The sequence below is a fragment of the Pseudomonas sp. ZY71 genome (assembly GCF_036542145.1).
GTDB classification, from domain to species: domain Bacteria; phylum Pseudomonadota; class Gammaproteobacteria; order Pseudomonadales; family Pseudomonadaceae; genus Aquipseudomonas; species Aquipseudomonas koreensis_A.
This window is the reverse complement of sequence record NZ_CP144274.1, coordinates 1,207,732-1,264,699: the sequence shown is the minus strand read 5'-3', so window position 1 is coordinate 1,264,699 and position 56,968 is coordinate 1,207,732. Positions and strand designations below refer to the sequence as shown.

At 59.2% G+C, this 56,968-nt stretch carries 51 protein-coding genes and 1 pseudogene (2 of these 52 running past the window's edge); 16 read left to right on the top strand and 36 right to left on the bottom strand.

Annotation, left to right across the window (positions count from 1 at the left end; all coding sequences use genetic code 11):
- Positions 1-854: the 5' end (the start) of a phosphoenolpyruvate carboxylase gene (ppc, locus tag VY732_RS05445; RefSeq protein ID WP_331694863.1), read on the bottom strand. Its footprint begins 1,777 nt before the window's first position; 854 of the gene's 2,631 nt are visible here — the first part of the coding sequence; its start codon is at positions 852-854; its stop codon lies beyond the left edge, outside the window.
- A gap of 213 nt (positions 855-1,067) precedes the next feature.
- On the opposite strand from ppc, the gene VY732_RS05440 reads away from it, so the two are divergent.
- The 3 genes from VY732_RS05440 (at position 1,068) to VY732_RS05430 (ending at position 3,037) form a co-directional block, all read left to right on the top strand.
- Complete coding sequence (locus VY732_RS05440) at positions 1,068-1,412, top strand: pilin assembly protein (RefSeq protein ID WP_077571292.1); 345 nt, start codon at positions 1,068-1,070, stop codon at positions 1,410-1,412.
- Positions 1,413-1,789: 377 nt separating this feature from the next.
- The gene (locus tag VY732_RS05435) at positions 1,790-2,194 is read left to right on the top strand and encodes a DUF4398 domain-containing protein (RefSeq protein ID WP_331694862.1); all 405 of its coding nucleotides are present in this window, start codon (positions 1,790-1,792) and stop codon (positions 2,192-2,194) included.
- 54 nt (positions 2,195-2,248) lie between these two features.
- Positions 2,249-3,037, top strand: a complete 789-nt coding sequence (locus tag VY732_RS05430) for an OmpA family protein (protein WP_077571291.1) — start codon at positions 2,249-2,251, stop codon at positions 3,035-3,037.
- A 572-nt stretch (positions 3,038-3,609) separates the two neighbouring features.
- Here the strand turns inward: VY732_RS05430 and VY732_RS05425 are convergent.
- The 16 genes from VY732_RS05425 to VY732_RS05350 all read right to left on the bottom strand — a co-directional run bounded on the left by VY732_RS05425 (position 3,610) and on the right by VY732_RS05350 (position 22,101).
- On the bottom strand, positions 3,610-3,939 hold the full coding sequence (locus VY732_RS05425; protein WP_034154859.1) for a hypothetical protein: 330 nt from the start codon (positions 3,937-3,939) through the stop codon (positions 3,610-3,612).
- Positions 3,936-4,841: an alpha/beta hydrolase gene (locus tag VY732_RS05420; protein ID WP_331694861.1), complete on the bottom strand. Its 906-nt coding sequence runs from the start codon at positions 4,839-4,841 to the stop codon at positions 3,936-3,938. The genes VY732_RS05425 and VY732_RS05420 overlap by 4 nt, the downstream gene beginning before the upstream one ends.
- A 152-nt stretch (positions 4,842-4,993) precedes the next feature.
- Complete coding sequence (locus VY732_RS05415; protein WP_176091693.1) at positions 4,994-6,244, bottom strand: flavohemoglobin expression-modulating QEGLA motif protein; 1,251 nt, start codon at positions 6,242-6,244, stop codon at positions 4,994-4,996.
- Between the two features lie 51 nt (positions 6,245-6,295).
- Positions 6,296-6,850: a hypothetical protein gene (locus VY732_RS05410; RefSeq protein WP_331694860.1), complete on the bottom strand. Its 555-nt coding sequence runs from the start codon at positions 6,848-6,850 to the stop codon at positions 6,296-6,298.
- A gap of 157 nt (positions 6,851-7,007) precedes the next feature.
- Positions 7,008-7,721 carry a TetR/AcrR family transcriptional regulator gene (locus VY732_RS05405; protein ID WP_077571286.1) on the bottom strand — a complete coding sequence of 238 codons (714 nt, stop codon included), beginning with the start codon at positions 7,719-7,721 and terminating at the stop codon, positions 7,008-7,010.
- A 105-nt stretch (positions 7,722-7,826) separates the two neighbouring features.
- Positions 7,827-9,329 carry a lysine--tRNA ligase gene (gene lysS, locus VY732_RS05400; protein WP_007908910.1) on the bottom strand — a complete coding sequence of 501 codons (1,503 nt, stop codon included), beginning with the start codon at positions 9,327-9,329 and terminating at the stop codon, positions 7,827-7,829.
- A gap of 113 nt (positions 9,330-9,442) precedes the next feature.
- Positions 9,443-10,538, bottom strand: a protein-coding gene (gene prfB / locus VY732_RS05395) for a peptide chain release factor 2 (RefSeq protein WP_102900567.1) whose coding sequence is annotated in 2 segments (ribosomal slippage) — positions 9,443-10,465 and positions 10,467-10,538 — 1,095 coding nt in all. Because the reading frame shifts where the segments join, the coding sequence is not laid out codon by codon here.
- A 456-nt stretch (positions 10,539-10,994) separates the two neighbouring features.
- Positions 10,995-12,136, bottom strand: a protein-coding gene (locus tag VY732_RS05390) for an IS3 family transposase (protein ID WP_320413090.1) whose coding sequence is annotated in 2 segments (ribosomal slippage) — positions 10,995-11,875 and positions 11,875-12,136 — 1,143 coding nt in all. Because the reading frame shifts where the segments join, the coding sequence is not laid out codon by codon here.
- A 500-nt stretch (positions 12,137-12,636) separates the two neighbouring features.
- Positions 12,637-13,638, bottom strand: coding sequence for a response regulator (locus VY732_RS05385; protein ID WP_077571285.1), 1,002 nt, complete (start codon positions 13,636-13,638; stop codon positions 12,637-12,639).
- Positions 13,639-13,686: 48 nt separating this feature from the next.
- Positions 13,687-14,697, bottom strand: coding sequence for a chemotaxis response regulator protein-glutamate methylesterase (locus tag VY732_RS05380; RefSeq protein WP_077571284.1), 1,011 nt, complete (start codon positions 14,695-14,697; stop codon positions 13,687-13,689).
- Complete coding sequence (locus VY732_RS05375; RefSeq protein WP_331694859.1) at positions 14,694-16,982, bottom strand: hybrid sensor histidine kinase/response regulator; 2,289 nt, start codon at positions 16,980-16,982, stop codon at positions 14,694-14,696. The genes VY732_RS05380 and VY732_RS05375 overlap by 4 nt, the downstream gene beginning before the upstream one ends.
- On the bottom strand, positions 16,979-17,662 hold the full coding sequence (locus VY732_RS05370; RefSeq protein ID WP_331694858.1) for a chemotaxis protein CheW: 684 nt from the start codon (positions 17,660-17,662) through the stop codon (positions 16,979-16,981). The genes VY732_RS05375 and VY732_RS05370 overlap by 4 nt, the downstream gene beginning before the upstream one ends.
- Positions 17,659-18,930 (bottom strand): CheR family methyltransferase, encoded by a 1,272-nt coding sequence (locus tag VY732_RS05365; protein WP_331694857.1) that lies wholly within the window; start codon positions 18,928-18,930, stop codon positions 17,659-17,661. The genes VY732_RS05370 and VY732_RS05365 overlap by 4 nt, the downstream gene beginning before the upstream one ends.
- Positions 18,927-19,463: a chemotaxis protein CheW gene (locus VY732_RS05360; RefSeq protein ID WP_123594912.1), complete on the bottom strand. Its 537-nt coding sequence runs from the start codon at positions 19,461-19,463 to the stop codon at positions 18,927-18,929. The genes VY732_RS05365 and VY732_RS05360 overlap by 4 nt, the downstream gene beginning before the upstream one ends.
- Positions 19,463-21,085: a methyl-accepting chemotaxis protein gene (locus VY732_RS05355; protein ID WP_331694856.1), complete on the bottom strand. Its 1,623-nt coding sequence runs from the start codon at positions 21,083-21,085 to the stop codon at positions 19,463-19,465. Before VY732_RS05355 ends, VY732_RS05360 begins: the two co-directional genes overlap by 1 nt.
- A 293-nt stretch (positions 21,086-21,378) precedes the next feature.
- Positions 21,379-22,101: a tellurite resistance TerB family protein gene (locus VY732_RS05350; RefSeq protein ID WP_331694855.1), complete on the bottom strand. Its 723-nt coding sequence runs from the start codon at positions 22,099-22,101 to the stop codon at positions 21,379-21,381.
- A gap of 177 nt (positions 22,102-22,278) precedes the next feature.
- Between VY732_RS05350 and VY732_RS05345 the strand changes: the two genes are divergently transcribed.
- From VY732_RS05345 to VY732_RS05310, 8 genes are all read left to right on the top strand, one after another.
- A complete protein-coding gene (locus tag VY732_RS05345) occupies positions 22,279-23,193 on the top strand; it encodes a LysR family transcriptional regulator (protein ID WP_007967749.1) in 915 nt (304 codons plus the stop codon).
- A gap of 131 nt (positions 23,194-23,324) precedes the next feature.
- Positions 23,325-24,782: a gamma-aminobutyraldehyde dehydrogenase gene (locus tag VY732_RS05340; protein WP_331694854.1), complete on the top strand. Its 1,458-nt coding sequence runs from the start codon at positions 23,325-23,327 to the stop codon at positions 24,780-24,782.
- A gap of 83 nt (positions 24,783-24,865) precedes the next feature.
- Positions 24,866-26,017, top strand: coding sequence for a putative ABC transporter substrate-binding protein YdcS (gene ydcS, locus VY732_RS05335; protein WP_108227057.1), 1,152 nt, complete (start codon positions 24,866-24,868; stop codon positions 26,015-26,017).
- 278 nt (positions 26,018-26,295) lie between these two features.
- On the top strand, positions 26,296-27,333 hold the full coding sequence (locus VY732_RS05330) for an ABC transporter ATP-binding protein (RefSeq protein ID WP_331694853.1): 1,038 nt from the start codon (positions 26,296-26,298) through the stop codon (positions 27,331-27,333).
- A gap of 16 nt (positions 27,334-27,349) precedes the next feature.
- On the top strand, positions 27,350-28,270 hold the full coding sequence (locus VY732_RS05325) for an ABC transporter permease (RefSeq protein ID WP_007908947.1): 921 nt from the start codon (positions 27,350-27,352) through the stop codon (positions 28,268-28,270).
- Complete coding sequence (locus VY732_RS05320; RefSeq protein WP_116028707.1) at positions 28,260-29,087, top strand: ABC transporter permease; 828 nt, start codon at positions 28,260-28,262, stop codon at positions 29,085-29,087. Before VY732_RS05325 ends, VY732_RS05320 begins: the two co-directional genes overlap by 11 nt.
- A 167-nt stretch (positions 29,088-29,254) precedes the next feature.
- Positions 29,255-30,679, top strand: coding sequence for a gamma-aminobutyraldehyde dehydrogenase (locus VY732_RS05315; protein ID WP_331694852.1), 1,425 nt, complete (start codon positions 29,255-29,257; stop codon positions 30,677-30,679).
- Between the two features lie 219 nt (positions 30,680-30,898).
- Positions 30,899-32,383 (top strand): APC family permease, encoded by a 1,485-nt coding sequence (locus VY732_RS05310; protein ID WP_077571272.1) that lies wholly within the window; start codon positions 30,899-30,901, stop codon positions 32,381-32,383.
- 43 nt (positions 32,384-32,426) lie between these two features.
- On the opposite strand, the gene VY732_RS05305 is transcribed toward VY732_RS05310, so the two are convergent.
- The gene (locus VY732_RS05305; protein WP_331694851.1) at positions 32,427-33,053 is read right to left on the bottom strand and encodes an RloB family protein; all 627 of its coding nucleotides are present in this window, start codon (positions 33,051-33,053) and stop codon (positions 32,427-32,429) included.
- A gap of 2 nt (positions 33,054-33,055) precedes the next feature.
- Positions 33,056-34,309, bottom strand: a complete 1,254-nt coding sequence (locus tag VY732_RS05300; RefSeq protein ID WP_331694850.1) for an AAA family ATPase — start codon at positions 34,307-34,309, stop codon at positions 33,056-33,058.
- 300 nt (positions 34,310-34,609) lie between these two features.
- Here VY732_RS05300 and VY732_RS05295 point away from each other — a divergent pair.
- Positions 34,610-35,122 (top strand): annotated as a pseudogene (locus tag VY732_RS05295) (BRO-N domain-containing protein).
- A 50-nt stretch (positions 35,123-35,172) separates the two neighbouring features.
- Here VY732_RS05295 and VY732_RS05290 read toward each other — a convergent pair.
- Complete coding sequence (locus VY732_RS05290) at positions 35,173-35,358, bottom strand: hypothetical protein (RefSeq protein WP_007908956.1); 186 nt, start codon at positions 35,356-35,358, stop codon at positions 35,173-35,175.
- A gap of 392 nt (positions 35,359-35,750) precedes the next feature.
- On the opposite strand from VY732_RS05290, the gene VY732_RS05285 reads away from it, so the two are divergent.
- Positions 35,751-37,379 (top strand): glucan biosynthesis protein D, encoded by a 1,629-nt coding sequence (locus VY732_RS05285; protein WP_116028700.1) that lies wholly within the window; start codon positions 35,751-35,753, stop codon positions 37,377-37,379.
- A gap of 208 nt (positions 37,380-37,587) precedes the next feature.
- Here the strand turns inward: VY732_RS05285 and VY732_RS05280 are convergent, their stop codons facing one another.
- The 3 genes from VY732_RS05280 to VY732_RS05270 all read right to left on the bottom strand — a co-directional run bounded on the left by VY732_RS05280 (position 37,588) and on the right by VY732_RS05270 (position 41,270).
- A complete protein-coding gene (locus tag VY732_RS05280; RefSeq protein ID WP_331694849.1) occupies positions 37,588-38,694 on the bottom strand; it encodes an NADH:flavin oxidoreductase/NADH oxidase in 1,107 nt (368 codons plus the stop codon).
- 268 nt (positions 38,695-38,962) lie between these two features.
- Positions 38,963-40,672 (bottom strand): single-stranded-DNA-specific exonuclease RecJ, encoded by a 1,710-nt coding sequence (gene recJ, locus VY732_RS05275; RefSeq protein ID WP_331694848.1) that lies wholly within the window; start codon positions 40,670-40,672, stop codon positions 38,963-38,965.
- Between the two features lie 55 nt (positions 40,673-40,727).
- Positions 40,728-41,270 (bottom strand): YaeQ family protein, encoded by a 543-nt coding sequence (locus VY732_RS05270; protein WP_007908961.1) that lies wholly within the window; start codon positions 41,268-41,270, stop codon positions 40,728-40,730.
- Between the two features lie 146 nt (positions 41,271-41,416).
- Here VY732_RS05270 and VY732_RS05265 point away from each other — a divergent pair, with 146 nt between their 5' ends.
- Positions 41,417-42,616 carry a CaiB/BaiF CoA transferase family protein gene (locus tag VY732_RS05265; RefSeq protein WP_212622901.1) on the top strand — a complete coding sequence of 400 codons (1,200 nt, stop codon included), beginning with the start codon at positions 41,417-41,419 and terminating at the stop codon, positions 42,614-42,616.
- Complete coding sequence (locus VY732_RS05260) at positions 42,543-43,523, top strand: TIGR02285 family protein (RefSeq protein ID WP_176091684.1); 981 nt, start codon at positions 42,543-42,545, stop codon at positions 43,521-43,523. The genes VY732_RS05265 and VY732_RS05260 overlap by 74 nt, the downstream gene beginning before the upstream one ends.
- A gap of 176 nt (positions 43,524-43,699) precedes the next feature.
- On the opposite strand, the gene VY732_RS05255 is transcribed toward VY732_RS05260, so the two are convergent.
- From VY732_RS05255 to xerD, 7 genes are all read right to left on the bottom strand, one after another.
- On the bottom strand, positions 43,700-43,981 hold the full coding sequence (locus tag VY732_RS05255) for a DUF3509 domain-containing protein (RefSeq protein ID WP_331694847.1): 282 nt from the start codon (positions 43,979-43,981) through the stop codon (positions 43,700-43,702).
- Between the two features lie 166 nt (positions 43,982-44,147).
- Entirely contained in the window at positions 44,148-44,555 is a 408-nt protein-coding gene (locus VY732_RS05250) for a response regulator (RefSeq protein ID WP_077571265.1), read from the bottom strand.
- Positions 44,556-44,671: 116 nt separating this feature from the next.
- Positions 44,672-46,045: a transporter substrate-binding domain-containing protein gene (locus VY732_RS05245; RefSeq protein WP_077571264.1), complete on the bottom strand. Its 1,374-nt coding sequence runs from the start codon at positions 46,043-46,045 to the stop codon at positions 44,672-44,674.
- Between the two features lie 120 nt (positions 46,046-46,165).
- Entirely contained in the window at positions 46,166-47,575 is a 1,410-nt protein-coding gene (gene thrC / locus VY732_RS05240; protein WP_331694846.1) for a threonine synthase, read from the bottom strand.
- 109 nt (positions 47,576-47,684) lie between these two features.
- Positions 47,685-48,989 carry a homoserine dehydrogenase gene (locus VY732_RS05235; protein WP_331694845.1) on the bottom strand — a complete coding sequence of 435 codons (1,305 nt, stop codon included), beginning with the start codon at positions 48,987-48,989 and terminating at the stop codon, positions 47,685-47,687.
- Positions 48,990-49,121: 132 nt separating this feature from the next.
- Positions 49,122-49,853, bottom strand: coding sequence for a bifunctional protein-disulfide isomerase/oxidoreductase DsbC (gene dsbC, locus VY732_RS05230; protein WP_007908974.1), 732 nt, complete (start codon positions 49,851-49,853; stop codon positions 49,122-49,124).
- Between the two features lie 255 nt (positions 49,854-50,108).
- The gene (xerD, locus tag VY732_RS05225) at positions 50,109-51,005 is read right to left on the bottom strand and encodes a site-specific tyrosine recombinase XerD (protein WP_123594924.1); all 897 of its coding nucleotides are present in this window, start codon (positions 51,003-51,005) and stop codon (positions 50,109-50,111) included.
- A gap of 108 nt (positions 51,006-51,113) precedes the next feature.
- Between xerD and VY732_RS05220 the strand changes: the two genes are divergently transcribed.
- On the top strand, positions 51,114-52,922 hold the full coding sequence (locus tag VY732_RS05220; protein WP_331694844.1) for a cation:proton antiporter: 1,809 nt from the start codon (positions 51,114-51,116) through the stop codon (positions 52,920-52,922).
- 118 nt (positions 52,923-53,040) lie between these two features.
- On the opposite strand, the gene VY732_RS05215 is transcribed toward VY732_RS05220, so the two are convergent.
- The 6 genes from VY732_RS05215 to ffh form a co-directional block, all read right to left on the bottom strand.
- Positions 53,041-53,454, bottom strand: a complete 414-nt coding sequence (locus tag VY732_RS05215) for an acyl-CoA thioesterase (RefSeq protein WP_331694843.1) — start codon at positions 53,452-53,454, stop codon at positions 53,041-53,043.
- A gap of 146 nt (positions 53,455-53,600) precedes the next feature.
- Positions 53,601-53,951: a 50S ribosomal protein L19 gene (rplS, locus tag VY732_RS05210; RefSeq protein ID WP_003175895.1), complete on the bottom strand. Its 351-nt coding sequence runs from the start codon at positions 53,949-53,951 to the stop codon at positions 53,601-53,603.
- 45 nt (positions 53,952-53,996) lie between these two features.
- Positions 53,997-54,707, bottom strand: a complete 711-nt coding sequence (gene trmD, locus VY732_RS05205; protein ID WP_240049829.1) for a tRNA (guanosine(37)-N1)-methyltransferase TrmD — start codon at positions 54,705-54,707, stop codon at positions 53,997-53,999.
- Positions 54,708-54,751: 44 nt separating this feature from the next.
- Positions 54,752-55,288 carry a ribosome maturation factor RimM gene (gene rimM, locus VY732_RS05200; protein WP_331694842.1) on the bottom strand — a complete coding sequence of 179 codons (537 nt, stop codon included), beginning with the start codon at positions 55,286-55,288 and terminating at the stop codon, positions 54,752-54,754.
- A gap of 5 nt (positions 55,289-55,293) precedes the next feature.
- Positions 55,294-55,545: a 30S ribosomal protein S16 gene (rpsP, locus tag VY732_RS05195; protein WP_003185073.1), complete on the bottom strand. Its 252-nt coding sequence runs from the start codon at positions 55,543-55,545 to the stop codon at positions 55,294-55,296.
- A gap of 311 nt (positions 55,546-55,856) precedes the next feature.
- Positions 55,857-56,968, bottom strand: the 3' portion of a protein-coding gene (gene ffh / locus VY732_RS05190; protein ID WP_008081630.1) for a signal recognition particle protein. It continues 265 nt past the right edge of the window; 1,112 of the gene's 1,377 nt are visible here — the last part of the coding sequence; its start codon lies beyond the right edge, outside the window — the gene reads right to left on this strand; it ends in the stop codon at positions 55,857-55,859.

Sequence of the window (56,968 nt, the reverse complement as noted above, 5' to 3'; positions counted from 1 at the left end):
TGATCGACATCGCGCAGGTACAAATCGGCGGCCATCCAGCGCGCCAGCAGCAACACTTCGCGGGTCACGGCAGCGGTGACGTTGGGGTTGCCGTCACGGTCGCCGCCCATCCACGATGCGAAGCGAATCGGTGCCGCTTCCAATGGCAGACGCAGGCCGGTCGCTTCATGCAGAGCCTTGTCGGCCTTGCGCATATGGTTGGGGATCGCTTGCCACAGCGAATGCTCAATCACCGCGAAACCCCACTTGGCTTCGTCGACCGGTGTCGGGCGCGTGCGGCGGATTTCTTCGGTGTGCCAGGCTTCGGCAATCAGCCGTTGCAGGGTGTTTTGAATCTGCTCGCGTTCGGCGCTGGTCAGGTCGCGATGATCCTGCGCGGCGAGTTGCCCGGCGATCGCGTCGTACTTCTGGATCAGCGTGCGCCGCGCCACTTCGGTCGGGTGCGCGGTCAGCACCAGTTCGATTTCCAGCCGCGCCAATTGCCGGGCCAGCGACTCGGCGCTGTGACCTTCGTTGCGCAAACGGGCGAGCAATTCCGGCAGCACACGGGATTCGAACGGCGCTGGCTGCGATTCTTCCCGCCGATGGATCAATTGATACTGCTCGGCGATGTTCGCCAGATTGAGAAACTGGTTGAACGCCCGCGCCACCGGGAGCAATTCGTCCTCGCTCAATTGATTGAGGCTGGCGCTCAGTTCGGCGTCCATCGAGCCACGGCGATCGGCCTTGGCGCCCTTGCGGATCTGCTCGATCTTGTCGAGGAAGGCCTCGCCGTATTGATCTCGAATGGTGTTGCCCAGCAGCTCTCCGAGCAGGTGAACGTCTTCGCGCAAGCGTGCATCAATATCGGTCATCAGCAATTCCCCAGCAGTAATCCGGACGGCTTAGAAACAAGTGCATGACCTAGAGAGTGCCGCTCTACGACGCTTCTTACAAGCAGCCGACCAAGGGACTTTAAACCTTACTGACAAAAGCTAGTCTCAACAGTAAGCCGTACAACGGCTTGCCGCCGGCGCTGCCGGACACTCACCCAGGCCTGCCATGAGCAGGCGCGAAATGAGGTCATCATGAAAATTCGTGAACTCGCCCAGCATTGGGAAGAAAACGCCAAGGGTCGCCTGACGGACACCGGCTACACGATTCATCTGGACGTCGAATCCGCTGCGCGGTTGGCGGCGATTGCCGAGATGTACCCCAAGCGGCATGCCGAAGAACTGCTCGGCGAATTGATTGGCGCGGCGCTTGAAGAGTTTGAAGCGAGCCTGCCGTATGTGAAAGGTTCGACGGTGGTGGCGACGGATGAGGAAGGTGATCCGTTATATGAGGATGTCGGGCCTACGCCGCGATTTCTGGCGTTGTCGCGCCGGCATCTGCATGACCTCTCGGCCGTTGAAGGCAAGCAAAAACACTGACACAACCTAGATCAAACTGTAGGAGTGAGCCTGCTCGCGATAGCGGTTTTTCATTCAACATTTTTGTTGTCTGATACGACGCCATCGCGAGCAGGCTCACTCCTACAGGGATGGTATTTCAAGCTGAAAATCGATGTGTTTTTGGCGTCTTGAAACCCCGCGCGTACCGCTCCATCCCGCCAAAGTTCCCGCTCTAGAGCCTTGTCCATTCGGTCAAAATATTTTTTGGCGATAGGCCATCTTTTCTGAACTTTTGAAAAATCACGCCGGTCGGAACCTGTAACCACGCCTGGAACGAGCGTTTCAAAAACGCGCTTTCACACGTCGCTTGCGGCTCCTCGACCAGGATGGATTCAGATGTTTTCAGGAGATGCCTAATGGAGTTGAAGACCATGAAAAACCAAACCTCGTTTACCCACCTGCGCGGTCTGAAACTGGCGGCTCTGGCCATCGGCACCAGCTTCGTGCTGGCCGGTTGCGCCGGTAACTCGCCGACCGAGCAATACGCCGTGACCCAATCGGCCGTAAACAGCGCAGTCAGCGCTGGCGGCACCGAGTTCGCTGCGGTTGAGATGAAGCAAGCGCAGGACAAACTGAAGCAAGCCGAAATCGCCATGCACGACAAGAAGTATGACGAAGCTCGCACCCTGTCCGAGCAAGCCGAGTGGGACGCTCGCGTCGCCGAACGCAAGGCTCAGGCCGCAAAAGCCGAACAGGCTGTGAAGGATTCCCAGAAAGGTGTTCAGGAACTGCGTCAGGAAAGTCAGCGCACCGTGCAGTAAGCGCGCATCCCGACCGCAAAGCTGAATCTCTTATCGATAGAAAGGACGAAAATTATGCGTAAGCAACTGATGATCCCCGCTCTCCTCGCCGCAAGCGTTGCTCTGGCTGCCTGCTCCACTCCGCCTAACCCGAATCTGGAAAACGCGCGCACCAACTACGCCGGCCTGCAAGCCAACCCGCAGGCGAGCAAAGTCGCAGCACTGGAAACCAAAGACGCCAGCGACTACCTGGACAAGGCCGACAAGGCTTATCTGGACAAGCAAGACGCCGCCAAGGTTGACCAACTGGCCTACCTGACCAACCAGCGTGTCGAAGTGGCGAAACAGACCATCGCCCTGCGCACCGCTGAAAACAATCTGAAGAACGCTGCAGCCCAACGTGCCCAGGCGCGTCTGGATGCCCGTGATCAGCAGATCAAACAGCTGCAGGACAGCCTGAACGCCAAGCAGACCGATCGCGGTACGCTGGTGACCTTCGGCGACGTGCTGTTCGCCACCGACCGTGCCGACCTGAAATCCAGCGGCCTGGTGAACATCAACAAACTGGCGCAGTTCCTCCAGGAAAACCCGGATCGCAAAGTGATCGTCGAGGGTTACACCGACAGCACCGGTACTGCGAGCCACAACCAGACTCTGTCTGAACGTCGCGCCAATTCCGTGCGTACCGCTCTGGTGAAAATGGGCGTTGATCCAGCGCGCATCGTTGCTCAGGGCTACGGCAAGGAATATCCGGTTGCCGAGAACGGCAGCGTGTCTGGCCGTGCGATGAATCGTCGTGTGGAAGTGACCATTTCCAACGACAACCAGCCGGTTGTACCTCGTTCGGCGGTAAGCTCGAACTAAGCGCCCTGCTGTAACGCAAAAGCCCCGTCTGAGTGATCAGGCGGGGCTTTTTTTGTGAGGCTGAAATGGTGGCCCCTCACCCCAGCCCTCTCCCGAGGGAGAGGGAGCCGATTTGTGGTGCTTTCAGAATTTGTGTTCGACACGATGGATCAGGCGGGGCTTTTTTGTGCGGGCTGAAATCGCGGCCCCTCACCCCAGCCCTCTCCCGAGGGAGAGGGAGCCGATTTGTGGTGTTTTCAGAATTTGTGTTCGACACGATGGATCAGGCTGGGCTTTTTTGTGCGGGCTGATATCGCGGCCCCTCACCCCAGCCCTCTCCCGAGGGAGAGGGAGCCGATTTGTGGTGCTTTCAGAATTTGTGCTCGCCACGATGGATCAGGCTGGGCTTTTTTGTGCGGGCTGAAATCGCGGCCCCTCACCCCAGCCCTCTCACGAGGGAGAGGGAGCCGATTTGTGGTGTTTTCAGAATTTGTGTTCGACACGATGGATCAGGTCGGCGTAACTCGAAAGACAACTCGGTCAGTCCCCTCTCCCTCTGGGAGAGGGTTAGGGTGAGGGCTGGTCCTGCAGAATCACTGCTCGAGCTTCTGCGGGGTCTCTTCGCCCATGCAGCGCACCGCTTTTTTCTGCGCGTTGATCAACACACCGGTCAGACCTTTCTGCTCGGTATCAAACAACACCAGCACCCCATCGATGCACTGCGCCACTTGCGGCGCCGGGTCCAGGGAGACTTTGTAATCCTCACCCGGCACCGTCTTGAGCATGGTGAATTCGTTGAGCAGCAACGCATCCTCAGGTTTGGCGAAGTGCAGGTAGCCGTAGTACCACAGCGCCCCGACGGTGCCGAGGATGCTGCAGATACCGGTGATGATCAGCGGGATGGCGTTGCGTTCTTCAGTCATTGCGGACTCTCGTCTTCAGAATTCGGGGGTGTCGGGTAATTGGGGATTTCGCCGAGGCGGCGCAGGCCGTTGAAATGCTCGGGGTCGTCAAGGTAGCGCAGCATCACCTGACGCCAGACCGGGTCGCCGAAGGTCTGCACATGACCGCCTCGGGTCAGTTGCAGCACGCGCGGTGGCGGCGCAGCTTGATACAGACGAATGCCGTTGGAAAGCGGGACCAGCGGATCATCGATGCTGTGAAAGATCAGTTTCGGCACACCGTTCAGCTGCGGCATCGAGTTGATCGCGCTGTCGCTGTCCGGCACCAGCCACGACAACGGCACCTGGAACGGCCAGGTCAGCCACGAGGTGCTCAGCGCATACTGGCCGACGCTGCGGTAACTGGCAGGCACGCCGTCGAGCACCAGCGCTTTCAGTTGCTTCTGCCGCTCGGGATGCTGCACCAGCCAATGCACCGCCATCGAACCGCCAAGGCTCTGGCCGAGCAGCACCAGCGGTTTGCCTTTGACTTCCGGAGCCTTGTCGAGCCAGGCGAATGCGGCGTCGATGTCCTGATAGATCGCCGGCAAACTCGGCTCGCCCTCGGACAAGCCATAACCGCGATAGTCAACCAGCAACACTTGATAGCCGTTTTTCGGTAGCCACCAACTGCCGCCGAGATGCATCGGCAGATTGCCGCCGTTGCCGTGCAGGTGCAGGACGGTGCCCTTGACCTCGACACCGGGCTTGGCCGGCAGCCACCAGGCGTTGAGCTTCAAGCCATCGGCCGTGACCAGCGTGACGGTGCGGTATTCGAGCTTGGCTTTTTCCGGGGTGAAGATTTGGCCGGGTTCGGGGTAGAACAACAAAGAGCTACAACCGCCGAGGGTCAGTAGCAGGCAGATGATGCCGAGGATTCTCATCCGGTGAAACCTCGCAAAAAATTCGGGTTGGAATACAGAACAAACCTGTAGGAGTGAGCCTGCTCGCGATAGCGGTGCATCAGTCGATATTAATGTTGATTGACACACCGCTATCGCGAGCAGGCTCACTCCTACAGGGGATTTTTTGTGGGTTAAAGGATATTGGAGTAATCCGCTTCGATCCGGTCCAGGCTCAAATGATTGAGGAAGTTGGAGAAGCACATCCACGCCGACAACGCATTCAAATCACGGAACTGGTCCGGCAAATACTTCGGCGGCACCACCAACCCTTCATCCACCAGCTGACGCAAGGTACGCATGTCTTCCAGCGTGGTCTTGCCGCAGAACAACAACGGAATCTGTTCAAGCTTGCCTTTACGCACGGCCAACTGAATGTAGTTGTAAACCATGATAAAGCCCTTGAGGTAGGACAAGTCTTTGGTGAATGGCAGACCGGTGGGCGTAGATCCACGGAAAACCCGACTGGCGTTGCCGTAACTTTCCGCCATCTCGAAGCCCTGCTCGCGGAAGAACTCGAAGATCTGCAAGAAGTCCGCGCCCTCCTCGACCATATGAATGGCGCGCGTGCGGTTGGTCAGTTTGCGCAGGCGGCTCGGGTAGGAGGCGAAGGTGATGATTTCCATCAGAATCGCCAGGCCTTCCTGGGTCACCGTCGACGACGGTGGGCCTTTGGACAGGAAGGTGCAGATCGGCTGATTGAGACCGTTGAGTGTGGTGCCGACATGCACCAGACCTTCGTGAACCTCCAGCGCGCGCACATCGCGATCGTTGAACATCGCGTCGGTGCGGATCTTGATGTAGTCGGCGCCCGCTGCGGCGTCAGCAACAATGCCGTCGGACTCGAACACGCGAATGGTTTCCTCGGCCTCACCGAAGACTTTGTTCAAACGGGTCTGCAGCAAGTGCACCGCGTCTTTGGCGGTAAGGATTTTCGGCTCATCCTTCAAGTCGCCACGGCCATCGATGTTGTTCAGGTAGTCGGACATCATCAGGCCGAGGTCGGCCAGGGTCGGGTCGCCGGCGTGGAAAGCATCGGAGGCGGCGCCGTACAGCTCTTGCGAGATAAGGCCGAAATCTTCGGTGCCGCGTGCTTCGAGCATGCGCACCACCATGCGGTATTCCTTGCACATGCGGCGCATGATCTGCCCGACCGGGTTGAACTGGCCGAGCTGGCGGGTGATGTCGCGCTCGATGTTCTGGAATTCCAGCTTGACCTTGCTCGAATCGAAACTCAGCGGCCGATTGAGATAATAGTCGCGATCCACCGCCGGCATTTCCTTGCCTTTGGCCTTGAGGAAGCCCTTACGGATGTTCTCGTCCCACTTGACCGCGTCGAGCACGCGGATCGGCGTCTGCGCCAGCACAATGCGGTCGGACAACATACGTATCGTCTGCTGGTAATCGTCCACCCGAAACTCCTGTAGAAAACTGAATTATTTGGCGCGTGCCTGGCGCTGGTAGCGCACGGCTTCAACGAAGACATCGGAATTGGCCGGATCGTCGAGGTAAGCAAAGACCTTGTCGAGGTTGCTGTCGACATGCACGCCGTCGCCATCGTCGGTCTGGAAGGCCTGACCGTCGAGGGCTTTTTGCTTGATCGCTTGATTGATCTGCTCGAGATCGAGGTTGTAGATCACCAGTTCGTGTTTATCGGTGAGTTCGAAACCGGCGATGGTGAAGTGGCCGCCGTACTGTGCCGGGACTTTCGCCGACAGGTACCAGCGGTTGCCGTGGCGCGACACGGTGAACGGATAGGCTTCGCGTTCGTGGGGTTTGGCCTTGAAGTAGGTGACGGCCTGGTAACGATCGTTGCCCAACCGCGTCAGCTCAAGGTTCATCGGTTCGCCCCAGGCATTGGTGCTCGACCATTTGCCGAGCAGGCCCTTGGGCGCCGGGTCACTGGCGGTCAGCGGCTCCTTGAAGGTCACCAGACAGCCACTGAGCAGCAGGAACGACAAGGCGATCAGCACGCCACGCCAGGCTTTCATTCAATACTCCCTATGAACATGCGCCGCCCTGAACATCACCACATTACCCTGTGGGAGCGAGCCTGCTCGCGAAAGCGGTGTGTCAGGCAACAAATATGTTGAATGTCAGACCGCATTCGCGAGCAGGCTCGCTCCCACAGGGTGAAGCAGCAGCGGATTACACCGACGCGAGCACCAGGTGCATGTAGCGCGTCAGAATACCGAGCATGTCCTCTTCGGCCAATGGCTCGGCGTCGTTGAGCAGGCCCTGATATTCCATCCGTCCGATAATCGCCGTCAACACCTTGGCATCCTGTTGCGGTTCACGCGAGCCCAGCACCTGAAACAATTGGCAGGTGCCCTGCAGCAGAATCTGCTGATGCGAGCGCACCAGAATCGCCAGACGCGGGTTGAGCAACGCTTCCTGGCGGAATGCCTGTTCGGCCATCAAATGCTCGCGACGGTTAAGCAATTGCCGGTGAACATAGTCGGCCATCAACCGCGCGATATCGTCGGCCAGTTGCGAGCGCGACTCGGGGCTGCCGTCGCCACTGACGACCATTTCGCGCAGCAAACCTTCGTTGTTGATCCACAACTTGGCCATGTACGCCGCACTGCGCTCCACATACTGGGCGAAGGTATCGGTGAGCAAGTCGTCGATGTCTTTGAAGTAATAGGTAGTCGCCGACAACGGCACACCAGCCTCGGCAGCCACGGCGCGGTGGCGCACGGCACGCACGCCGTCGCGCACGACAATGCGCATCGCCGCGTCGAGAATGTCCTGTCGACGCTGCTCGCTGCCCTGTCGGCTGGCCTTGCGGCCCTGGTACTGAACACTTTCAGCGACCGCAGTGGCGATACCCGCTGCACCCTCTTGAGCTATTGCACCCATCACGACAGAACTTCCTCTGCTATTGCGAAATTAACCAATTGATACATTTGTACCAGACAGGCAATAAAAAGCCGCCTGTTTTAGGCGGCTTTTCAACTGAAACGTTTACGCTTGCGGTCGCATGTGCGGGAACAGGATCACATCGCGGATCGACGGCGAGTTGGTCAGCAACATCACGAGACGGTCGATACCGATACCTTCACCGGCCGTTGGCGGCATGCCGTACTCCAGCGCACGCACGAAGTCGGCGTCGTAGTGCATGGCTTCGTCGTCGCCGGCGTCCTTGTCGGCCACCTGCGCCATGAAGCGCTCGGCCTGGTCTTCCGCGTCGTTCAACTCGGAGTAGGCGTTGGCGATTTCACGGCCACCGATGAACAGCTCGAAGCGGTCGGTGACGTTCGGGTTGTCATCGTTGCGACGGGCCAGCGGCGACACTTCGAACGGGTACTGAGTGATGAAGTGCGGCTGTTCCAGCTTGTGCTCGACCAGTTCTTCGAAAATCATCACCTGCAGCTTGCCCAGACCTTCGAAGCCCAGCACCTTGGCGCCGGCCTTCTTGGCGATGGCGCGGGCCTTGTCGATGTCATTCAGATCATCGGCAGTCAGCTCAGGGTTGTACTTGAGGATCGAGTCGAACACCGACAGGCGCACGAACGGCTCGCCGAAGTGGAACACCTTGTCGCCGTACGGCACGTCGGTGCTGCCCAGCACCAGCTGCGCCAGCTCACGGAACAGTTCTTCGGTCAGGTCCATGTTGTCTTCGTAATCGGCGTACGCCTGGTAGAACTCCAACATGGTGAATTCAGGGTTGTGACGAGTCGAAACGCCTTCGTTACGGAAGTTGCGGTTGATCTCGAAAACCTTTTCAAAGCCACCGACCACCAGACGCTTCAGATACAGCTCAGGCGCGATACGCAGGAACATTTCCATGTCCAGCGCGTTGTGGTGGGTTTCGAACGGCTTGGCTGCGGCGCCGCCCGGAATGGTTTGCAGCATCGGCGTTTCGACTTCGAGGAAGTCACGCTTCATCAAGAAGCTGCGGATGTGCGCGATCACTTGCGAACGCACGCGGAAGGTCTGACGCACGTCTTCGTTGACGATCAGGTCAACGTAGCGCTGACGGTAGCGCTGTTCGGTGTCAGTCAGGCCGTGGTGCTTGTCTGGCAGCGGACGCAGCGATTTGGTCAGCAGACGCACGCTGGTCATTTCAACGTACAGGTCGCCCTTGCCGGAACGCGCCAGGGTGCCTTCGGCAGCGATGATGTCGCCCATGTCCCAGGTTTTCACCGCGGCCAGGGTGTCTTCCGACAGGGTTTTACGGTTGACGTAGACCTGGATGCGACCGGTCATGTCCTGAATCACCATGAACGAGCCACGGTTGAGCATGATGCGACCGGCAACCTTGACCGGGATTGCAGCCTCTGCCAGCTCTTCCTTGGTCTTGTCCGCGTACTTCTTCTGCAGATCTTCGCAGTAGTTTTCGCGGCGGAAGTCGTTCGGGAAGGCGTTGCCCTTGGCGCGCTCGGCAGCCAGCTTTTCCTTGCGCAGGGCGATCAGGGAGTTTTCTTCCTGTTGCAGGGCTTGCGGGTCGAGTTGTTGGTCGCTCATGTCTTTAGATATTCCATCAGGTTCGTTGCCCCCGGGCCTTGCAGCCCGGGGATCGCCAGCAGGCTGGCTCCTACAGGGATCGGGTTGAATCAGCCGTTCCTGTATTGCGTCTTTTACAGCCCGGATTTCAGGCTGGCATACAGGTATTCGTCGATATCACCGTCGAGTACCTTGTCGCAGTCGCTGCGTTCGATGTTGGTGCGCAGATCCTTGATCCGCGACGCATCAAGCACATACGAGCGAATCTGGTGACCCCAGCCGATGTCGGACTTGGTGTCTTCCAGCGCTTGCGACGCGGCGTTGCGTTTCTGCATTTCCTGCTCGTACAACTTGGCCCGCAGCATTTTCATGGCGGTGTCTTTGTTGGCGTGCTGGGAACGTTCGTTCTGGCAGCTGACCACGGTGTTGGTCGGTACGTGAGTGATACGTACGGCCGAGTCGGTGGTGTTTACGTGCTGACCACCGGCACCGGAGGAACGATAGGTGTCGATCCGCAGGTCTGCCGGGTTGATTTCGATTTCCACCTTGTCGTCGATCTCTGGCGAGACGAAAACCGCGGAGAACGAGGTGTGGCGACGGTTGCCGGAGTCGAACGGGCTCTTGCGCACCAGACGGTGCACGCCGATCTCTGTACGCAGCCAGCCAAAGGCGTATTCGCCCTTGATGTGCACGGTCGCACCTTTGATACCAGCGACTTCACCGGCCGACAGTTCCATGATGGTCGCATCGAAACCGCGCTTGTCCGCCCAGCGCAGGTACATGCGCAGCAGGATGTTGGCCCAGTCCTGGGCTTCAGTGCCGCCGGAACCGGCCTGGATGTCCAGGTACGCGTTGTTCGGGTCCATTTCATGGCTGAACATGCGGCGGAATTCCAGCTTGGCCAGATTTTCCTCGAGACGGGCCAGCTCGGCGACGACATCGCCCACTGCGCCTTCGTCGTTTTCTTCGACGGCCATGTCCAGCAGATCGCGGCAATCGGCCAGGCCGCCGTTCAGTTCGTCGAGGGTATCGACGATCTGCGCCAGCGCAGCGCGCTCGCGGCCCAGTTCCTGGGCGTATTCAGGTTTGTTCCAGACGCTCGGATCTTCAAGCTCGCGATTGACTTCAGTCAGACGCTCATGCTTTTGATCGTAGTCAAAGATACCCCCGAATAGTTTCGGAGCGCTCGGACAGGTCCTTGATGGTGTTCAGGATCGGGTTGATTTCCATGACGGGCAGCACTCGTTGGCGAACTTTTGAAAGCCGGCGAGTATAACGTAATCAGGCTGTCACGGCAGCCCGTCTGGCGGGTGTGGGGATCATTAAAGCCTTTGCCCTCACCCTAACCCTCTCCCAGAGGTAGAGGGGACCGATTGGGGGATATTTGAGAGGTACGCCGACGTGAAAGGGCTTTGCCGAATCCATGATCGCCAAGGCTTTCAGGCAGAAATTGGCGTATGGGCCTGCCCTCACCCTAGCCCTCTCCCGGAGGGAGAGGGGACTGATCGGGGGATATTCGGGAGGTACGCCGACGTGAAAGGGCTTTGCCGAATCCATGATCGCCAAGGCTTTCAGGCGGAAATTGGCGTATGGGCCTGCCCTCACCCTAGCCCTCTCCCAGAGGTAGAGGGGACTGATTGATCTGGTCAAACGATACTGGACACGGTTATAGGGTTTTACCCTTTTTCATGCCGCCAGGGCCTCCATGTCCACCGGAGTTCGGTAGCCATTGTGACTGTGCAGCCTGATCCGATTGTAATAATGGGTCAGGTAGCGCAATACATCGGTACTGGCCTCATCTTCGTTTCGGTAGCCAGCCTTGGGTATCCATTCAGATTTCAAACTGCCAAAGAAACGCTCCATCGGGGCGTTGTCCCAGCAGTTTCCTCGTCGACTCATGCTTTGTTTTATGCGCATGTCCGCCAGCGTTTCACGAAACACTTTACTGCTGTAATGACAGCCCTGATCCGAATGGAACATTAGGTTTTCAGGGCGTCCTCGCGACTCGAAAGCCATCTTTAACGCTCGACAGGTCAGAGCTGAATCCGGACTTCTGGACATCGCCCAGCCGACGATGCGGCGGGCATGCAGATCAAGTACAGCAGCCAGATAAACCCAGTAAGTACCGGCCCAAATGTAAGTCACGTCGCCACACCACACTCGATTGGGGGCCTCGACTTTGAATTTACGCTCCAAATGATTGGGGGCGTATTGCGCCTCCGCACCGCTGGGTTTGTACCGATGCCTGCGCCGTTGCTGGCTCTTCAAACCGAGCTCGCGCATCAGGCTACGAGCCATGTAACGACCTACCGACTCTTTTTCGTTACAAAGCGCTTTTGACAGGCTGCGCGCGCCCATTGAGCCGCGACTTTGCTCATGTAATTCGGCAGCCTTGATCTTTAGGCGATCGCGCCCGACATGCACTTTCGCCCGCTGTTTCAGACGCTCGTAATAACTGCTGCGGTTGATGCCAAACACGCCACACAACTCGGATCTTGGATATTGCTCGCTTAACTCCTCGACCAGCCTTACCGATCGAGGGAATCCGACATCAAGAGAGCTGTAGCCTTTTTTAAAATTTCCTTCTCGCGCTCAATCCGTCGAATTGTTGCTTCCAGTTCCTGGATGCGTTGTTGGTCAACGGTCATGGCCTTGGACTTCTCAGGCGTCTTGCCACTGCGCTCCGCACGCAGTTGCTCAACCCAGCGACGCAGAGCTGTAGGGCCCACGCCCATTGCTTCGCAGGCTTCACTCACCGAATAGTCTTTATCCAAAACCAGGCAAGCCGCATCCCGTTTGAAATCTGTCGAAAAATATCGTCTGGTCAAATCACACCTCGTCGTTGGGCGTAGATTAACGCCCTTTAGGGGTGTCCAGAATCATTAAGCCAGATCAGATTGGGGGATGCTCGGGAGGTACGCCGACGTGAAAGGACTTTACCGAATCCATGATCGCCAAGGCTTTCAGGCGGAAATTGGCGTATGGGCCTGCCCTCACCCTAGCCCTCTCCCAGAGGTAGAGGGGACTGATTGGGGGATGCTCGGGAGGTACGCCGACGTGAAAGGACTTTACCGAATCCATGATCGCCAAGGCTTTCAGGCAGAAATTGGCGTATGGGCCTGCCCTCACCCTAACCCTCTCCCAGAGGTAGAGGGGACCGATTGGGGGATGCTCGGGAGGTACGCCGACTTGAAATGGTTATGCCGAATCCGGAATCGCCAAGCTTGAAGATCCATAATCGACTCGGTCGATCAGGTCGATGTACAGCGCCAGACACCTCGGTCGGCCCCCTCTCCCTCCGGGAGAGGGCTGGGGTGAGGGAAAGCCGTTACTCGATCCCGACCTGGTTACGCCCGTTGTTTTTAGCCAGGTAAAGGCCACGGTCCGCCGCAGAGATCAGCAACCGGCAATCACTGCCCGCCTGCGGCACCATGGTCGCCAGACCAATACTGATCGTCAGACTCGCCCCTTCCGCCGGGGTATTGTGCGGAATCTTCAGCGACGCCACGGTCTGCCGTAGTTTCTCCGCCACCAGCCGCGCGCCGCCCGGCGAGGTGTTCGGCAGCACCAGCACAAACTCCTCACCGCCATAACGCGCCGGCAGATCCGACGGTCGTGCGCTGGCCTCGCGGATCGCCGTGGCGACCTTGCGCAGCGCTTCATCGCCTTCAACGTGACCAAAGCTGTCGTTGTAGGACTTGAAGTAATCGACGTCGATCATCAACAGCGACAACTGACTCTGATCCCGCAACGAGCGGCGCCACTCCAGCTCCAGGTACTCGTCGAAGTGGCGGCGGTTGGACAGCCCGGTCAGGCCATCGGAGTTCATCAAGCGTTGCAGCACCAGATTGGTGTCGAGCAATTGCTGCTGGCTGACCCGCAACGCACGGTATGCAGCATCGCGTTGCAGCAAGGTCATGTAAGAGCGCGAGTGATAGCGGATGCGCGCCACCAGTTCGATGGTGTCCGGCAGTTTCACCAGATAATCGTTGGCCCCGGCGGAGAACGCCGCGCTCTTGATCAGCGGGTCCTCCTTGGTCGACAGGACGATGATCGGGATGTCCTTGGTCGCTGGATGATTGCGGTATTCGCGCACCAGGCTCAGGCCATCGAGGCCGGGCATCACCAGGTCCTGCAGGATCACTGTCGGTTTGATCCGCACCGCCTGGGCAATGGCCTGCTGCGGGTCGGAGCAGAAGTGGAAGTCGATGTTTTCCTGATTCGACAGCCCACGGCGCACCGCTTCGCCGATCATCGCCTGATCGTCCACCAACAACACCATGGCGGCGTTTTCGTCGGTTTTAATGTCGTCGATCTGTAAGTCATTCATGGGCGGTCACCTGAGTACTGCGGGGGCCAGGATTGCGGATTGACCTGATCATTTGGGGAAAATCTCCTGCAATCTTGGCGCTATTCTTTCCAGTGGACGTATTTCTACGGCGGCATCAATGGCCGCAGCGGCCTTGGGCATGCCGTACACCGCACTGCTTTGCTGATCCTGCGCGATGGTCAGGTAACCCTGCTGACGCATGAGCTTAAGCCCTTGCGCGCCGTCGCGTCCCATCCCGGTCAATAAAACCCCGACAGCGTCGCCAGTCCAATAACTGGCGACACTTTCGAAAAACACGTCGATCGAGGGCCGATAGATTTCGTTGACCGGCTCGGCCGTGTAGGCCAGCGTGCCGTTTTTCAACAAGCGAATATGGTGGTTGGTCCCGGCCAGCAGCACCGCGCCGGCCTGCGGCGGTTCGCCTTCGCGGGCCAGACGCACATCGAGGCCGCTGGCGCTGGCCAGCCATTCCGCCATGCCGGCAGCAAACACCTGATCGACGTGCTGCACCAGCACAATGGCTGCCGAGAAATCCTTGGGCAAGCCTTTGAGCAGCACCTCCAGCGCCGCCGGCCCGCCTGCGGATGAACCGATCGCTACCAGCCGCTGGCGCGAACCCGAACTGCGCGGCGGCGTCGGCGCGGGACGTGAGCGCGGCGCTTTGTCGCCGATCAGCCAGCCAATATTGAGGATCTTGCGCAACAGTGGCGCGGCGGCTTCCCGAGCATCGCCAGCACCGAGGGCCGGGGTATCGACCACGTCCAGCGCGCCGTGGCCCATGGCTTCGAAGACACGGTGCACGTTCTGCTGGCGGTCAACGGTGACGATAACGATGGCGCACGGGGTTTCGGCCATGATCCGCCGGGTGGCTTCGACGCCGTCCATCACCGGCATGATCAGATCCATGAGGATCAGATCCGGGGTATTTTCGGCGCACAGTTGCACCGCTTCGGCGCCGTTGCGGGCGACCCAGACCACCTGATGCGCCGGCTCGAAGGCCAACGCCCGGCGCAGCGCCTCTACCGCCATGGGCATGTCGTTGACGATTGCGATCTTCATGCTCGCGCTCCTCCGATAAGCTCGACCACTGCATCGAGCAGGGCGTCGTCATGAAAACTGGCTTTGGCTAAATAATAGTCGGCGCCGGCATCGAGTCCACGGCGGCGATCCTCTTCGCGATCCTTGTACGACACGACCATCACCGGCAGCGATTGCAGGCGATTGTCGCGGCGCAGCAGAGTGACCAGTTCGATGCCGTCCATGCGCGGCATGTCGATGTCGGTGATCAGCAAATCGAAGTCCTCCGAACGCAGCGCGTTCCAACCGTCCATGCCGTCCACCGCCACCGCGACGTCGTAGCCGCGATTGAGCAGCAGTTTGCGTTGCAGCTCGCGCACGGTCAGCGAGTCGTCGACCACCAGCACCCGTTTGCGCACCGCCTCGGCGGCTTGATTGCCGTGGCGGGCGATGCGCTCAAGGCGCCCGGTATTGAGCAGTTTATCCACCGACCGCAGCATGTCTTCGACATCGACGATCAGCACCACCGAACCGTCGTCGAGCAAGGCGCCAGCGGAGATATCCTGCACTTTGCCCAGACGCTCATCGAGTGGCAAGACCACCAGGGTGCGCTCGCCAATGAACCGCTCCACGGCAACGCCGTAAACTGCATCGCGCTCGCGAATCACCACGACTTTAAGGGTTTCGCCGCTGTTCTGGCTGGCCGGGCGGTTGAGCAACTGACTGGCCGCAACCAGCCCGACATGCTGGCCTTCGTGCCAGAAATGCTGGCGGCCTTCGACCTGCACGATGTCTTCGGGGGCCAGATCACACATGCGCTCGATGTGCGCCAGTGGGAAGGCATACGCCTCTTCGCCGACTTCGACGACCAGACTGCGCACCACCGACAAGGTCAGTGGCACTTCCAGATGGAAGCGACTGCCCTCGCCCGCCGTCTGCTCCAGCACCACGGCACCGCGCAATTGGCGAACCATGTGCTGAACGGCATCGAGCCCCACGCCCCGCCCGGACACTTCAGTGACCGTGTCGCGCAGACTGAAACCGGGCAGAAAGAGGAAGGTCAGCAGTTCTTCTTCGCTCAACTGTGCCGCCGTTTCCGCTGGGGATAACTGCCGTTCGATGATGCTGCGGCGAACCTTTTCCAGATCGACGCCATTGCCATCATCGCTTAATTCCAACACCAGCAGACCGGCCTGATGCGAGGCACGCAGGCGGATCAGGCCTTCTTCGGATTTACCTTTGAGCAGGCGTTGTTCCGGGGTTTCGATGCCGTGATCAACGGCGTTGCGCAGCAAATGCGTCAGCGGCGCTTCGAGTTTCTCCAGCACGTCGCGATCGACCTGGGTCTTTTCGCCCTCGATCTCCAGGCGTACCTGTTTGCCGAGGCTGCGCCCCAGATCACGGACCATGCGTACCTGACCGGTCAGGACATCGGCGAAGGGCCGCATGCGACAGGCCAACGCCGTGTCGTAGAGCACTTGCGCGCGCTGGCTGGCCTGCCAGGCGAATTCGTCGAGTTCGGCGTTTTTCTCGCTCAGCAGTTGCTGGGATTCGGCGAGCAAACGCCGCGCGTCCTCCAGGGCTTCCAGCGCCTCAAGGCTCAGCGCGTGCTCCTTGAGGTGGACATTGAGGTTTTCCAGCGCGCGCAGACCATTGTTCTGCATGCGTTTGAGGCGTTGCATGGTCGCCAGATGCGGCTTGAGTCGCTGGGTTTCCACCAGCGACTTGCTCGACAGATCAAGCAGGCTGTTCAGGCGCTCGGCGGTAACGCGCAAGACGCGTTCGCCACCTTCGGTGGTGCGTTTGCTTTTGCGGGGCGTCGGCTCGGAAGGCTCAACCGGCGCGTCCATGATCGGAGCTGGCGCGGGTTCAAAGACCGGCGGCGCTTGAAGTTGCAACTCGGCCATCGGCGGTGCAATCAGCGTTGCCGGCGGCGCCGACGGATCGAGCAAACTCGCCATCAACGCCACGTAAGCGTCGATATCACTCGGCTGTGGGGCATTCGTCGGGGTAGCAACGCGCATCAGCAAATCGGTGCCCTGCAACAACGCATCGATATGTTCGGGACGCAGCAGCAAGCGCCCTTCCTGCGCGCTGACCAGACAATCTTCCATGACATGGGCGACGCTGACGCCGCTGTCGATGCCGACGATTCGCGCCGCACCTTTGAGCGAGTGCGCCGCGCGCATGCACGATTCCAGTTGATCGGCCTGGGTCGGATTACGCTCAAGCGCCAGCAACCCGGCGCTGAGCACCTGGGTCTGGGCTTCGGCTTCGAGGCTGAACAGCTCCAGCAAGGAGGCGTCGCGCATTTGCTCGGGGGTCATGTGAGGCTCCGGGTCACGGCGGACAACAGCTGTTCTTCATCCAGCCAACGCAGGCTGCGACCGCGATATTGCAGAACGCCACGAGTATATTTGGCGCTGGCTTGCGCGCCGGATTGCGAGGCGGCATCGAGAATGCGCTCATCGATGGCATGAATGCCGTCAACCTCATCCACCGGCACCACCACCGGCCCGCCATGGGCGGCGATGATCAGCATGCGCGGCATGATTCGCCCGCCATTGGCTGGTGCGGCGTTGCCATCCAGATCGAGCAATTCAACCAGCGACAGGCAGGCCACCAGCGCGCCGCGCACATTGGCCACGCCGAGCAAGGCTCGCGAGCGCTGGTGCGGCAATGAGTGAATCGCCTGCAGCGGTGCGACCTCAACGAGACTGCGCGTCGCCAGCCCCAGCCATTCTTCGCCGAGTCGGAACATCAGCAGCGAACGGGTTTTAACGTCCGTTTCAACGGCGCTGGCCACCGGATCGCGCTCGTCCTGCTGTAACGCATAGCGGTCGAGCAGGCGTGTGGCAGCGGCGGAATACACCGAGCAATTGCGGCAATGAATGTGCTCGTCCAGCAGCGGGCAGGACTTGTCGCCATGGATGCCGATGCGGTTCCAGCAATCGTCGATGGCCCGTGCGTCTTCGTGGGTGACGTTCAAGGTGTCGGACGGGATCATCGTTTACGCTCACTGTCGGCGGTGCGGCCGCTACGGGCGGCGCGCTCCTGCAATCGTCTGGCACCCGCCGTGTCGCCCTGGGCCTGCAGCAGCGCGGCCAGGTGCATCAACGCTTCGGGATGTTGCGGTTCGAGGTACAACGCTTTGCGATAGAAACCTTGGGCTTCGAGGGTCAGGCCAGCGACGTCGCTGAGCAGACCGAGCCAGTAAAACACTTGGGCCACCGGTTCATGACTGCGCAGATACTCTTCGCAGGCAGCCCGGGCTCCGGCGCTTTTGCCTTCGTTGGCCAGCGCGGCGATATTGGCCAGCAAGGTCGCTGCGTCCGGGTTGCTCGCTTTGCCGGAAACAGGCAAAGGCGTCACTGAGGCAAACGGTCGCTGGCGCACCACCGCTGGCGGTGTGCTGCGCGGCGGTAGGCTGACAGGCAACGTGACGGGTTTAGGCGTCGGCAACGGCTCGGGGTGCGGATCGTTGTGGCGACTGAACGCGAAGGATTGCGGGATACCGATCGAACGCATGCCCAAACGCCCGAGCAGACTGCCCTCGGCCGGACCGATAAACAGCACGCCATCGAAATGGGTCAGGCGCTTGAGCACTTCGAACACCTGCTTCTGGGTCGGCTGATCGAAGTAGATCAGCAGGTTGCGGCAGAACACGAAATCGAACGCCGGCTCGCTGGCCAGCAGCGTCGGATCGAGCACATTGCCGACCTGCAAACGCACTTGCTCACGCACATCGTCATTGACTCGATGGCCTTCCTGCTCAGCCGTGAAATGCCGGTCGCGAAAGTCCAGATCCTGACCGCGAAACGAATTCTTGCCGTACAGCGCACGCCGCGCCTTCTCCACCGACAGTGGGCTGACGTCCATGCCGTCGACTTTGAACTGATGCGGTTTGAGCCCGGCATCGAGCAAGGCCATGGCAATCGAATAGGGTTCTTCGCCCGTGGAACACGGCAAACTGAGGATGCGCAGCGCACGCATATTGTTCAGTTCGCCAAGGCGTTTACGCGCCAGTTTGCCCAGCGTCGCGAAGGATTCCGGATAGCGGAAAAACCACGTTTCCGGGACGATCACCGCTTCGATCAGCGCTTGCTGTTCTTCCCGCGAGCCTTGCAGCAACAGCCAATACTCATCGGCATGCGCAGCTTGCGAGAGCGTCGTGCGCTGACGCACGGCGCGCTCGATGATCGCCGGGCCAACCGAGGTGACATCGAGACCGATGCGTTCCTTGAGAAAGTCGAAAAAGCGCTGATCGCTGCTCATGCCTGCGCCTCAAGCTGCGCCGGATTCAACGGCGGATCGGGGAACAGCAAACGGCGCACGGCGTCATCAAGCAAGTCATTGACCCGCACCCATTGCACCAATCCCTGGGCATCTTCGCGCACCGGGCCGAGGTAAGGCGCCTCGCGGTTGGCGAGGCCGTAAGGCTGAAACTCCTGCGGATGGCAGCGCAGGGTGTCGGTGGCCTGTTCGAGAATCAGCCCGAGCCAACGCGCCGGCTGCGCTTCATCCGGCCGATAATTGACCAGTACCAAGCGGGTGCTGGTGCGCGCCTCGGCGGGATGGCCAAAGGTCAACGCACTGAGGTCGATCACCGGCACTACCGCACCGCGATAGGCGAATACGCCTGCAACCCACTGCGGCGCCCGGGCGATCGGCTTCAACGGCAGGCGCGGCAGTACTTCCGCGACTTCAGTGGCGCGCAGGGCGTAACGCTCGCTGCCGATGCGAAACAGCAGGAACAACGCCGGCTTCGCCACCTGCGCGGCGCTGCGTTTGGCGATAATTTCGCTCATCAGACTTTGAATCGCGAAACGCCGCTGCGCAGCCCGACGGCCACCTGGCTCAGTTCGTCGATGGCGAAACTGGCCTGACGCAGCGACTCGACGGTCTGGCTGCTGGCGTCGCCCAACTGCACCAGCGCATGGTTGATCTGCTCGGCGCCGGTGGCCTGGGCCTGCATGCCCTCGTTGACCATCAACACCCGCGGCGCCAGCGCCTGCACTTGATGGATGATCTGCGACAGCTGCTCGCCGACCTGCTGCACTTCGGACATGCCACGGCGCACTTCTTCGGAGAACTTGTCCATGCCCATCACCCCGGCAGATACCGCCGACTGGATTTCGCGCACCATCTGTTCTATGTCGTAAGTGGCGACAGCGGTCTGATCCGCCAGGCGTCGCACTTCGGTGGCGACCACGGCAAAACCGCGACCGTACTCACCGGCCTTCTCGGCTTCAATCGCCGCGTTGAGCGACAACAGGTTGGTCTGGTCGGCAACCTTGACGATGGTCACCACCACTTGGTTGATGTTGCCGGCCTTCTCATTGAGGATCGCCAGTTTGGCGTTGACCAGATCGGCCGCGCCCATTACCGAATGCATGGTGTCTTCCATGCGTGCCAGACCTTGCTGACCGGAGCCGGCCAGCACCGAGGCCTGATCGGCGGCGGTGGACACTTCAGTCATGGTGCGCACCAGATCGCGCGAAGTTGCCGCAATTTCACGGGACGTCGCGCCAATCTCGGTGGTAGTCGCGGCGGTTTCGGTGGCGGTGGCTTGCTGTTGCTTGGAGGTCGCGGCGATCTCGGTCACCGAGGTGGTCACCTGCACCGACGAGCGCTGTGCCTGCGACACCAACGCAGTCAGCTCGGTCATCATGTCGTTAAAGCCGGTTTCCACTGCGCCGAACTCGTCCTTGCGCTCAAGGTTCAGGCGCGAACTGAGGTCGCCAGTGCGCATGGTTTCGAGAATCTGCACGATGCGGTTCATCGGCGCCATGATTGCGCGCATCAACAACAGACCACACAGGCCGGCGGCCAGGACCGCGACCAACAGGGAAACGAACATGCTGACTTTGGCTGCGGCCACGGCATCGTCGATATTGTTCATGGCCTGATCGGCGACTTTCTTGTTTTCGCCGATGATGTCGTTGAGCTTCATGCGCCCGGAATACCAGGCGGGTGTGAGCTTTTCGTGGAACATCTTCACCGCATCCGCTTCCAGATTGCGCTTGTGCAGGTCCAGCACGGCATCCTGAATCTGGATGTAGGTGTCGTGGTACTTCTCGAAGGCGGCGAACTCGAGACGATCCTCGTCGGTCGCCATGGTCTTGCGATAGTTGGCCATCTGCTCCTGCAAACGCGCCTCGAAGGCTTTGTAGTCCGCCGCGTCCTCGCTGGAAATCCCCTCGCCTTCCTTGAGCCCGAGCAGTTCTTGCGTCTGCAGATAGCTGTCGACCCAGGCGCCACGGATCATCGAGCTGTAATAGACGCCGGGAATCGCGTCATCGCGCACGCTGTTTTCACTGGTTTCAATCTTCAACAGTCGCGAATAAGAGACGACGACCATCAGCAACATGATGGCGATAATCACCGCAAAGCTCGCCAAAATGCGTTGGCGCAACGTCCAGTTCTTCACAGTGATTCCTCGTGCCTGATCGAAATGCGGGGAGTATAGCCGAGGGCGGTGTTTCATTTATAAGACGCTTTGTAACCTTCGGGCCTGTGCGCGTTGGTCGGCGGGAGGGCTCTGGAGTGGGACTGTCCGACAATTGCGGGTGGGCGTGCCAGTGGGGTAATGGCAAAAAGAGGCGATAGAATGGTCATTGCTGTCGCTGTGCGGCGGAAAATGCCTTCGCGAGCAAGCTCGCTCCCACATTGGAACGCAATCCCCTGTGGGAGCGAGCTTGCTCGCGAAGGGGCCAGCCGGGTTTACACCGATGCGATGCGCACCTGCTTCTCCAGCTCCACCTTCAACCCCGGCTCCAGCTTCAACTGCCGTGCCAGTTCATCGAGATAGCTCTTCTCCATGAAGTTCTCCTCATCCACCAACATCACGCTGGCGATGTACATCTCCGCCGCCATCTCCGGCGTGCTCGCGGCGCGGGCGACGTCGGTCGGGTCGAGGGGCTTGTTGAGTTCGGCGTGCAGCCAGTGTTGCAGCTCCTGATCATTGTCGAGCTTGGTGAACTCGCCTTCGATCAGTTGGCGTTCGCGGTCATCGATGTGGCCGTCAGCCTTTGCGGCGGCAACCAGCGCCTTGAGAATGGCCTGACTGTGTTGCTCGGCCTGCGCCGGTGGCAGACGATCGAGGGTCTGCGGTTCACTTTGTGGAGCGGCGCCTTTTTGCGCGTTGTAGTTGCCGTAAGCCTTGTAGGCCAACACACCCAGCGCAGCGAGGCCACCGTAGATCGCGACTTTACCGCCGACCTTGCGGGCCTTTTTGCTGCCAAGTAGAAGGCCCATGGCACCTGCGGCCAACGCGCCACCACCTGCACCCGACAGCAGACTGCCGAGTCCACCGGAGCCAGAAGCGCCGCCAAGCAAACCGCCCAAGCCACCGCCAGCCGGTTTGTTCTGCGTTCCGCCAGCCTTGTTCTGCAACAGATCCTGGCCGGACTTGAGCAGTTGATCGAGCAATCCACGGGTGTTCATGTTCCGCCTCCAAAACAGGGGTTATCCGGATCTATAAGGCCCTCAGCCTAGTTCGAAAGTGCCCCTGCCCGACCTGCGAGTGTGCTTCCAGATGTTGCTCAGCAGGCGCAGGTCCTTCGCAAAAATAGATATACACTCAGGCCAATCTATAAAAACCGCCCACTGGGTACCCCTCTCATGATGACCCTGCGTCAGATTCGTCACTTCATCGCCGTGGCCGAAACCGGCTCGATCTCCGCCGCCGCGCAAACTGCATTCATTTCCCAATCAACTCTGACGTTGGCGATCCAGCAACTGGAAGAGGAGATCGGCGTCAGCCTGTTCAGCCGTCACGCCAAAGGCATGACCCTTACGCACCAAGGTCATCAATTCCTACGCCAGGCGCACCTGATTCTCGCGACCGTGGACAACGCCAAGCGCAGCCTGCAACAGAGCACCGATCAGGTCGCCGGGCAGTTGATCGTCGGCGTGACCAGCCTCGTCGCCGGTTATTACCTGGCAGATTTGCTCACCCGTTTTCAGCGCGCGTATCCCAATGTCGAAATCCGCGTGATGGAAGACGAGCGCCCTTACATCGAGCATTTGCTGGTCAGCGGCGAGATCGATGTCGGCGTATTGATCCTCTCCAACCTCGAAGATCGCCACGCCTTGCAGACTGAAGTACTGACCCACTCACCGCACCGTTTGTGGCTCCCGGCCCAACATCCACTGCTGGAACACGACAGCATCAACCTCGCTGACGTCGCCCGCGAGCCGCTGATTCAATTGAACGTCGATGAAATGGATCGCAACGCCCAGCGACTGTGGCGCGGCGCCGGGTTGCAGCCAAAAATCACCTTGAGAACCGCTTCGACCGAAGCGGTGCGAAGCCTGGTCGCCGCCGGTCTAGGCGTGTCGATCCAGCCAGACATGACCTATCGCCCGTGGTCACTGGAAGGCGACATCATCGAAGCGCGGCCCATCGCCGACCTCAACCAGACCCTCGACGTCGGTCTGGCCTGGCGCCGTGGCACTGCGCGCCCCGCTCTCGTCGACCCATTCCTGACCGTAGCCCGTGAGCAACCTCACGGCGGACGCAAGCCATCTATTTAATCGAACGCTGCCTTCAGTATTTAGAATTTGTCGACCTCGGAGCCGCGCACTAGTCTTGCTGCATCTATAAGACGGCCGGCTCCCGATACCAGGGAGCAACAATGGCCACACAAAAAAAGAGATCGCGGAAAATGGCTGGCGTGCAGACCCCGATGTGTACCGCGTTGTTGATCGATGGCGAATTGGTCGCTGGGGAAGGTTTTGTCGAGCCGATCCTCAATCCGGCCACCGGTGAAATCCTCACGCACATCTCCGAGGCCAGCACCGAGCAGGTCGAAGCCGCCATCCTCGCTGCCCACCGCGCCTTCGCCGAATGGTCGCGCACCACGCCGCAGCAACGTTCCAACCTGCTGCTCGACATCGCCAACGCTGTTGAAAAACACGCCGACTACCTCGCCCGCCTCGAATCGCTGAACTGCGGCAAGCCGCTGCACCTGGCGCGTCAGGACGATCTGACCGCAACCGTCGATGTCTTCCGTTTCTTCGCCGGCGCGGTGCGTTGCCAGACTGGTCAGTTGAGCGGCGAATACCTGCCCGGCTACACCAGCATGGTCCGTCGTGATCCGATTGGCGTGGTCGCCTCGATTGCGCCGTGGAATTACCCGATCATGATGGCCGCGTGGAAAATCGCCCCGGCCCTCGCCGCCGGCAACACGCTGGTGTTCAAACCGTCCGAACACACGCCGCTGTCGATCCTCGCCCTGGCGCCAGCACTTGCCGAAATCCTCCCGCGCGGGGTGATCAACATCATCTGCGGTGGCGGTGAAGGCGTCGGCAGCCATTTGGTTGGCCACGCCAAAGTGCGCATGGTCTCACTGACCGGCGATATCGTCACCGGACAGAAAATCCTCCAGGCCGCGGCGAAAACCCTGAAACGCACGCACCTCGAACTCGGCGGCAAAGCCCCGGTGATCGTCTGCAACGACGCCGACATTCAAGCCGTAGTCGAAGGCGTGCGCACTTACGGTTACTACAACGCAGGCCAGGACTGCACCGCCGCCTGCCGGATCTACGCGCAGGCCGGGATTCACGACAAATTGGTCGCCGAACTCGGCGCCGCCGTCAGCAGCCTGCGCTTCGCCGGCAAACGTGATGCCGACAACGAGATCGGCCCGCTGATCAGCACCCGCCAGCGCGACCGCGTGGCCAGTTTCGTCGAACGCGCCCTCGGTCAGCCGCACATCGAACGCGTGACCGGTGCAGCAGTGCACTCCGGCGCCGGTTTCTACTATCAACCGACGCTGCTCGCCGGTTGCAAACAGAGCGACGAAATCGTCCAGCGCGAAGTGTTCGGCCCGGTGGTCACCGTGACCCGTTTTGACGAACTCGCACAAGCCGTCGACTGGGCCAACGACTCCGAATACGGCCTCGCCTCGTCGGTGTGGACGCAAAATCTGGACAAAGCGATGCAGGTCGCCGCGCGTCTGCAATACGGCTGCACGTGGATCAACAGCCATTTCATGCTGGTCAGTGAGATGCCCCACGGCGGGCTGAAACGCTCCGGTTACGGCAAAGACTTATCCAGTGATTCGCTGCAGGACTACAGCGTGGTGCGGCACATCATGGCCCGCCACGGCCAGCATCTCTGACTACGCTAATAACAAGCCGCCAACGGCATGCTTCACCGCGTTCACAACTGCCCCGACCATAATTTAAAGAAGAGGGTTCAACCATGTTCGTGCACAAGACCGCACTGCTCAGTGCAATCACCACGGCCCTGCTGGCCAGCGCCAGCCTGCAAGCCGCCGAGCCGCTTAAGGCTGTCGGCGCTGGCGAAGGTCAACTGGATATCGTTGCGTGGCCGGGTTACATCGAACGTGGCGAGAGCGACAAGGCTTACGACTGGGTCACCGGTTTCGAAAAAGAAACCGGCTGCAAGGTCAATGTGAAGACTGCCGCGACCTCTGACGAAATGGTCAGCCTGATGGCCAAGGGCGGTTACGACCTGGTCACCGCGTCGGGCGATGCCTCGCTGCGGTTGATCGTCGGCAAGCGTGTGCAACCGATCAACACCGCGTTGATCCCGAACTGGAACACCCTCGACCCGCGCCTCAAAGACGCGCCGTGGTACGTGGTCAACCAGCAGACTTACGGCACCCCGTACCAGTGGGGCCCGAACGTGCTGATGTACAACACCAACGTGTTCAAGACCGCGCCGAGCAGTTGGAACGTGGTGTTCGCCGCGCAGGATCTGCCCGACGGCAAGCCTAACAAGGGCCGCGTGCAGGCGTATGACGGCCCGATTTATATCGCCGACGCGGCGCTGTATCTGAAGTCGACCAAGCCTGAACTGGGCATCAAAGACCCTTATCAACTCACCGAAGATCAGTACAAAGCTGTGCTTGATCTGTTGCGCGCGCAGCAGCCGTTGATCCACCGCTACTGGCATGACACCACGGTGCAAATGAGCGACTTCAAAAACGAAGGCGTAGTGGCATCGAGTGCCTGGCCGTATCAGGTTAACGGTCTGATGAACGAGAAGCAGCCGATTGCTTCGACCATTCCGAAAGAAGGCGCTACGGGCTGGGCCGACACCACCATGTTGCACGCCGAGGCCAAGCACCCGAACTGCGCGTACAAGTGGATGGACTGGTCGCTGAAACCGAAAGTCCAGGGGGATGTGGCGGCGTGGTTCGGTTCGTTGCCGGCGGTGCCGGCGGCGTGCAAGGAGAGCGAATTGCTTGGCGCTGAAGGTTGCAAGACCAACGGTTTCGACCAGTTCGACAAGATCGCCTTCTGGAAAACCCCGCAGGCTGAAGGCGGCAAGTTTGTGCCGTACAGCCGCTGGACTCAGGACTACATCGCGATCATGGGTGGCCGCTAGCGCTCAATAACGACGCGGTCTGCTCCCTTTCCCCCTCGCCCCCCTGGGCGAGAGGGCTGGGGTGAGGGGGTAGCTTTTGATCTTGCCCTTGATCTCAGAGCAATGGTCGAAACCGCCACCCTCACCCCCCGCCCTCTCCCGGAGAGAGAGGGCGCTAAAAGCGGATCGCATCTCGTCCGCCGAATGTGTGAGCCAAGCAAACCGTAAAACGATTCAGATTTTTCAGAAGTCCACGCAGGGCCGCTGCGATGGCTTTCGCCTTTTTGGAGCACCGCACCATGACGCTTGCAGTCCAGTTCACCAACGTTTCCCGGCAATTCGGCGAGGTGAAGGCCGTTGACCGGGTTTCCATCGATATCGAGGACGGCGAGTTCTTTTCCATGCTCGGCCCATCCGGCTCGGGCAAAACCACCTGCCTGCGCCTGATCGCCGGGTTCGAACAACCGAGCGCCGGCTCGATCCGCATCCACGGCGTCGAAGCGGCCGGGTTGCCGCCGTATCAGCGTGACGTCAACACGGTGTTTCAGGATTACGCACTGTTCCCGCACATGAATGTCCTCGACAACGTCGCCTACGGTTTGAAGGTCAAAGGCGTCAGCAAAACCGAGCGGCACAAACGCGCCGAAGAAGCCTTGGTCATGGTCGCTCTCGGCGGTTACGGCGCCCGCAAACCGGTGCAGTTGTCCGGTGGTCAGCGCCAGCGAGTGGCCCTCGCCCGCGCCTTGGTCAACCGTCCGCGCGTGCTGTTGCTGGATGAGCCTTTGGGCGCGCTCGACTTGAAGCTTCGCGAGCAAATGCAGAGCGAACTGAAGAAGCTGCAACGCCAGCTCGGCATCACTTTCATCTTCGTCACCCACGATCAGACCGAAGCGCTGTCGATGTCCGATCGCGTCGCCGTGTTCAACAAGGGCCGCATCGAACAAGTCGACACACCGCGCAATCTGTACATGAAACCGACCACCACGTTTGTCGCTGAATTCGTCGGCACCTCGAACGTTATTCGCGGTGATCTGGCCCGCGAAATCAGCGGCCATCCGCAGCCGTTTTCGATCCGACCGGAACACGTGCGGTTTGCCGAAGGCCCGCTCGCCAGTCACGAAATCGAAGTCAGCGGTTTGCTCCACGACATCCAGTACCAAGGCAGCGCCACGCGCTATGAATTGAAGCTGGAAAACGGCCAGACCCTGAGCATCAGCCACGCCAACAATCAGTGGATCGACAGCAGCGCGCAACACCAGACTGGCCAACGCCTGAGCGCACGTTGGGCGCGGGAAGCGATGATTGCGCTGCACGACACCGTGGCGAGCGGGGTGTGACATGAGCACGCTCGCGATGACTGCATCGCCGCCGTTGCGCAGGTTTTCCAACCTGCTCTACCGCAAGCCCAACCTGTACTTGTCGATGCTGCTGGTGCCGCCGCTGCTGTGGTTTGGCGCGATTTATCTCGGCTCGTTGCTGGTGCTGTTGTGGCAGGGTTTCTACACCTTTGACGACTTCACCATGGCGGTCACCCCTGACCTGACCCTGGCGAATTTTGCCGCGCTGTTTCAGCCGTCGAACTTCGACATCATCCTGCGCACGCTGAGCATGGCCATCGTCGTGTCGATCGCCAGCGCTATCGTCGCGTTCCCGATTGCCTACTACATGGCGCGCTACACCACCGGCAAAACCAAGGCGTTTTTCTACATCGCGGTGATGATGCCGATGTGGGCGAGTTACATCGTCAAGGCCTATGCGTGGACCTTGCTGTTGGCCAAGGGCGGCGTGGCGCAGTGGTTTGTGCAGCACTTGGGATTGGAGCCGGTGTTGCAGTTCATTCTGGGGATTCCCGGCGTCGGTGGCAGCACCTTGTCGACCTCGCATCTGGGGCGGTTCATGGTGTTTGTCTACATCTGGCTGCCGTTCATGATTTTGCCGATTCAGGCTTCGCTGGAGCGTCTGCCGCCATCGCTGTTGCAGGCCTCCGCTGACCTTGGCGCCAAGCCGCGTCAGACCTTTATGCAGGTGATTTTGCCGCTGTCGATTCCGGGCATTGCCGCCGGTTCGATCTTCACGTTTTCGCTGACCTTGGGCGACTTCATCGTGCCGCAACTGGTCGGGCCGCCGGGCTACTTCGTCGGCAGCATGGTCTACGCGCAGCAAGGTGCGATCGGCAACATGCCGATGGCGGCGGCGTTCACGTTGGTGCCGATTGTGTTGATCGCGGTTTACCTGTCCATCGTCAAACGACTGGGGGCTTTCGATGCGCTCTAATTCAGAAAAGCAGGGGGAGAAAGCTTCTTTAGGTTTGCGCATCGCAGCCTGGGGCGGGTTGGTGTTTCTGCACTTCCCGATACTGATCATCTTTCTTTACGCCTTCAACACCGAAGAAGCCGCGTTCAGTTTTCCGCCGAAGGGCTTCACGTTGCACTGGTTCAGCGTGGCGTTTTCGCGGCCTGACGTTCTCGAGTCGATCAAGCTTTCACTGCAGATCGCAGCCATCGCCACGTTGATTGCGATGGTGCTCGGCACGCTGGCTTCGGCAGCGCTGTATCGCCGCGACTTCTTCGGCAAACAGGGCATTTCGCTGATGCTGATTTTGCCGATTGCGCTGCCGGGGATCATCACCGGGATCGCCTTGCTGGCGACGTTCAAAACGCTGGGAATCGAGCCGGGGATGTTCACCATCATCGTCGGCCACGCGACCTTCTGCGTGGTGATCGTCTACAACAATGTTATCGCCCGCCTGCGCCGTACTTCGCACAGTTTGATCGAGGCCTCGATGGATCTCGGCGCCGATGGCTGGCAGACCTTTCGCTACATCATCCTGCCGAATCTCAGCTCGGCGTTGCTGGCGGGCGGCATGTTGGCGTTTGCGCTGTCGTTCGACGAAATCATCGTCACCACGTTTACCGCCGGGCATGAACGCACGTTGCCGTTGTGGTTGCTCAATCAGTTGAGTCGCCCTCGGGATGTGCCGGTGACCAACGTCGTCGCCATGCTGGTGATGATGGTGACGATGCTGCCGATCCTTGGCGCGTATTACCTGACACGTGGTGGTGAGAGCGTCGCCGGTAGTGGCGGCAAATAACCGAATAACTGAAGAAACCGAATCCCTGTAGGAGTGAGCCTGCTCGCGATGACTGACTGTCATTCAACAGTGGTGTCGACTGAACGACAGATATCGCGAGCAGGCTCACTCCTACATTTGAATCCGGTTTCGGCAGAACAATAAAAGTGTTAGTGAGGACAACAGACATGCAAACCAAACTCTTGATCAACGGCCAACTGGTCAACGGCGAAGGCCCGGCGCAACCGGTGCTCAACCCGTCGCTTGGCGAGGTCCTGGTAGAAATCAACGAAGCCAGCGAAGCCCAGGTCGACGCCGCCGTGCGCGCCGCCGACAACGCCTTCGCCGAGTGGTCGCAAACCGCGCCGAAAGACCGCTCGCTACTGCTGCTCAAACTCGCCGACGCCATCGAAGCCCACGGCGAAGAACTGGCCAAACTGGAATCCGACAACTGCGGCAAACCCTACAGCGCCGCGCTCAACGACGAGATCCCGGCGATCGCCGACGTGTTCCGCTTCTTCGCCGGCGCCAGCCGTTGCATGAGCGGTTCGGCCGCTGGCGAATACCTGCCCGGCCATACCTCGATGATCCGTCGCGACCCGGTCGGCGTGATTGCCTCCATCGCGCCGTGGAACTACCCGCTGATGATGGTCGCCTGGAAAATCGCCCCGGCGCTGGCGGCCGGTAATACCGTGGTGCTCAAGCCGTCGGAACAAACCCCGCTGACCGCGTTGCGTCTGGCCGAACTGGCGTCGGAAATCTTCCCGGCCGGTGTACTCAATCTGGTATTTGGTCGCGGTCCTACCGTCGGCAGTCCGTTGGTGACCCATCCGAAAGTGCGCATGGTTTCGCTGACCGGTTCGATTGCCACGGGCGCCAACATCATTTCCAGCACCGCTGACAGCGTTAAACGCATGCACATGGAGTTGGGCGGCAAGGCGCCGGTGATCATCTTCGATGACGCCGATATCGATGCGGCTGTGGAAGGCATTCGTACCTTCGGTTTCTACAACGCCGGGCAGGATTGCACTGCCGCGTGCCGGATCTATGCGCAACAGGGCATCTACGACAAGTTTGTCGAGAAACTCGGCGCGGCGGTCAGCAGCATCAAGTACGGCTTGCAGGATGATCCATCGACTGAACTCGGGCCGTTGATCACTGCGCAACATCGCGACCGCGTTGCCGGGTTTGTCGAGCGTGCTGTGGCGCAGTCGCACATTCGTTTGATCACGGGCGGCAAGGCTGTTGAAGGCAACGGCTTCTTCTTTGAGCCGACCGTGTTGGCAGATGCCCAGCAGGACGACGAAATTGTCCGTCGCGAAGTGTTTGGGCCGGTGGTTTCAGTGACCAAGTTCACTGACGAAGCACAGGCACTGGAGTGGGCCAACGATTCGGACTACGGCCTCGCGTCCTCCGTGTGGACGGCAGATGTAGGACGCGCGCACCGGATGTCAGCACGCTTGCAGTACGGCTGCACGTGGGTCAATACGCACTTCATGCTTGTCAGCGAAATGCCCCATGGCGGTCAGAAATTGTCCGGCTACGGGAAAGACATGTCCATGTATGGGCTGGAGGACTACACCACGGTTCGGCATGTGATGTTCAAGCATTAAAAAAAGCATCGCGAGCAGGCTCACTCCTACATGGAATTGCATTTCAACCTGTAGGAGTGAGCCTGCTCGCGATGGCGTCCACTCCGGCTTCAAGGCAGAAACCGGCACTACGCACCACCAGGATCCCAAAACAATAACTACCGACCCGGGCGGCGCCCACAAAGCCCCGCCACGGCCTCGGCCATCCGAAATCTGCCGATTTCACGGAGCAAAACACACATGAGTTCCTCACCCGATCTCGCCGCAGCCGTTGCCGACAGCGATGCCGAACAACTGCGCAAACTGGGCTACACCTCGAACTTCAACCGCAGCATGAGCCTGTGGGAAAACTTCGCTCTGGGCTTCACTTATCTGTCACCGGTCGTAGGGGTTTATACCCTCTTCGGCCTGTGCCTCGCCGCCGGCGGGCCACCGATGTTCTGGGCGTACTTGCTGGTCGGTTGCGGCCAGTTGCTGGTGTGCCTGATCTTCGGCGAAGTGGTTTCGCAGTTCCCGATTTCCGGCGGTGTTTACCCTTGGGCACGCCGATTGGTCGGTAAAAAATGGGCATGGATGGTCGGCTGGATCTACTCCATCGCCCTCTGCGTCACCATCGCTGCCGTTGCCGTCGGCGCTGGCCCGTACCTGGCCGCCATGCTCGGTTTCGAGCCAAGCAACAACACCAACATCGTCATCGCTCTGGTGCTGACCCTGTTCGCCACACTGGTCAACCTCAGCGGCACCAAAGTGCTGGCGCGCATCGCCATGTTCGGCTTTCTCTGTGAACTGGTTGGCGCAGTGATCGTCGGTGTTTACCTGCTGGTGTTCGAACGCCATCAACCGCTAAGCGTGCTGTTCAACACCTTCGACATCAGCGTCGACGGCTCGTACCTGCCGGCCTTCCTCACAGCATCGCTGGCGGGGATGTTCCTCTACTACGGCTTCGAGGCCTGCGGCGACGTTGCCGAAGAAACCCCGAACCCGAGCGCAAAAATCCCGGTGGCCATGCGCATGACCATCTACATCGGCGGCATCGCAGCGATGTTCGCCTGCCTGGCGCTGATCCTCGCCGTGCCCGACATGCAAGCTGTGATCAACGGCACCGACAAAGACCCGGTCACCACCATCCTCAACAACGCCTTCGGCCCGGTCGGTTCGAAAGTGGTGATGGGCGTGGTGATGATTTCCTTCATCTCCTGCGTCATCAGCTTACAAGCCGCGGCGAGCCGTCTGCTGTACTCCTACGCTCGCGACGAAATGGTCATCGGCAGCCGACTGCTGAAAAAGATTTCTCCTACCACCCAAGTACCGGTTGCCGCACTGTTCGTGTCTGGCGTCCTGCCGGCACTGATCATCGCCCTTGGCTTCTTCCTGCAAGACGCCGTGGCCACCATCGTCAGCTTCGCCGCCATCGGCATCTACCTCGCGTTCCAGATGATCGTCCTAGCCGCGCTGTATGCCCGCAGCAAAGGCTGGAAACCCAGCGGCAAATTCACCCTCGGCGCATGGGGCTGGCCGGTGAACATCGGCGCGCTGGTGTATGGCGTTGGCGCAATCATCAACATGGCCTGGCCACGTACGCCGGATGCAGCGTGGTATGTGAACTATGCGATGGTGTTGAGCACGGCCATCGTGATTGGCTTGGGCTTGGTTTATATGTGGATTGGCAAGCCGTATGACCATGGCAAGGCCCCGGCTGGGGATGCTTGGAAGGTGAGTCGCTAAGAATCAATACCTGCCCGCAAGGATGCGGGCACGGTTAACAGTGCTAGATCCGTTGGGGTGTGGATAACGCTTCAAATGCATCCATCAACAAATGGATTTCGGTACTTGGATTAGGCTCGCCACTGGCCACTGCGTCTTCTAGTACTTTTGGCGCCAGCGTTCTAGCCCGGTGAAAGGGCTCACCCAGCAACTGAGCAAAATAGCTGACGCCTTTACCCTTCTCATAATTCGCCATGTTGGGCTTAGTCTTCAAACTCTTGCTCACCAGATCACCCGGAGAGTTTTTCCCGGCAGACCTGAAGGGTTTTCGGCTAAAGCCAAAGTGCAAAAGAAGCCAAAATTCAAAGCATGGATACGACGCGATGACTGTGATTTTTGGATGAGACTTCGCTTCACTCAATGCACGTTCAAAACACAGGTGAGTATCACGATCCAAGACGCAGAAGACTTTGTCGAAGTGCTCTTGTCGCCTCATCGCTCGATCGACGATGCCGCTCGGATGAGTTACACCGCAGTGGGCGATTTCAACCTTTGCCCGAGCACGAAAGTGCAGTGCCGCCTCTTCCAGATAACGCTTACCTGACTTGCTGTCTTCGCAGAGCACCAAAACATTAGGCTGGGGCTTAAAGCGTGAGGCTTTTCGATCGAACGACTTATTCGAACTCACCATTGTCAGCCCCGCCTTATCAGCGGCAATCCGCGGTAACGCCCTTCGAAGTAGCGCTTCTCGACGTCCTCACGTTCCTGACCTTCAAAGTCGTGCACGGAAAACAGATGCGTGGCAGCGTGAGCATCGCGTTCTGTAATCCAGAATTGATCGCGACGTAGAATTTTCTCATTCATCAGATGGGTGTCGTGGGTGGTGAAAATCAGTTGCGTATTCAGCCCGTTGTCCAGATGTCTGGCGATCAAATCGGCGACGATTTCAGGGTGCAGACTCCTGCTCAACTCATCGACACTGAGAACGCCGCTGCCACCGGCCTGATTCATCATGAACCACGGCAGCCAGAAACCAATCAGGTTCTTCGTGCCGCAAGACTCTTCCGAAAAATCAAACTCGGCTTCACCCGACATACTCGAGTGTGTGAGCGTCAGCTTGTCCCGTTGCGCGGCGGCAATGAACTCCTTAAGCGTGAGTTTTCTGTTATCGGCAGCCGAAACAGAATCATCCGGACTGAGTTGAATCGCTGATACCGGAATATCCAGCGCGCAGAGAAAATCACGTAAGTCGCTCGTATGGCTTTTAACCATCTGAAGAAATCGAATCGAAGCTGTGGATAAACCGGGCATGTTGTTCTGCTCAATCACCAGCAGACCACTTTGAAACCAGGAAAACGGTACGCGCAGTTGCATCAGTTCTTCACTGCTGTGAATCACCGCTTGTGCGATAAACAACATCTTGGGGCTGGTCAAACGCTGCCATGCGCGATGGACTTCCCTGCCCCCCTCAAGGGTTTCGCCGAAAAGATAGTGCTCGCCTTGCGCATCAACCTGACGCTTGTACAGCAATGTCTCCTTTCCTTCTGGAAAGCAGAGCAATTGCTCATGAACAATCCGTTGCGCCGTCAAACCAAGGACAAATCGATAGCGCAAACCACCTTGAACAAAGTCGTACTCAAAAGCACTGGGTTCATCTTTCAGTGTTTCGTCGAAACGAAACGCTGAAACGGGTAACGCGGCATCTAGCGTGTCAGCGGGTATCGCCAATAAGCTCCCGACGACGCCCATCGCTCGAATCAACGATGACTTGCCGGACGCATTCGGTCCATAAATCGCAGCGACCTTGAGCAGTTCCGGAAGCTTTTCCGTATTCGTGGATGCTTTGAATGTGTTGAGTGATTTACTCAGAAGAGGGCTCGCCGCCATGGACAGGGTTTGCCGGTCCCTGAACGAGCGGAAATTGGAAACTGAAAACTCGATCAACATGGAGAAACCTGCAGTTCATTCCGTGGATCCGAATAGATAAAGGAAAAACGACGCCTTGGGCGTTTGGTTGCTGTTGGCACTGCAAAATCAGGCATTTCCTACAAATACAGCCTTCAGAGATAGGCCCGCTTTCCTACAGTAGGTGTCGATAGAGCCGACTTGGCGTCGCAGGTTGCTAACCGATAGGCTTTCTCTCGGCAGCGAAATCAGCGGCCCGGTGTCGGAGCCGGAGTAAATATCAAAACGGCGTGACCGCACTCATTTGAGTGGCGGCTCTATTCTCAATATTGGAGTCGAAAAATGCCTAACCACGTACAAATTCCTTCTGAAAGCTCCGCTTTCTTCACCCCCACCGCCTTCACCCGCCACAACCGCTTCCTCCACGCCTTCATGCAAGACCACGAAGCCTGGTTCTGCGTGCAAGATCTCGGTCGCTTGATGGGATACCCACTGAACGAACGCCTCACCCTGAAACTCGATCCCGATCAGCGTCGCCATGTCCTCCTGCGTCGGGACGGCGAAATCATCGATTGCGCGATGGTCAGCGAGTCCGGCCTGTTCGCCCTGCTCGTCCATCACTTCGTCCCGGAAAACCGACACCTGCGCCAATGGCTGAGCCATGAAGTCATCCCGATGCTGCGCGAAACCCGATTGAGCCCTGCGGAAAACCACCCGAGCCTGAGTTCGATGCATTGAGCAGGCGTCACCGTGCCGTTGCTGCACTGGCAACAGCAGGCGTGGGTCAAATGGCGGGATGTGCCGGAGTTGATGCGCGGCCAGCGGCCGTATCCAGTACTGGGAACGTGTAGCTGATCAAAATAAAAAGGGGGCGGACCTTTCAGTCCGCCCCTTTTTATTTCCACTCAAAACCGCGAAACACTCCGCATCGCATCCACCAGATACCGCATCGCAATCCGGTCATTCTCCGAAAGCTCCCGATAACGCTCCACCAGCTTCACTTCGTCAGAGCTGAGCCGACGCCTTTTGCGGCCGCTGCCGAGGCAGGGAAAGATGCCCAGCATGTCGGTGATACCTTGTATTTTTGCCATGGACGATGTCCTTCAATACTTCAAAGAATTGCTAAACCACCACATCGCCCTGCCCCTTACAGCAGCGCCGTGTGCCCTACCGGTCAGCACCGGTCATGCCCATAGAATAGAAATTAAATCGGCGCTGAAAAGCGGTTTTTAGAGTAATTAGTCGAAAAAAGCAGATATGCCGTGTAAATCAGAACGCCCTGTCAGATTTTTAACCGACATGTCTTGTTTCATTGACACACTGGCGCGGTGAATCAACGAATTTTGCATTGCGAGCGAACCGTTTAAGCTAGCGGGCATCTGTTAATAGTCCGTTGCGTTTGGCCGAAGGCTTGTCCGAACCGTTATTTCTGATCCAGCACGTGCCAGGAACGGCGCGGGATTGCACACGACAGGTTGTATTTATGCACCGCAGGAATTTGCTCAAAGCGTCCATGGCCATTGCGGCTTACACCGGTCTTTCGGCCACTGGCCTGCTGGCCAGCCGTGCGTGGGCGGCCAATGGCGGCGCCGCCGATGGCGAGGCGCAGGCGTTTGACTTCGAAGCGCTGAAGCGCCAGGCCAAGCAACTGGCTGGCAGCGCCTATCAGGACACCAAACAGGTGCTGCCGCCAACCCTGGCGACCATGACCCCGCAGAACTTCAACGCGATCCGTTACGACGGCGAGCATTCGCTGTGGAAGGAAAACAAGGGCCAGCTGGACGTGCAGTTCTTCCACGTCGGCATGGGCTTCCGTCAGCCGGTGCGCATGTACAGCGTCGACGCCAAAACTCGCACTGCCCGCGAGGTGCATTTCCGCCCGGCACTGTTCAACTATGAAAACACTTCAGTCGACACCCAGCAGCTCAAGGGTGACCTCGGTTTTGCCGGCTTCAAGCTGTTCAAAGCGCCGGAGCTGGATCGTCACGATGTGTTGTCGTTCCTCGGCGCCAGCTATTTCCGTGCGGTAGACGCCACTGGCCAATATGGCCTCTCGGCGCGCGGCCTGGCGATCGACACGTACGCGAAAAAACGCGAAGAATTCCCTGACTTCACCAAGTTCTGGTTCGAGACACCGGACAAGAACGCCACCCGATTTGTGGTGTATGCCCTGCTCGACTCGCCGAGTGCCACTGGCGCTTATCGCTTCGACATCGACTGCCAGGCCGAGCGCGTGGTGATGGAAGTCGATGCGCACATCAATGCGCGCACGGCGATCGAGCAATTGGGCATCTCGCCGATGACCAGTATGTTCAGTTGCGGCACCCACGAGCGCCGCATGTGCGACACCATCCACCCGCAGATCCACGACTCGGATCGTCTGGCGATGTGGCGCGGCAACGGCGAGTGGATCTGCCGTCCGCTGAACAACCCGGCGACCCTGCAGTTCAACGCGTTTGCCGACACCGATCCGAAAGGTTTCGGTCTGGTGCAGACCGATCACGAATTCGCTAACTACCAGGACACCGTGGACTGGTACAGCAAACGCCCGAGCCTGTGGGTAGAACCGACCACGGCGTGGGGCGAAGGCTCTATCGATCTGTTGGAAATTCCTACCACCGGCGAAACCCTCGACAACATCGTGGCATTCTGGACACCGAAAAAACCGGTGGCTGCCGGCGATTCGCTGAACTATGGCTACAAGCTTTACTGGAGCGCATTGCCGCCGGTAAGTACGCCGTTGGCGCGAGTGCAGGCAACCCGTTCCGGCATGGGCGGTTTTGTTGAGGGCTGGGCACCGGGCGAGCATTACCCGCCAGTCTGGGCGCGTCGCTTCGCCGTGGACTTCACCGGCGGTGGTCTGGATCGCTTGCCGCAGGGCACCGGGATCGAGCCAGTGGTGACCTGCTCGAACGGCAAGGTGCAGGACTTCAGCGTGCTGGTGCTGGATGACATCAAGGGTTACCGGATCCTGTTCGACTGGTACCCGACCAATGACAGCGTGGAGCCGGTGGAGCTGAGGTTGTTTATTCGCACCAATGACCGCACGTTGAGCGAGACCTGGTTGTACCAGTACTTTCCGCCGGCGCCGGATAAGCGTAAGTACCCTTGAGGGGTATGTAGCGGCTGATTGGGCCTCATCGCGAGCAGGCTCACTCCTACAGTTGATCTGTGTCGAACACGTATTTTGTGAACGACACATGCCCCTTGTAGGAGTGAGCCTGCTCGCGATAGCGTCCGACCAGGCAGCGCAACGACAACCAGACAAAACAAAGCCCCGGCCATCACTGACCGGGGCTTTTTGCTTTATTGCGACTGACTCAATCGCGCAAATCAGACTCATGAATCGGCTGATCCCGATGAGTCGCACGCTGATACTGCGCCGGCCACACCGCTTTGCGCCCACCGAGATCATCGTCGGCATGCAGCGGCCAGTACGGATCACGCAACAACTCGCGGGCGAGGAAGATGATGTCAGCCTGACAGGTGCGCAGAATGTGCTCGGCCTGCGCCGGCTCGGTAATCATTCCCACGGTGCCGGTGGCGATGCCTGACTCCTTGCGGACACGTTCGGCGAAGCGCGTCTGATAACCCGGTCCGACGGGAATTTCAGCGTTGGCCGCCGTCCCGCCCGACGATACGTCGATGAGATCGGCGCCCAGAGTGTGCAGACGTCGCGCCAACTCCACGGTTTCGTCCGGATTCCAGCCGTCTTCTACCCAGTCTGTGGCCGAAACGCGAACAAACAGCGGCAACTCCTCAGGCCAGACCGCCCTCACCGCTTCAGTCACTTGCAGCACCAGACGAATGCGGTTTTCAAACGAACCACCGTATTGATCACGACGCTGATTGCTCAGCGGCGAGAGAAATTGATGCAGCAGATAACCATGCGCCGCATGCACCTCAACCACACTGAAACCGGCTTTCAGTGCGCGTTTCGCGGCATCAACAAACGCCTGAATGACCTCGGCGATTTGCCCTTCATCCAGCTGTTTCGGTTGCGTATGTTGCGGATCGAAAGCAATCGGCGACGGCCCGACCGGGGTCCAGCCGCCATCATCGGGTTTGACGCTGCCGTGCTTGCCGATCCACGGCCGATGGGTGCTCGCCTTGCGCCCGGCGTGGGCCAGTTGGATGCCGGCAACCGCGCCTTGTGACGTGATGAAGCGGGTAATGCGTTGCAGCGGTTCGATCTGTTCGTCGTTCCACAGGCCTAGGTCTTCGGCGGTGATCCGCCCGTCGGCCGTGATCGCCGTGGCTTCAGTGAAGACCAGACCGGCGCCGCCCACCGCGCGGCTGCCGAGATGCACCAAATGCCAGTCGTTGGCCAGGCCGTCGACGCTCGAGTATTGGCACATCGGTGACACGGCGATGCGGTTGGGCAGGGTCAGTTGGCGCAGGGTGAAGGGTTCAAGCAGCAGACTCATGGGGCACCTCTCAAATCAGTGGGCAGGCTCCAGGGTTCTGTTTGAATAGTCGACGAGTGACAGGAAAAAGGTGCAGCACCCGCCCCCGCGGGCAAAAAATTCGACAAGACGTCACAAGGCCAATCAAGCAGTGCTTAGAGCCTAGTCGACAACCGGGGATGAGGGAGGGTTCAGAGTGATTCAGTGTGTGAAAGGACGCTTTCGCGAGCAGGCTCGCTCCCACAAGGACAACACCGTACCTGTGGGAGCGAGCCTGCTCGCGAAGGGCTTAACGCGGTTCGATATGGGCAATCATCAGTTGTACCGTCTCATTACCCCGAAACTCGTTAACGTCGAGCTTATAAGCCAGCTCAACCCACTGAATCGTCGGATTCGGCCAGATATCGCGATCAACGCCGAAGGCAATACCATCCAGTTTCACCGAGCCACATTCGCTCTTCAGCACCACTTTCAGATGCCGCTCGCCGACCACCCGCTGTTCGACCAACTGGAACACGCCATGAAACAGCGGCTCCGGGAAGTGCTGCCCCCAAGGCCCGGCGTGGCGCAGGGCGCGGGCCAGTTCGAGGTGGAACTCTTCGACCGCCAGGGTGCCATCGGTCAGCATGCGTCCGGTCAGGTCGTCTTCGCGAAGTTGCCTACGCACTTCAGCGTCAAAGGCCTCGGCGAAAAGCGGAAAGTTCTCCTGCGGCAAGGTCAGACCGGCCGCCATTGCGTGGCCACCGTACTTGGCGATCAGGTTTGGATGCTGCGCTGCGACCACGCTCAAGGCATCACGAATGTGGAAACCTTGAACCGAGCGGCCCGAGCCCTTGAGCAAACCATCGCCCGCATCGGCAAAGGCAATGGTCGGACGGAAATAACGTTCTTTCATGCGTGAAGCGAGGATACCGATCACACCCTGGTGCCACTCCGGATCGAACAGGCATAGACCAAAAGGCATCGACTCGACCGGCAAGTCCTTGAGCTGCGCCAGCGCTTCACGCTGCATGCCCTGCTCGATGGATTTACGATCCTGGTTCATGCCGTCGAGTTGCGCGGCCATTTCCCGTGCCAGATTGGCGTCGGCAGTGAGCAGACATTCGATGCCCAGGCTCATGTCATCCAGACGCCCGGCGGCATTCAGACGCGGGCCGACGATGAAACCGAGATCGGTGGATGTAATGCGTGCAGCATCACGCTTGGCCACTTCAAGGATCGCTTTGATCCCCGGCCGCGCACGCCCAGCACGAATTCGTTCGAGGCCCTGATGCACCAGAATCCGGTTGTTGGCGTCCAGCGGTACCACGTCGGCAACGCTGCCCAGCGCCACCAGATCGAGCAGTTCGCCGATGTTCGGCTGCGGCTTGTTTTCATACCAGCCGAGGCTGCGCAAACGCGCGCGCAACGCCATCAACACATAGAAAATCACCCCGACGCCGGCCAGTGCCTTGCTCGGGAACTCGCAACCGGGCTGGTTCGGATTGACCAGCGCATCGGCCAGAGGCAATTCATCGCCCGGCAAGTGGTGATCGGTGATCAACACTTTGAGGCCATGGCGTTTGGCGGCGGCCACGCCTTCGACGCTGGAGATGCCGTTATCCACGGTGACCAGCAAATGCGGCTCGCGGGACATCGCAACTTCGACGATTTCCGGAGTCAGGCCATAGCCATATTCAAAGCGGTTCGGTACCAGATAATCGACATGTGCTGCACCGAGCAGACGCAAGCCAAGCATGCCAACAGTGCTGGCCGTCGCACCGTCCGCATCGAAGTCACCAACGATGAGGATGCGCTGGCGCTGTTCCAGCGCCGTCACCAGCAGGTCCACCGCTGCGTCGATGCCCTTGAGTTGCTGAAACGGGATCAACCGCGCCAGGCTCTTGTCCAGCTCTGCCTCGGATTGCACGCCCCGCGCCGCATACAGGCGGGTCAGCAGCGGCGGAATATCACCGAGAAAAGGCAGAGTTTCGGGCAGTTGACGAGGTTCGATACGCATGGGGTGACGGAGACTTCTCTTTAATACGTGGGATTAATCAGTTGAGGGGGCAGGATCAGCCGCGCTCACCTTGCAGCCATTGCAACTGGACTTCGTGCTGACCACGGTCGTCGGTGACGAAGATCGTCCCTTCGCTGATCATCACGTCCCACTTGATAACGCGGGGCATGTCCTTGGCCAGGGTTTCCAGCACTTCTTGCGGGACTGCTGCGATGTTGACGTTCTTCAGATTCTTGATCGCCGGGATCACTTTGGTTTCCCAGACGCGCAGGCTGCCGTAGGCGAGCAGGCTGGTGCGTTCGGTACGACGCGAGCACCAGGTCAGTCGGTCGGCGTCTGGCTGGCCGACTTCAATCCAGTGCAGAACACGGTCGTCCAGGCTCTTTTCCCACAGTGCAGGTTCATCCACGTCTGACAGACCGCGACCAAACGACAACTGCTCGTTGTACCAGAGGGCGTAGGCCAGCAGTCGCACGGTCATGCGCTCTTCGGTTTCCGAAGGGTGACGGGCGATGGTCTGCTTGACGCTCTCGTAGACACTGCGGTCGAGGTCGGTGAGGTTCAGTTCAAATTTGTAGGTAGTGGACGGCTGGGCCATGAACGGGCTTCTTGATACGAGGAAAGTCGGCAAGTCTAACCGATGCGGCAGGCAATCATCGAATTGATGGCGATCAACCTGCGGCGTCTGACAGCCGGCTATGTTAAAACGCTGTATCTGCTTAGCCTTGTCCTACAGGATTCAGTATGCCGTTCGCCAACAAACCGCTCAGCGGTGTGAAAGTCATTGAATTGGGTACGTTGATTGCCGGGCCGTTTGCCTCGCGTATTTGCGGCGAGTTCGGCGCCGAAGTGATCAAGATCGAGTCGCCAGACGGCGGTGATCCTCTGCGTAAATGGCGAAAACTGTACGAAGGCACTTCGCTGTGGTGGTTCGTCCAGGCGCGCAACAAAAAATCTCTGACGCTGAATCTCAAGCATCCTGATGGTTTGGCGATCCTGAAAAAATTGCTCAGCGAAGCCGACATCCTCATCGAGAACTTCCGCCCCGGCGTACTGGAAAAGCTTGGCCTGAGCTGGGAAACCCTGCACGCGCTGAACCCGAAACTGGTGATGGTGCGCCTGTCCGGTTTCGGTCAGACCGGACCAATGAAAGATCAGCCTGGCTTCGGCGCGGTTGGCGAGTCCATGGGCGGTCTGCGCTACATCACCGGTTTCGAAGACCGGCCGCCGGTGCGCACCGGCATTTCCATCGGCGATTCGATTGCCGCGCTGTGGGGTGTGATCGGCGCGCTGATGGCGCTGCGTCATCGCGAAGTCAACGGCGGCCTTGGCCAAGTCGTTGACGTGGCGCTGTATGAAGCGATTTTCGCAATGATGGAAAGCATGGTGCCGGAATTCGACGTGTTCGGTTTTATCCGCGAGCGCAGCGGCAACATCATGCCCGGCATCACGCCCTCTTCGATTCACACCAGCGCTGACGGCAAGCATGTGCAGATCGGCGCCAACGGTGACGCGATCTTCAAACGTTTCATGCTGATCATCGGCCGCGACGATCTGGCCAACGATCCGACATTGGCCAGCAACGACGGACGCGATAATCGCCGCGACGAGCTGTATGGCGTGATTGATCGCTGGGTCAATTCGCTGCCGCTGCAAAGCGTGCTCGACCTGCTCAATCAGGCCGAGGTACCGGCCAGCCGGATCTTCAGTGCCGAGGACATGTTCAACGATCCGCAGTATCTGGCCCGGGAGATGTTCCTGCACGCCAAACTGCCCGACGGCAAAGATTTCAAGATGCCGGGCATTGTGCCGAAACTCTCTGAGACACCGGGCAGTTCAGAATGGGTCGGACCGCAACTGGGTGAACACAATGCGCAGGTACTTCACGACCTTGGCTACGACGAGAGACAGATCGCCAAGCTGCGTGAAGACGGAGCCATTTAAGCTGAAACACCGGCAGACATCGCACGCCAACCGCGCCCACCATTGGTGGACGTGGCGGCTGTTCGGCCTGTTGTTTTTGCTCGCCATGTCGACCGAGGCGCAGGCGAAACCGACGCTGATCTGGTTGCTGCGCGACTTGCCGCCACTGACCATTTTCGAAGGCCCGAAAAAGGGCCAGGGCGTGATCGACCAACTGATGCCGTTGCTGATCGCCGGCATGCCGCAATACGAACACACGCTGATGCGGGTCAATCGCGCCCGTGGTCTGCAGATGCTTCATGAAAACCCGTTTGCCTGTGACCCTGCGCTGCTGTGGAACAAGGAGCGCGCGCAGTGGGTGGCGTATTCGATCCCGGCGATTCGCGCCGTGAGCAATGGCCTGGTGGTGCGCCAGCAAGATCGCTCGGTGCTCGAACCGTATCTGGTCGACGGTGAAGTGGACCTGGCGGCGCTGCTGGCCGCTACGGAGCGCAAAGTCGGTGTGGTGGCGGAACGCAGCTACGGCGAGTTCATCGACACCCTTCTGCATCAAGCGCCCAGCGGTGCGTTGACTGCGCATTACGGCAACGATGCGCTGACCAATCTGCTGTCGATGCAGCGCCTCGGTCGGTTGCAGGTGGTGTTGGGCTATTGGCCGGAGATTCGCTATCAGGCGAAACAGGCACAGATCAATGAAGATGAACTGGAGTTCTATCCGATTCAGGGCAATGGGAAGTATCTGTCAGGCTACGTCGCCTGTTCCGACACCACGCAAGGCCGCCAGGCCATCAGCGAGATCAATCATCTGCTGCGCACCCTGCCGCATGAACACCTGAATCAGCTCTACGCCGCTTGGCTGGATCCCGACAGACGTGAGGATTATCTGGAACAGGCCCGCACATTCTTCGAACGCCAGGCTGCGCAGTAGGCAAATCGCAGACAAAAGAAACCCCGAGAAGTGGGGAGACGACTCGGGGTTAAACGTGGCCTACATAAAGACCCGTAGCAGCAAGCGACAAGCACCGGAGCACAATGCTTGATCCTGCTGTTACGTGGTCTGACTGACAGGGATGCAGGAAGGTTCCCACAAAAAATATTTCATCTTTACAGCGTCGCACGTTTGTCCAGTGCGGCATTGCGCAAGGCCGCGATCACACAAGGCTCCAGCCGTCCTTCAGCAATCAGAACGTCGCGGTGCAAGCCGTCAACGACATCGGTCAACTGGCGCTTGTCGGTCAACTGTGCCTGATTGAATTCGCGTTCAACCACGATGGCGCCGTGACTGTTCTTCAAGGTCACCAGGCATTCGCCATGGGTACCGCTTGGAGACAACGAAACCTGATACGGGCTCAGAGCCTCACCGAGCAATAGACTGATACTTTCCATCTCGATCTCCACTCAATAGTCCGAAAACTGTGTGCCTGGGGCGTGTTCACAATAAATGACCACCGGCCCGAGAAGAAAGTTCTGCATACCGATTGCCCCATTCCTGGAGTGTCACCGGTCTGTCAGAGCATGCACGGCGAAGATGACAGAAAAATAACCGTCCCCGTCAAACCCGCACGGGTGGCGAAGCGGCGATCAGGTAGCTATCGAGCAAACCGCGCATCAGTACCGCCGACACCGGGGTTTGCAGGCGTCCCAACAGCCGCACTTTGTGTTCGTTCAGCAAGGGGTCGAGATCGTTCAGCAGGCTTGGCGCGACCGTTCCCAGCAGGATCAGCGCGCGTGCCTCCTGCTGAACCGCCAGATGCTGGATCAGCGCCAGGCCATCGCCGCCCTTGAGCTGCGGATCGCAAATAGCGATATCGACCACGCCGCGATGGCCCAATGAAGACAGGGCCGACGCCAGCGACGGCGCCGTCAGTACGTCATAGATACCAATGGCATTGAGCATTTGATGCAATGCCATCAGCTGGAACGGATTGGGTTCAAGTATCAGGACTTTAAGCGAGCGCATAAGCGGCCTCTGAAGCGACAATCGCGGACTCTCACCGCAGTGGTTGTCACTCTAGGGCAGCCGTCCTAAGCCTCCCATCGGAAAAGTAGCCGCGTCGTATAGGACATTTCCCATCTTCAATACAGACATCGGCACCCGCTCTCTGTGCGGCGCTGGGTGATGTCCGTCCAGCCACCCAAAAGCCCACGCAATTTACCGTCGGCACTGTAGAACGGCACCGTCCACTGATAGACCTCACGGGTACCGCTCTTGAACTGCAATCGCCGTTTGCTGAAGCGCGACTTGCGCGTGCGCAACTGCACCATGAACTCATCGTGCAACATCAGCGCCGTGGCTTCAGGCAACGCGTTGACTTCAATCAGCAGCCGCCCCAGCACTTGATCCAGTCGAACCGAGAGCGCTTCCTCATAGCTACGATTGCACATGATCAGCCGCCCTTGCAGATCACGGACGAACACAGGGTCCGGCATGGAGTCGATCAATGCATGCTGAAATGCCAGTTGATCGCCCAGATCCTTTTCCGCCGCGCGCCGCAGCTTGATCACGGCGGTCAGACGCCGATTCCATATCAGCGACAGCAGGCCGAACACGCCAAGCCCGCCCATTGCCCAGCAACCCCATTCAAGCATCTGCTGCCAGACTGACGGCACGGGCGCCGGTGCAATACCTTCCAGCCATTTCAGGCGGATCGCCCGCAATTCGGCTGCGGGAAACGCCTCAAGGGCCTTGTTGAGAATACTCAGCAGCACAGGCATGCCTTTGCGCACGGCCAGGTTATCCGCTTCCCATTTGCCCTCGACCAGACCGCCGACCTTGAGCAAACCCAGCGGGTAAAGCTGCGCGCCAATTTCGTTTTCGATGGTGGCGTAGGCTTCACCGCTTTCAACCAGCGCCCGCGCCTCGGCGTAGGTCTTGACCGAGCGAATCTCGATCGAGGGAAAGTCACGCCTGATCATGTCTTCCAGCGCATGCCGGGCCGGTAGCACCAGCACGCGTTTGCTCAACTGCTCGAAGGCATCCAGCCGAGGTGCGTCAGCGCGGCCGACAAACACCCAGCCCGCGCCACCGAACGCGTGGCTGTAATCGAGGAATGCCTTGCGCTCCTCGCTCATGGCCAGGGTCGTACTGATATCGGCCGCGCCGCTCTCCAGACGTTCAAGCATGTGATCAGTGGAAAAAGACTCCTGATGCACAAACTGCAGCCCGGTCATCGCCGTCACGCGCTTGAGCACGTCGTTGTTCAAGCCGCTCCACTGACCGTGCTCATCCTGAAACAGATACAACGGATACTGCACCGACGTCACCGTCACTTTGGGGTTGTCGCGAATCCATTGACGCTCGTGTGCAGCCAGTTCGATGGGCTGGACTCCGGACGCCCCGGCATCATCGTGCAGCGCCAGTTGCGCCGCCACGCTGCAGCGCATCAACGCCAATAATCCGAACATGAACAACACACCCAGTGCCGGTTTCAAACCTCTATAAAACAGCATTGCCACTTCCTTCGTGATCGACTCACCCGTCCTTCGTGGGTGAAAACCCGAGCAGTGTGGCAGCAGAAACAAAAAAGCCCGTCAGGAGACGGGCTTCAAAATGTGACAGCTTTTACTGGCTTAAAGCGGCTTGCCGCGGTTGCCATGCTGGCTGACAAAGGCTTGCACGGCTTTCAGCTCATTTGGCAGAACGGTGCAACGCTCGTTTCGCTCAAACAAATCAGAAAGATGTGTAGGTAGCTCGAGCGCTTTTCCTACACCGGCTTTCTCCACTGCATCCGGGAATTTCACCGGATGCGCGGTGCCGAGGATCACCATCGGGATGTCCAGGCTGCGTCGGCATTCGCGTGCAGCCTTGACGCCGATGGCGGTGTGCGGATCCAGCACTTCACCGGTCTGCTCGTAGACTTCGGCGATGGTTTCGCAAGTCTGCGCGTCGTCCACGGCCAGCGAATCGAACAGTTTGCGCGCTTCGGTCCAGCGCTCTTGCTCGACGCAGAAACCACCACCTTGCTTGAACGTGTCCATCAGGCCGGCGATCGCTGCGCCGTTGCGACCGTGCAGGTCGAACAGCAGGCGTTCGAAGTTCGACGAGACCATGATGTCCATCGACGGCGACAGCGTGGCGTGCAGAGTGTCCTTGACGTACTGGTTGCCGCTCATGAAGCGGTGCAGGATGTCGTTGCGGTTGGTGGCGACGATCAACTGGTTGATCGGCAGGCCCATGTTGCGCGCCAGGTAACCGGCGAAGATATCGCCGAAGTTGCCGGTCGGCACCGAGAACGACACCGAACGCGCCGGGCCGCCCAACTGCAGGGCCGCGTGGAAGTAGTAGACGATCTGGGCCATGATCCGCGCCCAGTTGATCGAGTTCACCGCCACCAGGCGCGTGCCTTTGAGGAAGCTCTGATCGGCGAAGCTCGCCTTGACCATTTCCTGGCAGTCATCGAAGTTGCCTTCGATGGCGATGTTGTGGATGTTCTCGCCGAAAATCGTGGTCATCTGCCGGCGCTGCACTTCGGACACACGGTTGTGCGGGTGCAAGATGAAGATGTCGACGTTTTCGCAGTGCTTGCAGCCTTCGATGGCGGCCGAACCGGTGTCACCGGAGGTGGCGCCGACGATTACGACGCGCTCGCCGCGCTTTTCCAGCACGTAGTCGAGCAGACGACCGAGCAGTTGCAGGGCGAAGTCCTTGAACGCCAGGGTCGGGCCGTGGAACAGCTCCAGCACCCATTCGTTGCCGTTCAGCTGACGCAGCGGCGCCACGGCGCTATGGGCGAACACGCCGTAGGTTTCTTCAAGGATCTTTTTGAAATCGGCGTCCGGAATGCTGCCGGTGACGAACGGGCGCATGACGCGGAAAGCCAGCTCGTGATACGGCAGACCGGCCCAGGAAGCGATTTCTTCCTGGGTGAAACGTGGCAGATTTTCCGGAACGTACAGACCGCCGTCGGTCGCCAGACCAGCCAGCAGGACGTCTTCGAAATTCAGGGCCGGTGCCTGGCCGCGGGTACTGATATAACGCATGATTTCAAACCTTCGGTTTGAGCTTCAAGCTACGAGCTACAAGCTGCAAGTAAAAGCCAGACCGCTTTTCTCTTGCAGCTTGCAGCTCGAAGCTTGCAGCTGCTTCTGTTTAGTTCAGGTGCTCGACGCGGATCCGGACAACCGGACCATTGACGCCGGCCAGCGCTTCGAGGGCGGCGATGGCATCGTTGATGCGCTGCTCGACCACACGGTGGGTCAGCAGGATCATTGGCACCAGACCGTCGTGTTCCTCGACTTCCTTCTGCATGATCGACTCGATGTTGATGCCGCGCTCCGAGAGGATGCTCGCCACCTGAGCGAGTACGCCCGGATGGTCCTTGGCCTGAATGCGCAGGTAGTAAGCGCTTTCGCAGGCTTCGATCGGCAGGATCGGATGGGCCGACAGCGAATCCGGCTGGAAGGCCAGGTGCGGCACGCGGTTTTCCGGATCGGAAGTCATGGCGCGAACCACGTCGACCAGATCGGCGATCACCGACGAAGCGGTTGGCTCCATGCCGGCGCCAGCGCCGTAGAACAGTGTCGAACCGGCGGCGTCACCGTTGACCATCACCGCGTTCATCACGCCGTTGACGTTGGCGATCAGGCGATCGGCCGGGATCAGCGTCGGGTGTACGCGCAACTCGATGCCGGCGGCAGTGCTGCGCGCCACACCGAGGTGCTTGATGCGGTAGCCCAGCGCTTCGGCGTAGTTGACGTCGGCGGTGGTCAGTTTGGTGATGCCTTCGGTGTAGGCCTTGTCGAATTGCAGCGGAATGCCGAAGGCGATGGAAGCCAGAATCGTCAGTTTGTGCGCGGCGTCGATGCCTTCAACGTCGAAGGTCGGATCGGCTTCGGCATAACCTAGAGCCTGCGCTTCGGTCAGCACGTCTTCGAAGGTACGGCCCTTCTCGCGCATTTCGGTGAGGATGAAGTTACCGGTGCCGTTGATGATCCCGGCGACCCAGTTGATGCGGTTGGCGGACAGGCCTTCACGGATCGCCTTGATCACCGGAATGCCACCGGCCACGGCCGCTTCGAACGCCACGATCACGCCTTTCTCGCGAGCCTTGGCGAAAATTTCATTACCGTGAACGGCAATCAGAGCCTTGTTCGCGGTGACCACATGCTTGCCATTCTCGATGGCCTTGAGTACCAGCTCGCGGGCAACGGTGTAGCCGCCCATCAGCTCTATGACGATGTCGATCTCAGGGTTCGTGGCCACTTCGAAGACATCGTTGGTAATCGCAATACCGGTCGTCTGGAACTGAGGCTTTGGCGTGCGCATGGCAATTTGTGCCACTTCGATTCCACGCCCGGCACGACGAGCAATTTCCTCGGCGTTGCGCTGAAGTACGTTGAAGGTACCGCCACCGACGGTCCCTAACCCACAGATGCCTACTTTGACCGGATTCACTGTGAACTCCCCATAAAACGGCCGACGCGGGGGTCGGCCGGAAAACAACCGCGTGCTCGCGGCTCTCTATTGATGGCCCGGCGATGTGGCTGCCGGACCATGATCGTCACGGTTGACCGTGACGATGCGAATTTACTTCGCGCCCAGCGCCAGTTTGGCGACTTGTGGCGCAGGCTGGTAGCCCGGAATCACTTGTCCGTCAGCCAAAACGATGGCCGGTGTACCGTTCACGCCGATCGACTGACCGAGGGCGAACTGTTTGGAAACCGGGTTATCGCACTTGGCGGCCTTGATTTCCTTGCCATCGACCATTTTGTCCATGGCAGCTTTCTTGTCTTTCGAGCACCACACGGCTTGCAGTTGTTCGTCACCCGGCGAGTTCAAACCCTGGCGCGGGAACGCAACATAACGCACTTCAATGCCGCGCTTGTTCAGTTCAGGCACTTCGGCGTGCAGTTTGTGGCAGTACGGGCAGGTGGTGTCGGTGAACACGGTGATGTGCGATTTGGTTTCGCCCACGGCCGGGTACACCACGGTTTCGGCAACCGGAATGGCATTGATCAGTTTGGAGATGCCCAGGCGTTCGGTCTTCTCGGTCAGGTTGACCGGTTTGCCATCCTTGAGCTGGAACAGGTAACCCTGAACGATGTACTGGCCATCGGCGCTGGCGTAGAGCACACGGCTGCCCTTGAGCTTGACTTCGTACATGCCCGGCAACGGGCTGGCACTGATGCTTTCTACCGGAACCTCGAGTTCGAGTTTTTCCAGGCTTTGACGAATGGCTTTGTCGGCCGCGTCATCGGCGACGGCAAAGGTGCTGACCAACGCAATGGCTGCGGCGGCGAAAATCTGGGTCAGACGCATGAGAACTCCTGAAGGCGGACAAATGGAACGATCAGAACGCCCGTGCCGGAACACCGGGTCATAACCGTCCATCGTGCAAACCGGCAAAGCCTAACACATAAGGCCACGGTGGCCGAATGCGCCTGTCGCCATAGATTTTGAGAGCACAGAAGAACCTGTAGGAGTGAGCCTGCTCGCGATAGCGGTCCTTCATTCAGCAGTGTGTTTTCAGGAATAACGCTATCGCGAGCAGGCTCACTCCTACAGGGATTTCGTTCAACCTCTTGGATGGTGTTTGGCGTGCAGATCCTGCAGGCGCGCGCGGGCGACGTGGGTGTAGATCTGCGTGGTGGAGAGGTCGCTGTGGCCGAGCAGCATCTGCACCACGCGCAAATCCGCGCCATGGTTGAGCAGGTGCGTGGCAAACGCGTGACGCAAGGTATGCGGCGACAGCGACTTGCCGATCCCGGCGACCTTGGCCTGATGCTTGATGCGGTGCCAGAAGGTCTGGCGAGTCATCTGCTCGCCGCGCTGACTGGGAAACAGCACATCACTGGGCCGCCCACCGAGCAGTTCGCCACGACCATCGCGCATGTAGCGCTCAATCCAGACAATCGCCTCCTCGCCCATCGGCACCAGCCGTTCCTTGCTGCCTTTGCCCATTACTCGTAATACGCCCTGGCGCAGATTGACCTGTTCCAGTGTCAGGCTGACCAGTTCGGTCACGCGCAGGCCACAGGCATACAACACTTCAAGCATGGCGCGGTCACGCTGGCCGATCGCTTCGCTCAAATCCGGTGCCTTGAGCAGCGCCTCGACGTCGGCTTCCGACAAGGACTTGGGCAGTGGCCTACCGAGTTGCGGCATGTCGACGCGCAATGTCGGGTCGACACTGATCAGCTTTTCCCGCAGCAGATAGCGATAAAAGCCACGCACACCGGAGAGAAATCTCGCTGTGGAGCGCGGTTTGTAGTTTTGCTCAAGACGCCAGGCCAGATGATCGAGGATCAGTTCGCGACCGGCGTTGATCAACTCAAGGTTTTTCTCCTGCAGCCAGCCATTGAACAGCGCCAGATCGCTGCGATAGGCGCCGCGGGTGTTGTCGGACAGGCCCTTCTCCAGCCATAAAGCGTCGAGGAATTGGTCAATCAATGGATGGTCGATGGCAGGCATGGGCGCTCAAGACACGCGACCTTGAGGCCGACGCGCAAATGTAGAGTGAACTGTAGGAATGGGCGCTAGTCTTTCATAGCCCGCTATTTCAAGGAACAGGGAGCTTCAATGAACGAGCAGCAAATTCTCTTGGCGTTTGGCGGGATTGGCGCGGCGGCACTGGGTTGCCAATGGCTGGCCTGGCGCCTGAAGCTGCCAGCGATCCTGTTTCTGTTGCTGACCGGCATTCTGGTCGGCCCGGTGCTGGGCTGGCTCGACCCACAGGAAATGTTCGGGCCGCTATTGATGCCGCTGGTATCGCTGGCCGTGGCGCTGATTCTGTTCGAGGGCAGCCTGACCCTGCACCTGTCGGAATGGAAGGAGATCGGCAGCGTCGTCCATCGTTTGGTGACCCTTGGCGCGATTTCGACCTGGATCGTCATCGCCGTCGCCACGCATTTCTTGCTCGGTTTCGACTGGATGCTGGCCATCCTGTTCGGCAGCCTGACGCTGGTCACCGGGCCGACGGTGATTGTGCCGATGCTGCGCGTGGTGCGGCCGAAAGCCTCGATTGCCAACATTCTGCGCTGGGAAGGCATCGTCATCGACCCGATCGGCGCCCTCCTCGCCGTGGTGGTTTACAGCTTCATCATTGCCAGCGCCGAAGGTCATGGACTTAAGCAGAGCCTGTTCACTTTTGGCGGCGTGATTGTCTGTGGCGCGGTGTTCGGGATTGTCGGCGGTTGGTTGCTCGGCACGGTGATCCGCCGGCAATGGCTGCCGGAGTATCTGCATAACCTCGCGTCGCTGGCGGCGGTGCTGGGGATTTTCATTGCTTCGAACACCGTGATGCACGAGTCGGGACTGTTGGCGGTGACATTGATGGGCATGTGGCTGGCCAACATGAAGGGCGTGGATGTGCGGCACATCCTGCACTTCAAGGAAAACCTCAGCGTGCTGCTGATTTCCGGGTTGTTCATTTTGCTGGCGGCGCGGCTGGATCTGTACGCATTGATCGGACTGGGGCCGCTGGTGTTGATTCTGCTGCTGGTGATTCAGTTGATCGCCCGGCCGCTGAACGTGTTGCTCGGTACAGCGGGTTCCAGCCTGAGCTGGCGTGAGCGTGCATTGCTGTGCTGGATCGCGCCACGCGGGATTGTCGCGGCGGCGGTCTCGGCGATTTTCGCGATTCGCCTGCATGAAGCCGGACATGAGGGCGCGCTGCTGCTGGTGCCGCTGACCTTCGCGGTGATTATCGGCACCGTCGTGCTGCAGAGCGCCACGGCACGACCGCTGGCTCGCCTGTTGAAGGTTGCAGAACCGGCGCCGAGCGGTTTTCTGATCGTCGGTGCCAACGGCCCCGCGCGGGAGCTGGGTAAGTCGCTGCAGCAACTGGGCAGCCGCGTGCTGCTGACCGATTCGAGTTGGGAAAACATTCGCGCTGCACGCATGGAAGGTTTGCCGACGTATTTCGGCAACCCGGCCTCGCAACATGCCGATGCGCATCTGGATCTGGTCGGGCTCGGGCATTTGCTGGCGCTGTCGCCTTCGGGTGAACTCAATACCTTGGCGGCAATGCGCTTTCGGCATGACTTCGGCCATCAGCGCTTGTTCGGGTTGGCCAGTGGTCATGAGAGCCGGCGTAGCGACAAGCATCGTGCGAGTCTGGAACATCGCGGCAATCAGTTGGGCAGCGAGGCGTTTACCTACGCGAAACTGGCCAGTCAGATGGGCCAGGGCGCCGAGTTGTACAGCACGACGCTGACGGATGGATTCGGCTGGGAGGATTACCGCGCACTGCATGGGAATCGCGCCACGTTGTTGTTCATGCGCGATGACAGTGGCTGGGTGCATGTAGTGACGCCGGAGACTACCGTGAAACCTGGATCGGGGTGGACGTTGCTGGCGTTGATTCAGCCGGAGGCCAGCGGCGCCTGAGCTGACGCCTTCGCGAGCAGGCTCGCTCCCACAAGTTCTGTGCCGGACACAAATGTTGTGTTTACCCCGATCACTGTGGGAGCGAGCCTGCTCGCGAATGGCGCGACTCGATATCAGATCAGGCAGCAAAACCTGGCAGCACCGGCACTGGCCGCTTGTCATCATCAATGGCGACAAAGCTGAACTGCCCATGAATCGCCTTCTCGCGGCCATCACAGCTCATGCTCTCAACAAACACTTCCACCTCGACCTTGAGGCTGGTGTTGCCAACCTTGATCACCCTTCCCACCAACTCGACGATGGAACCGGCCGGGATCGCGTGATTGAAGTCGATGCGGTCGGTGGACACGGTCACCAGCGGCAAGCGGCAGAAGCGCGTGGCGGTGATGAACGACACTTCGTCCATCCACGCCAGCGCGGTGCCGCCGAACAGGGTGTTGTGGTGGTTGGTGGTCGGCGGGAAGACGGCTTTGGTCACGCGGGTCACCGAGAGTTCGGTGCGGCGTTGGATTTCCTGGTCGCGGGGAGTCATGGCAATTGCTGCTCGTGTATACGGGTGCCGAGCAAAGCAAGATCAAAAGATCGCAGCCTTCGGCAGCTCCTACAGGGGAATGGGAGGAATTTCGGGCAACAAAAAAGCAGCCCGTAGGCTGCTTTTTTCTGCATCGGAAGCTGGACTTAAGCCAGTTTTTCCTTGATGCGAGCTGCTTTACCCGACAGGTCGCGCAGGTAGTACAGCTTGGCTTTACGTACGTCACCGCGACGTTTGACAGCCATGCTGTCGATCTGCGGGGAGTAGGTCTGGAAAGTACGTTCTACGCCAACACCGTTGGAGATTTTACGAACGGTGAACGCACTGTTCACGCCGCGGTTACGCTTGGCGATTACAACGCCTTCGAACGCTTGCAGACGGGAACGATCGCCTTCCTTCACTTTCACCTGAACGACAATAGTGTCGCCTGGGGCGAAGGTAGGGATTTCTTTGGTCATCTGCTCTGCTTCGAGTGCAAGGATGATTTTGTTGGTCATGCTGTGCTCCTAAGGTAAATCGTTCGATCTACCATCGATACGTTGTTAACTATCGTCCCGCTCGCGGATGTATTCCTCGAGCAGCTTCTTCTCTTCTCCAGAAAGCGAGCGGCTTTCCAGAAGATCGGCGCGTCGTTCAAAGGTCCTACCAAGGGACTGCTGTAAACGCCAACGCCGGATATGCGCGTGATTGCCACTCAGCAACACGTCGGGAACACGCTGATCCGCATACACCTCAGGTCGGGTGTAGTGCGGGCAATCCAGCAGACCATCCGTAAAGGAATCTTCCTCAGCGGAATCCGCATGCCCTAAAGCTCCAGGCAGCAGTCGTGTAACCGCATCGATCAGGACCATCGCCGGCAGCTCGCCGCCAGACAGTACATAGTCACCAATCGACCACTCTTCATCGACATGAGCCTCAATAAAGCGCTCGTCAATGCCTTCATAGCGGCCGGCAATCAGGATCAATGCATCCGATTGTGCCAACTCGCGTACCGCCGACTGAGTCAGTTGACGGCCTTGGGGGGACAGGTAAATCACCTTCGCCGCCTCCCCGGCTGCTGCCTTGGCCTGAACCAGAGCATCTTCCAGGGGCTTGATCTTCATCACCATGCCCGGACCACCGCCAAACGGGCGATCGTCCACAGTGTGATGCCGATCCGTCGTGTAGTTCCGCGGATTCCAACAGGTCAGCTGCAAGAGCCCCTGTTTGACCGCACGACTGGTGATGCCGTAGTCGCCGATGGCGGAAAACATCTCGGGAAACAAACTGATCACTTCTACGCGCAAATTAGCCACGTTTAGAAGTCCGCGTCCCAATCCACCTTCATCTCGCCCGCTGCCAGGTCGATGGCCAACACGCATTGCTCCGTATAGGGCAACAGACGTTCGCGATCATCCAGGCTGCCAGCGCAAGGCTTGACGACCATTACATCATTGGCGCCGGTTTCCAGAAGATGATCGATCTTCCCGAGCAATTGCCCCAGTTGATCAATAACCTTCAGACCTTCCAGCTGGTACCAGTAGTACTCACCGTCGGTCAATTCAGCGAACAGATTGCGCGGCACGCAGATCTCATAACCGGCCAGAAAACGAGCTTCTTCACGATCATCAAGACCCTTGAGCTTTGCGACCAGGAACTTGTCGCTCCCCCGTCCACTGACCAGCTCGACCTGTTTGACATTGCCTTCGCGCTTGAGCGTCCAGGTTTTGTACTGCAACAGGTTTTCAGTCGGATCAGTAAAGGAATAAACCTTCACTTCGCCGCGAACGCCATGAACAGAATAAATTTTGCCAATAACGATCAAATCATCGGCAACAGCAGGCGTCGCGTTCATATTGCTCAGGCCGCAGCCTTTGCAGATTCCTTCAGCAACTGAGCAACACGCTCAGAAGGCTGTGCACCAACGCTCAGCCAGTAGGCTACGCGCTCTTGGTTCACGGACAGACGGATTTCCTGACCACGGGCAACAGGGTTGAAGAAACCAACCTGTTCTTTGTGGGAGCCGTCACGCGGGTTACGCGAGTCGGTTACGGTCAGGTGGTAAAACGGGCGCTTTTTGGAGCCGCCAAGGGCAAGACGGATTGTTAGCATGTGAACATCGTTCCTGTAGTCGGTGCTGCAAATCTAAATGCACAGCGGGCATGGGTGCCCGAAAGGCCGCATATTCTAAGGAATATCCGGACTTTTGCAAATGACTTTTTCCGGCGCCTATGGCATGCCGTGCAGATCTGCATATAGAGCCGTCGATGAAAACGGCCAGTCAGCTCCCGCCGAGTGCGGGTTTGCTGTTGATCCTGCGTCCTTGCAGGGTCTGCGCCGGTGCGACGACCGGCGAAGTCTCAGTGTCCTGTCTCACCCATTTCACTCGTCAAAAGTGAGCAGAATGGGTGAGACGGGACAACTTACATTTTGGGCATGCCGCCGCCGGGCAACATTCCGCCCATGCCGCGCATCATTTTCGCCATTCCGCCCTTGGCGGTGAATTTCTTCATCATCTTCTGCATCTGCTTGTGCTGCTTGATCAAGCGGCCGATGTCCTGCACCTGAGTGCCGGAACCCATGGCGATCCGGCGTTTGCGCGAACCGCTGATCAGCTCAGGGTCGCGGCGCTCGGCCGGGGTCATGGAGTTGATGATGGCTTCCATCTGTTTGAACTGTTTCTCTGCGGCGTTCTGGGCATTACCCATTTGCGACAGGTTGACGCCACCGATGCTCGGCAGTTTGTCCATGAGCCCGCCGAGGCCGCCCATGTTCTTCATCTGTTGCAGCTGATCGCGGAAGTCTTCGAGGTCGAAGCCCTTGCCCTTCTTCAGCTTCTTGGCCAGTTTGTCGGCCTTGTCTTTGTCGAGGGTCGCTTCGGCCTGTTCGATCAGGCTGAGCACGTCGCCCATGCCGAGAATGCGCGAGGCGATACGCTCAGGGTGGAACGGATCGAGCGCTTCGCTCTTCTCGCCCATACCGATGAACTTGATCGGCTTGCCGGTGATGGCACGTACCGACAATGCAGCACCGCCACGGGCGTCGCCGTCGACCTTGGTCAGGATCACGCCGGTCAGCGGCAGCGCATCACCGAAGGCCTTGGCCGTGTTGGCGGCGTCCTGGCCGGTCATGGCGTCGACCACGAACAGGGTTTCGACCGGGTTGATCGCGGCGTGCAGCGCCTTGATCTCGCCCATCATCTCTTCGTCGATGTGCAGACGACCCGCGGTGTCGACGATGACCACGTCGATGAACTTCAGTTTTGCTTCTTTAATAGCTGCGGTGGCGATGTCGACCGGCTTCTGGCTCAGGTCGGACGGGAAGAACGTCACGCCGATGTCGTTGGCCAGGGTTTCCAGCTGTTTAATAGCAGCAGGACGGTAAACGTCCGCCGACACGACCATGACCGACTTCTTCTTGCGCTCTTTAAGGAAGCGCGCCAGTTTGCCAGCGGTGGTGGTTTTACCGGCGCCCTGCAGACCGGCCATCAGAATCACGGCAGGCGGTACGGCGCTCAGGTTCAAATCTTCGTTGG

What these genes read in the sequence shown, in the direction of transcription:
- VY732_RS05345 (WP_007967749.1), top strand. Translation starts at nt 22,279, where the DNA reads ATGATGACCCTGCGTCAGATTCGTCACTTCATCGCCGTGGCCGAAACC.
- VY732_RS05440 (WP_077571292.1), top strand. Translation starts at nt 1,068, where the DNA reads ATGAAAATTCGTGAACTCGCCCAGCATTGGGAAGAAAACGCCAAGGGT.
- VY732_RS05330 (WP_331694853.1), top strand. Translation starts at nt 26,296, where the DNA reads ATGACGCTTGCAGTCCAGTTCACCAACGTTTCCCGGCAATTCGGCGAG.
- xerD (WP_123594924.1), bottom strand. Translation starts at nt 51,005, where the DNA reads ATGCCTGCCATCGACCATCCATTGATTGACCAATTCCTCGACGCTTTA.
- VY732_RS05340 (WP_331694854.1), top strand. Translation starts at nt 23,325, where the DNA reads ATGGCTGGCGTGCAGACCCCGATGTGTACCGCGTTGTTGATCGATGGC.
- VY732_RS05375 (WP_331694859.1), bottom strand. Translation starts at nt 16,982, where the DNA reads ATGACCCCCGAGCAAATGCGCGACGCCTCCTTGCTGGAGCTGTTCAGC.
- lysS (WP_007908910.1), bottom strand. Translation starts at nt 9,329, where the DNA reads ATGAGCGACCAACAACTCGACCCGCAAGCCCTGCAACAGGAAGAAAAC.
- rplS (WP_003175895.1), bottom strand. Translation starts at nt 53,951, where the DNA reads ATGACCAACAAAATCATCCTTGCACTCGAAGCAGAGCAGATGACCAAA.
- VY732_RS05260 (WP_176091684.1), top strand. Translation starts at nt 42,543, where the DNA reads ATGCGCAGGTACTTCACGACCTTGGCTACGACGAGAGACAGATCGCCA.
- thrC (WP_331694846.1), bottom strand. Translation starts at nt 47,575, where the DNA reads ATGCGTTATATCAGTACCCGCGGCCAGGCACCGGCCCTGAATTTCGAA.
- VY732_RS05265 (WP_212622901.1), top strand. Translation starts at nt 41,417, where the DNA reads ATGCCGTTCGCCAACAAACCGCTCAGCGGTGTGAAAGTCATTGAATTG.
- VY732_RS05215 (WP_331694843.1), bottom strand. Translation starts at nt 53,454, where the DNA reads ATGACTCCCCGCGACCAGGAAATCCAACGCCGCACCGAACTCTCGGTG.
- VY732_RS05220 (WP_331694844.1), top strand. Translation starts at nt 51,114, where the DNA reads ATGAACGAGCAGCAAATTCTCTTGGCGTTTGGCGGGATTGGCGCGGCG.
- VY732_RS05425 (WP_034154859.1), bottom strand. Translation starts at nt 3,939, where the DNA reads ATGACTGAAGAACGCAACGCCATCCCGCTGATCATCACCGGTATCTGC.
- VY732_RS05435 (WP_331694862.1), top strand. Translation starts at nt 1,790, where the DNA reads ATGGAGTTGAAGACCATGAAAAACCAAACCTCGTTTACCCACCTGCGC.
- VY732_RS05305 (WP_331694851.1), bottom strand. Translation starts at nt 33,053, where the DNA reads ATGGTGAGTTCGAATAAGTCGTTCGATCGAAAAGCCTCACGCTTTAAG.
- VY732_RS05280 (WP_331694849.1), bottom strand. Translation starts at nt 38,694, where the DNA reads ATGAGTCTGCTGCTTGAACCCTTCACCCTGCGCCAACTGACCCTGCCC.
- VY732_RS05255 (WP_331694847.1), bottom strand. Translation starts at nt 43,981, where the DNA reads ATGGAAAGTATCAGTCTATTGCTCGGTGAGGCTCTGAGCCCGTATCAG.
- VY732_RS05315 (WP_331694852.1), top strand. Translation starts at nt 29,255, where the DNA reads ATGCAAACCAAACTCTTGATCAACGGCCAACTGGTCAACGGCGAAGGC.
- VY732_RS05320 (WP_116028707.1), top strand. Translation starts at nt 28,260, where the DNA reads ATGCGCTCTAATTCAGAAAAGCAGGGGGAGAAAGCTTCTTTAGGTTTG.
- rimM (WP_331694842.1), bottom strand. Translation starts at nt 55,288, where the DNA reads ATGAACGCGACGCCTGCTGTTGCCGATGATTTGATCGTTATTGGCAAA.
- VY732_RS05350 (WP_331694855.1), bottom strand. Translation starts at nt 22,101, where the DNA reads ATGAACACCCGTGGATTGCTCGATCAACTGCTCAAGTCCGGCCAGGAT.
- VY732_RS05420 (WP_331694861.1), bottom strand. Translation starts at nt 4,841, where the DNA reads ATGAGAATCCTCGGCATCATCTGCCTGCTACTGACCCTCGGCGGTTGT.
- recJ (WP_331694848.1), bottom strand. Translation starts at nt 40,672, where the DNA reads ATGCGTATCGAACCTCGTCAACTGCCCGAAACTCTGCCTTTTCTCGGT.
- VY732_RS05325 (WP_007908947.1), top strand. Translation starts at nt 27,350, where the DNA reads ATGACTGCATCGCCGCCGTTGCGCAGGTTTTCCAACCTGCTCTACCGC.
- VY732_RS05250 (WP_077571265.1), bottom strand. Translation starts at nt 44,555, where the DNA reads ATGCGCTCGCTTAAAGTCCTGATACTTGAACCCAATCCGTTCCAGCTG.
- VY732_RS05300 (WP_331694850.1), bottom strand. Translation starts at nt 34,309, where the DNA reads ATGTTGATCGAGTTTTCAGTTTCCAATTTCCGCTCGTTCAGGGACCGG.
- VY732_RS05245 (WP_077571264.1), bottom strand. Translation starts at nt 46,045, where the DNA reads ATGCTGTTTTATAGAGGTTTGAAACCGGCACTGGGTGTGTTGTTCATG.
- VY732_RS05430 (WP_077571291.1), top strand. Translation starts at nt 2,249, where the DNA reads ATGCGTAAGCAACTGATGATCCCCGCTCTCCTCGCCGCAAGCGTTGCT.
- VY732_RS05370 (WP_331694858.1), bottom strand. Translation starts at nt 17,662, where the DNA reads ATGATCCCGTCCGACACCTTGAACGTCACCCACGAAGACGCACGGGCC.
- trmD (WP_240049829.1), bottom strand. Translation starts at nt 54,707, where the DNA reads ATGTTTTCCGCCATCGGCGACTACGGCATCACCAGTCGTGCGGTCAAA.
- VY732_RS05310 (WP_077571272.1), top strand. Translation starts at nt 30,899, where the DNA reads ATGAGTTCCTCACCCGATCTCGCCGCAGCCGTTGCCGACAGCGATGCC.
- VY732_RS05405 (WP_077571286.1), bottom strand. Translation starts at nt 7,721, where the DNA reads ATGGGTGCAATAGCTCAAGAGGGTGCAGCGGGTATCGCCACTGCGGTC.
- ydcS (WP_108227057.1), top strand. Translation starts at nt 24,866, where the DNA reads ATGTTCGTGCACAAGACCGCACTGCTCAGTGCAATCACCACGGCCCTG.
- VY732_RS05290 (WP_007908956.1), bottom strand. Translation starts at nt 35,358, where the DNA reads ATGGCAAAAATACAAGGTATCACCGACATGCTGGGCATCTTTCCCTGC.
- rpsP (WP_003185073.1), bottom strand. Translation starts at nt 55,545, where the DNA reads ATGCTAACAATCCGTCTTGCCCTTGGCGGCTCCAAAAAGCGCCCGTTT.
- VY732_RS05270 (WP_007908961.1), bottom strand. Translation starts at nt 41,270, where the DNA reads ATGGCCCAGCCGTCCACTACCTACAAATTTGAACTGAACCTCACCGAC.
- dsbC (WP_007908974.1), bottom strand. Translation starts at nt 49,853, where the DNA reads ATGCGTCTGACCCAGATTTTCGCCGCCGCAGCCATTGCGTTGGTCAGC.
- VY732_RS05385 (WP_077571285.1), bottom strand. Translation starts at nt 13,638, where the DNA reads ATGAATGACTTACAGATCGACGACATTAAAACCGACGAAAACGCCGCC.
- VY732_RS05380 (WP_077571284.1), bottom strand. Translation starts at nt 14,697, where the DNA reads ATGAAGATCGCAATCGTCAACGACATGCCCATGGCGGTAGAGGCGCTG.
- VY732_RS05360 (WP_123594912.1), bottom strand. Translation starts at nt 19,463, where the DNA reads ATGAGCGAAATTATCGCCAAACGCAGCGCCGCGCAGGTGGCGAAGCCG.
- VY732_RS05285 (WP_116028700.1), top strand. Translation starts at nt 35,751, where the DNA reads ATGCACCGCAGGAATTTGCTCAAAGCGTCCATGGCCATTGCGGCTTAC.
- VY732_RS05415 (WP_176091693.1), bottom strand. Translation starts at nt 6,244, where the DNA reads ATGTTGTCCGACCGCATTGTGCTGGCGCAGACGCCGATCCGCGTGCTC.
- VY732_RS05410 (WP_331694860.1), bottom strand. Translation starts at nt 6,850, where the DNA reads ATGAAAGCCTGGCGTGGCGTGCTGATCGCCTTGTCGTTCCTGCTGCTC.
- VY732_RS05365 (WP_331694857.1), bottom strand. Translation starts at nt 18,930, where the DNA reads ATGAGCAGCGATCAGCGCTTTTTCGACTTTCTCAAGGAACGCATCGGT.